This window comes from Pseudomonas sp. MHK4, from assembly GCF_054600775.1.
The window spans coordinates 170,011-226,467 of record NZ_BAAIAK010000005.1 but is presented as its reverse complement, the minus strand read 5'-3'; the positions used below and the strand labels follow the sequence as shown (position 1 = coordinate 226,467).

The 56,457-nt window shown below is 57.3% G+C and carries 57 protein-coding genes and 1 pseudogene (2 of these 58 cut by a window edge); 17 read left to right on the top strand and 41 right to left on the bottom strand.

The window, feature by feature from the left end; translation table 11 throughout:
- The 10 genes from ACYP2Q_RS15360 to ACYP2Q_RS15315 form a co-directional block, all read right to left on the bottom strand.
- Window positions 1-770, bottom strand: partial view of an LTA synthase family protein gene (locus ACYP2Q_RS15360; RefSeq protein ID WP_459731214.1) — the beginning only. The gene continues 1,330 nt to the left of window position 1, outside the view; the window shows 770 of its 2,100 coding nt (coding positions 1-770); it begins with the start codon at window positions 768-770; the stop codon falls past the left edge of the window.
- Between the two features lie 310 nt (window positions 771-1,080).
- The gene (locus ACYP2Q_RS15355; RefSeq protein WP_459731212.1) at window positions 1,081-1,686 is read right to left on the bottom strand and encodes an START domain-containing protein; all 606 of its coding nucleotides are present in this window, start codon (window positions 1,684-1,686) and stop codon (window positions 1,081-1,083) included.
- 41 nt (window positions 1,687-1,727) lie between these two features.
- Window positions 1,728-1,982, bottom strand: a complete 255-nt coding sequence (locus ACYP2Q_RS15350; protein WP_459731210.1) for a YkgJ family cysteine cluster protein — start codon at window positions 1,980-1,982, stop codon at window positions 1,728-1,730.
- A gap of 165 nt (window positions 1,983-2,147) precedes the next feature.
- Window positions 2,148-2,609: a translation initiation factor 2 gene (locus ACYP2Q_RS15345; RefSeq protein ID WP_459731208.1), complete on the bottom strand. Its 462-nt coding sequence runs from the start codon at window positions 2,607-2,609 to the stop codon at window positions 2,148-2,150.
- Between the two features lie 90 nt (window positions 2,610-2,699).
- Complete coding sequence (locus ACYP2Q_RS15340; RefSeq protein ID WP_459731207.1) at window positions 2,700-4,139, bottom strand: aminotransferase-like domain-containing protein; 1,440 nt, start codon at window positions 4,137-4,139, stop codon at window positions 2,700-2,702.
- Window positions 4,140-4,341: 202 nt separating this feature from the next.
- The gene (locus ACYP2Q_RS15335; RefSeq protein WP_459731205.1) at window positions 4,342-5,154 is read right to left on the bottom strand and encodes an OmpA family protein; all 813 of its coding nucleotides are present in this window, start codon (window positions 5,152-5,154) and stop codon (window positions 4,342-4,344) included.
- A complete protein-coding gene (locus tag ACYP2Q_RS15330; protein ID WP_459731203.1) occupies window positions 5,151-5,507 on the bottom strand; it encodes a DUF4398 domain-containing protein in 357 nt (118 codons plus the stop codon). The genes ACYP2Q_RS15335 and ACYP2Q_RS15330 overlap by 4 nt, the downstream gene beginning before the upstream one ends.
- A 9-nt stretch (window positions 5,508-5,516) precedes the next feature.
- Window positions 5,517-6,344, bottom strand: a complete 828-nt coding sequence (locus tag ACYP2Q_RS15325; RefSeq protein WP_459731201.1) for a substrate-binding periplasmic protein — start codon at window positions 6,342-6,344, stop codon at window positions 5,517-5,519.
- A gap of 197 nt (window positions 6,345-6,541) precedes the next feature.
- Window positions 6,542-7,471, bottom strand: a complete 930-nt coding sequence (locus ACYP2Q_RS15320; protein ID WP_046815974.1) for an electron transfer flavoprotein subunit alpha/FixB family protein — start codon at window positions 7,469-7,471, stop codon at window positions 6,542-6,544.
- Window positions 7,472-8,221 carry an electron transfer flavoprotein subunit beta/FixA family protein gene (locus ACYP2Q_RS15315; protein WP_007987229.1) on the bottom strand — a complete coding sequence of 250 codons (750 nt, stop codon included), beginning with the start codon at window positions 8,219-8,221 and terminating at the stop codon, window positions 7,472-7,474.
- Window positions 8,222-8,768: 547 nt separating this feature from the next.
- Between ACYP2Q_RS15315 and ACYP2Q_RS15310 the strand changes: the two genes are divergently transcribed.
- On the top strand, window positions 8,769-10,433 hold the full coding sequence (locus ACYP2Q_RS15310) for an electron transfer flavoprotein-ubiquinone oxidoreductase (RefSeq protein WP_459731200.1): 1,665 nt from the start codon (window positions 8,769-8,771) through the stop codon (window positions 10,431-10,433).
- Between the two features lie 110 nt (window positions 10,434-10,543).
- Here ACYP2Q_RS15310 and ACYP2Q_RS15305 read toward each other — a convergent pair whose 3' ends face one another.
- Window positions 10,544-11,434, bottom strand: coding sequence for an AraC family transcriptional regulator (locus tag ACYP2Q_RS15305; RefSeq protein WP_459731199.1), 891 nt, complete (start codon window positions 11,432-11,434; stop codon window positions 10,544-10,546).
- 180 nt (window positions 11,435-11,614) lie between these two features.
- Here ACYP2Q_RS15305 and ACYP2Q_RS15300 point away from each other — a divergent pair, with 180 nt between their 5' ends.
- Window positions 11,615-12,667 (top strand): NAD(P)-dependent alcohol dehydrogenase, encoded by a 1,053-nt coding sequence (locus tag ACYP2Q_RS15300; protein WP_459731198.1) that lies wholly within the window; start codon window positions 11,615-11,617, stop codon window positions 12,665-12,667.
- On the opposite strand, the gene ACYP2Q_RS15295 is transcribed toward ACYP2Q_RS15300, so the two are convergent.
- From ACYP2Q_RS15295 to ACYP2Q_RS15270, 6 genes are all read right to left on the bottom strand, one after another.
- Window positions 12,664-13,467 (bottom strand): IclR family transcriptional regulator, encoded by an 804-nt coding sequence (locus ACYP2Q_RS15295; protein WP_459731197.1) that lies wholly within the window; start codon window positions 13,465-13,467, stop codon window positions 12,664-12,666. The two genes, ACYP2Q_RS15300 and ACYP2Q_RS15295, sit on opposite strands and share 4 nt — an antisense overlap.
- A 60-nt stretch (window positions 13,468-13,527) precedes the next feature.
- Window positions 13,528-14,838, bottom strand: a complete 1,311-nt coding sequence (locus ACYP2Q_RS15290; RefSeq protein ID WP_459731196.1) for an MFS transporter — start codon at window positions 14,836-14,838, stop codon at window positions 13,528-13,530.
- A 180-nt stretch (window positions 14,839-15,018) separates the two neighbouring features.
- The gene (gene dgoD / locus ACYP2Q_RS15285) at window positions 15,019-16,167 is read right to left on the bottom strand and encodes a galactonate dehydratase (protein WP_150732360.1); all 1,149 of its coding nucleotides are present in this window, start codon (window positions 16,165-16,167) and stop codon (window positions 15,019-15,021) included.
- 48 nt (window positions 16,168-16,215) lie between these two features.
- Window positions 16,216-16,836 (bottom strand): 2-dehydro-3-deoxy-6-phosphogalactonate aldolase, encoded by a 621-nt coding sequence (locus ACYP2Q_RS15280; RefSeq protein ID WP_459731195.1) that lies wholly within the window; start codon window positions 16,834-16,836, stop codon window positions 16,216-16,218.
- Between the two features lie 19 nt (window positions 16,837-16,855).
- Window positions 16,856-17,848: a 2-dehydro-3-deoxygalactonokinase gene (locus ACYP2Q_RS15275; RefSeq protein WP_459731194.1), complete on the bottom strand. Its 993-nt coding sequence runs from the start codon at window positions 17,846-17,848 to the stop codon at window positions 16,856-16,858.
- A 274-nt stretch (window positions 17,849-18,122) separates the two neighbouring features.
- Window positions 18,123-18,605: an N-acetyltransferase family protein gene (locus ACYP2Q_RS15270; protein WP_459731193.1), complete on the bottom strand. Its 483-nt coding sequence runs from the start codon at window positions 18,603-18,605 to the stop codon at window positions 18,123-18,125.
- Between the two features lie 194 nt (window positions 18,606-18,799).
- Here ACYP2Q_RS15270 and ACYP2Q_RS15265 point away from each other — a divergent pair, with 194 nt between their 5' ends.
- The 3 genes from ACYP2Q_RS15265 (at window position 18,800) to ACYP2Q_RS15255 (ending at window position 20,722) form a co-directional block, all read left to right on the top strand.
- Window positions 18,800-20,005: an MFS transporter gene (locus ACYP2Q_RS15265; RefSeq protein ID WP_459731192.1), complete on the top strand. Its 1,206-nt coding sequence runs from the start codon at window positions 18,800-18,802 to the stop codon at window positions 20,003-20,005.
- An 84-nt stretch (window positions 20,006-20,089) separates the two neighbouring features.
- Window positions 20,090-20,428: a hypothetical protein gene (locus tag ACYP2Q_RS15260; protein WP_459731191.1), complete on the top strand. Its 339-nt coding sequence runs from the start codon at window positions 20,090-20,092 to the stop codon at window positions 20,426-20,428.
- A gap of 39 nt (window positions 20,429-20,467) precedes the next feature.
- Window positions 20,468-20,722, top strand: coding sequence for a hypothetical protein (locus tag ACYP2Q_RS15255; RefSeq protein ID WP_459731190.1), 255 nt, complete (start codon window positions 20,468-20,470; stop codon window positions 20,720-20,722).
- 224 nt (window positions 20,723-20,946) lie between these two features.
- Here the strand turns inward: ACYP2Q_RS15255 and ACYP2Q_RS15250 are convergent, their stop codons facing one another.
- The 17 genes and pseudogenes from ACYP2Q_RS15250 to ACYP2Q_RS15170 all read right to left on the bottom strand — a co-directional run.
- Window positions 20,947-21,876 (bottom strand): PfkB family carbohydrate kinase, encoded by a 930-nt coding sequence (locus ACYP2Q_RS15250; protein WP_459731189.1) that lies wholly within the window; start codon window positions 21,874-21,876, stop codon window positions 20,947-20,949.
- Window positions 21,869-23,335, bottom strand: a complete 1,467-nt coding sequence (locus ACYP2Q_RS15245; RefSeq protein ID WP_459731188.1) for a purine-cytosine permease family protein — start codon at window positions 23,333-23,335, stop codon at window positions 21,869-21,871. Before ACYP2Q_RS15245 ends, ACYP2Q_RS15250 begins: the two co-directional genes overlap by 8 nt.
- Window positions 23,336-23,533: 198 nt before the next feature.
- Entirely contained in the window at window positions 23,534-24,532 is a 999-nt protein-coding gene (locus ACYP2Q_RS15240) for an ADP-ribosylglycohydrolase family protein (RefSeq protein ID WP_459731187.1), read from the bottom strand.
- Window positions 24,529-25,242, bottom strand: coding sequence for a GntR family transcriptional regulator (locus tag ACYP2Q_RS15235; RefSeq protein WP_459731186.1), 714 nt, complete (start codon window positions 25,240-25,242; stop codon window positions 24,529-24,531). Before ACYP2Q_RS15235 ends, ACYP2Q_RS15240 begins: the two co-directional genes overlap by 4 nt.
- Before the next feature lie 197 nt (window positions 25,243-25,439).
- Entirely contained in the window at window positions 25,440-26,408 is a 969-nt protein-coding gene (gene araH, locus ACYP2Q_RS15230; RefSeq protein WP_459731185.1) for an L-arabinose ABC transporter permease AraH, read from the bottom strand.
- A 12-nt stretch (window positions 26,409-26,420) separates the two neighbouring features.
- Complete coding sequence (gene araG / locus ACYP2Q_RS15225) at window positions 26,421-27,980, bottom strand: L-arabinose ABC transporter ATP-binding protein AraG (protein ID WP_459731184.1); 1,560 nt, start codon at window positions 27,978-27,980, stop codon at window positions 26,421-26,423.
- Window positions 27,981-28,044: 64 nt separating this feature from the next.
- Entirely contained in the window at window positions 28,045-29,049 is a 1,005-nt protein-coding gene (locus ACYP2Q_RS15220) for a substrate-binding domain-containing protein (RefSeq protein ID WP_459731183.1), read from the bottom strand.
- A 99-nt stretch (window positions 29,050-29,148) separates the two neighbouring features.
- On the bottom strand, window positions 29,149-29,967 hold the full coding sequence (locus tag ACYP2Q_RS15215; RefSeq protein WP_459731182.1) for an SDR family oxidoreductase: 819 nt from the start codon (window positions 29,965-29,967) through the stop codon (window positions 29,149-29,151).
- A gap of 264 nt (window positions 29,968-30,231) precedes the next feature.
- Window positions 30,232-31,107 (bottom strand): SMP-30/gluconolactonase/LRE family protein, encoded by an 876-nt coding sequence (locus ACYP2Q_RS15210; protein ID WP_459731181.1) that lies wholly within the window; start codon window positions 31,105-31,107, stop codon window positions 30,232-30,234.
- Between the two features lie 32 nt (window positions 31,108-31,139).
- Window positions 31,140-31,856 carry a FadR/GntR family transcriptional regulator gene (locus ACYP2Q_RS15205; protein WP_459731180.1) on the bottom strand — a complete coding sequence of 239 codons (717 nt, stop codon included), beginning with the start codon at window positions 31,854-31,856 and terminating at the stop codon, window positions 31,140-31,142.
- Window positions 31,857-32,037: 181 nt separating this feature from the next.
- A complete protein-coding gene (locus tag ACYP2Q_RS15200; protein WP_459731179.1) occupies window positions 32,038-32,598 on the bottom strand; it encodes a DUF1285 domain-containing protein in 561 nt (186 codons plus the stop codon).
- Window positions 32,599-32,614: 16 nt separating this feature from the next.
- Window positions 32,615-33,223, bottom strand: coding sequence for a DUF4823 domain-containing protein (locus tag ACYP2Q_RS15195; RefSeq protein WP_459731178.1), 609 nt, complete (start codon window positions 33,221-33,223; stop codon window positions 32,615-32,617).
- A 66-nt stretch (window positions 33,224-33,289) separates the two neighbouring features.
- A complete protein-coding gene (locus ACYP2Q_RS15190) occupies window positions 33,290-34,258 on the bottom strand; it encodes a GTP 3',8-cyclase MoaA (protein WP_459731177.1) in 969 nt (322 codons plus the stop codon).
- 136 nt (window positions 34,259-34,394) lie between these two features.
- Window positions 34,395-35,033: a TetR/AcrR family transcriptional regulator gene (locus ACYP2Q_RS15185; RefSeq protein WP_007945721.1), complete on the bottom strand. Its 639-nt coding sequence runs from the start codon at window positions 35,031-35,033 to the stop codon at window positions 34,395-34,397.
- Window positions 35,034-35,426: 393 nt separating this feature from the next.
- Window positions 35,427-36,218, bottom strand: coding sequence for a TatD family hydrolase (locus ACYP2Q_RS15180; protein ID WP_459731176.1), 792 nt, complete (start codon window positions 36,216-36,218; stop codon window positions 35,427-35,429).
- Between the two features lie 72 nt (window positions 36,219-36,290).
- The gene (locus tag ACYP2Q_RS15175; RefSeq protein WP_459731175.1) at window positions 36,291-37,277 is read right to left on the bottom strand and encodes a DNA polymerase III subunit delta'; all 987 of its coding nucleotides are present in this window, start codon (window positions 37,275-37,277) and stop codon (window positions 36,291-36,293) included.
- Window positions 37,270-37,608, bottom strand: a pseudogene (locus ACYP2Q_RS15170) (dTMP kinase); the annotation flags it as partial. The pseudogene ACYP2Q_RS15170 and the gene ACYP2Q_RS15175, both read right to left, overlap by 8 nt.
- Window positions 37,609-37,628: 20 nt before the next feature.
- Between ACYP2Q_RS15170 and ACYP2Q_RS15165 the strand changes: the two are divergent.
- The 11 genes from ACYP2Q_RS15165 to ACYP2Q_RS15115 all read left to right on the top strand — a co-directional run bounded on the left by ACYP2Q_RS15165 (window position 37,629) and on the right by ACYP2Q_RS15115 (window position 49,085).
- Window positions 37,629-38,543, top strand: coding sequence for a deoxynucleotide monophosphate kinase family protein (locus ACYP2Q_RS15165; RefSeq protein ID WP_459731174.1), 915 nt, complete (start codon window positions 37,629-37,631; stop codon window positions 38,541-38,543).
- Window positions 38,544-38,545: 2 nt separating this feature from the next.
- Window positions 38,546-40,747 (top strand): hypothetical protein, encoded by a 2,202-nt coding sequence (locus tag ACYP2Q_RS15160; protein WP_459731173.1) that lies wholly within the window; start codon window positions 38,546-38,548, stop codon window positions 40,745-40,747.
- Window positions 40,744-42,783 (top strand): tyrosine-type recombinase/integrase, encoded by a 2,040-nt coding sequence (locus ACYP2Q_RS15155; RefSeq protein ID WP_459731172.1) that lies wholly within the window; start codon window positions 40,744-40,746, stop codon window positions 42,781-42,783. Before ACYP2Q_RS15160 ends, ACYP2Q_RS15155 begins: the two co-directional genes overlap by 4 nt.
- On the top strand, window positions 42,780-43,775 hold the full coding sequence (locus ACYP2Q_RS15150; protein WP_459731171.1) for a hypothetical protein: 996 nt from the start codon (window positions 42,780-42,782) through the stop codon (window positions 43,773-43,775). Before ACYP2Q_RS15155 ends, ACYP2Q_RS15150 begins: the two co-directional genes overlap by 4 nt.
- On the top strand, window positions 43,775-45,055 hold the full coding sequence (locus ACYP2Q_RS15145; RefSeq protein ID WP_459731170.1) for a hypothetical protein: 1,281 nt from the start codon (window positions 43,775-43,777) through the stop codon (window positions 45,053-45,055). The genes ACYP2Q_RS15150 and ACYP2Q_RS15145 overlap by 1 nt, the downstream gene beginning before the upstream one ends.
- A gap of 441 nt (window positions 45,056-45,496) precedes the next feature.
- Entirely contained in the window at window positions 45,497-45,901 is a 405-nt protein-coding gene (locus ACYP2Q_RS15140; RefSeq protein ID WP_459731168.1) for a hypothetical protein, read from the top strand.
- A gap of 149 nt (window positions 45,902-46,050) precedes the next feature.
- A complete protein-coding gene (locus tag ACYP2Q_RS15135; protein ID WP_459731167.1) occupies window positions 46,051-46,605 on the top strand; it encodes a hypothetical protein in 555 nt (184 codons plus the stop codon).
- A gap of 507 nt (window positions 46,606-47,112) precedes the next feature.
- Entirely contained in the window at window positions 47,113-47,478 is a 366-nt protein-coding gene (locus tag ACYP2Q_RS15130) for an MbcA/ParS/Xre antitoxin family protein (protein ID WP_146118225.1), read from the top strand.
- Window positions 47,479-48,115: 637 nt separating this feature from the next.
- A complete protein-coding gene (locus ACYP2Q_RS15125; protein ID WP_459731166.1) occupies window positions 48,116-48,397 on the top strand; it encodes a hypothetical protein in 282 nt (93 codons plus the stop codon).
- Window positions 48,398-48,477: 80 nt separating this feature from the next.
- Window positions 48,478-48,687, top strand: coding sequence for an AbrB/MazE/SpoVT family DNA-binding domain-containing protein (locus tag ACYP2Q_RS15120; RefSeq protein ID WP_459731165.1), 210 nt, complete (start codon window positions 48,478-48,480; stop codon window positions 48,685-48,687).
- Complete coding sequence (locus ACYP2Q_RS15115; RefSeq protein WP_459731164.1) at window positions 48,687-49,085, top strand: hypothetical protein; 399 nt, start codon at window positions 48,687-48,689, stop codon at window positions 49,083-49,085. Before ACYP2Q_RS15120 ends, ACYP2Q_RS15115 begins: the two co-directional genes overlap by 1 nt.
- Window positions 49,086-49,103: 18 nt before the next feature.
- On the opposite strand, the gene ACYP2Q_RS15110 is transcribed toward ACYP2Q_RS15115, so the two are convergent.
- Window positions 49,104-49,496, bottom strand: a complete 393-nt coding sequence (locus tag ACYP2Q_RS15110; RefSeq protein ID WP_459731163.1) for an antitoxin Xre/MbcA/ParS toxin-binding domain-containing protein — start codon at window positions 49,494-49,496, stop codon at window positions 49,104-49,106.
- A gap of 298 nt (window positions 49,497-49,794) precedes the next feature.
- On the opposite strand from ACYP2Q_RS15110, the gene ACYP2Q_RS15105 reads away from it, so the two are divergent.
- The gene (locus ACYP2Q_RS15105) at window positions 49,795-50,691 is read left to right on the top strand and encodes a Fic family protein (RefSeq protein ID WP_459731162.1); all 897 of its coding nucleotides are present in this window, start codon (window positions 49,795-49,797) and stop codon (window positions 50,689-50,691) included.
- A 369-nt stretch (window positions 50,692-51,060) separates the two neighbouring features.
- Here the strand turns inward: ACYP2Q_RS15105 and ACYP2Q_RS15100 are convergent, their stop codons facing one another.
- The 6 genes from ACYP2Q_RS15100 to ACYP2Q_RS15075 all read right to left on the bottom strand — a co-directional run.
- Window positions 51,061-51,654: a hypothetical protein gene (locus ACYP2Q_RS15100; RefSeq protein WP_459731161.1), complete on the bottom strand. Its 594-nt coding sequence runs from the start codon at window positions 51,652-51,654 to the stop codon at window positions 51,061-51,063.
- Window positions 51,655-52,781: 1,127 nt separating this feature from the next.
- On the bottom strand, window positions 52,782-53,369 hold the full coding sequence (locus ACYP2Q_RS15095) for a Cap15 family cyclic dinucleotide receptor domain-containing protein (RefSeq protein ID WP_459731160.1): 588 nt from the start codon (window positions 53,367-53,369) through the stop codon (window positions 52,782-52,784).
- Complete coding sequence (locus ACYP2Q_RS15090; RefSeq protein ID WP_447764715.1) at window positions 53,370-53,801, bottom strand: hypothetical protein; 432 nt, start codon at window positions 53,799-53,801, stop codon at window positions 53,370-53,372.
- A gap of 266 nt (window positions 53,802-54,067) precedes the next feature.
- Entirely contained in the window at window positions 54,068-54,577 is a 510-nt protein-coding gene (locus tag ACYP2Q_RS15085) for a Mov34/MPN/PAD-1 family protein (RefSeq protein ID WP_447764717.1), read from the bottom strand.
- Window positions 54,565-56,181, bottom strand: a complete 1,617-nt coding sequence (locus ACYP2Q_RS15080) for a ThiF family adenylyltransferase (RefSeq protein WP_459731159.1) — start codon at window positions 56,179-56,181, stop codon at window positions 54,565-54,567. The genes ACYP2Q_RS15085 and ACYP2Q_RS15080 overlap by 13 nt, the downstream gene beginning before the upstream one ends.
- A gap of 4 nt (window positions 56,182-56,185) precedes the next feature.
- Window positions 56,186-56,457: the end of a CBASS cGAMP synthase gene (locus tag ACYP2Q_RS15075; protein ID WP_459731158.1), read on the bottom strand. It continues 868 nt past the right edge of the window; the window shows 272 of its 1,140 coding nt (coding positions 869-1,140); its start codon lies off the right edge, out of view — the gene reads right to left on this strand; it ends in the stop codon at window positions 56,186-56,188.

Below are 56,457 nucleotides of genomic sequence, written 5' to 3'. Positions count from 1 at the left end.
CGGCTCTTCGCCGCCGCCACCAGGGACAGGGTGCCATTGAGGCCCAACTGGTTGGCGAAGTTGGAATCGGTGGTGTAGACATCACCCCAACGCATGGGCGGGCCTTGGCGCAAGGTGCCGCGGGCCGCAACCACGCAGATCAGCAGGCACACCACGAAGACCATGGCGCGCGTGTACCAGGGAGCAACCTGACGGGTACTGATGCTGCCGCCGCTGAACGGGCCACGAGGACGCGTCGCACGGTCGGCGCCCTTGAACGCCAGGCTCAGGATCCAGGTACCCAAGGCCCAGGCCAGCAGGTAGCGAACCACCGGAAAACCGTACCAGAGCATGCTCATCACGGTTTTCGGGTCTTCCTTCACATACTGGAAGACCAACCCGTTGAGGCGCTGGTGGAATTCACGGTAGAAGTCCATCTCCATCAGGCCCAGGAACAGCGCGATGCTGGAGGTCACCGTCAGCCAAAAGCGCAAGATCCCGCGCGCCGCCATGGCCCGGGCACTGACCAGCGCCAGCACCAGCGGAACACTCAGGTAGACCACCAGGCGCAGGTCAAAACGCAAGCCATTGGCAAATGCTTCGAAAAAAGTCGCGGCCGGTGTATCGAGGATCATTTCGCGGTTGTAGACCAGCAGCGCGAGGCGCAGTGCGGAAAACATCACCATCATGACCAGAGCGCACAACAGCGTGTAGGCCAGATGCGATTTGACGGTCGGTTGCAGCAAGCGACTCGATGCTCGCTTCTGACTCAGGGCGTCCGGGATTGCCATGTCGTTTTTAGGACCTTGGAAGTTGAAGTTTCGAAAATACAGCTGCGCCCTGCCCTCTGTTGGCCGGTACTCGGCCCCGGGGTTTGCGCGGTGCGCAAATGTTGCACGATCAATCGCGGCATTGCCATTGATTACTGTTCGTCGATGGCGGCGCGGGCGAATTGTCTTGGAGGCTTTGTGAAAATTTTGTGCAACGAATATCTGGAAACACAATAAAGGTTCCAGACTTCGATGGCGGTTGGGGGGCTTCAACGTCAAAAGATCGCAACCTTCGGCAGCTCCTGCAGAGGCTGCGATCTTTCGATCGGCTTTACTTCTCGGCGCGCTCTTTCAGGGCTTTCAACGTATTGAACGGAGCATCAACCACAAACTTGTTGGCCACCATCGATGGCACGCTGCCGCCCGGCTCGGTATGCACCTGGTAGGTCACTTCGACCTGATCGCCCTTGGGTACGAACTTCCAGAAACCGTCGACCTTGGCGACCCGGACAAAGCCTTTTTCTTCAGGAAGGTATGTCGGTACGCCCTCGAGCTTGCGGGTCAGGCTGCCATCGGCGCCAACAGTCGTGGTGATGTGCACCACCGAATCACGGGGCGTGACCGGCCATGGCGTATTGAACTGGGTGTAGGTCCAGCTCTGATCGCCTTCGCGCTTGAGCAACTTCTGGGTCTTGCACTCGTGAATCCAGGCGCAGGTGCCAACCACGTCTTCCTGCAATGCGCGCAGTTTGGCCACGGTGGTCTTCATCAGGGTGACGCCCTGATAGGCCTTGTAGTCGGAGCCGGCCACTTCACTCAGGGATATCTTGATGCCGTCTTCATTTTTGGCGACCTTCCAGTCTTCGGCCTGGGCGACCGAAGTGGCCAGGACAGCCGTCAAACCACACAACACAGCCATACGATGCAGCGAACCCATAATCTTATTCCTTATTGTTGAAGTTCCGTTCGTAGAACACATCACGCGGCCGTCATTTGCTCCCACCAGCCAATCAAGCGAATAGCCTCTTCGCTGCTGCCGCCACACACCTCGACGTCCGCCTCGAACGCCGAACACACCGCCGGGCGCTCGGGTTTACCGAAAATGTTGCACAGGTTTTCGGCAGATAGCTGCAGGCAACGTTCCCCAGCGGCTTTGCCATGGGGCATACCGGGAATCGGCGAACTGATGGAAGGGGCGATGCAGCAGGCGCCGCAGCCCTCACGGCATTTCATGACGAAAAGCTCCTCGCAACGAGCAATGTGTTAAAGGACGGGACACAGAGTAACCGCTAAAACAGTTGTTTTAAATTACTCGGCCAAGGGTTTTTACACGCAAGCGCGCGTGACCGGGCAGTCTCCGACCAAGCGTCTGGCTGGCGGGTCATGCAAAGGCGGGATTTACCGCTTGAATTCGAATTCCAGCGCCGCGCCTTCGACTTCACGGCGTTCTTCGTTACGCAGTTGCAGTTGCATTTCGTTATTGATCAGCTTGCCGTTGATCTGGAACTGGTTATTTTTGTCGCCGAACATTTCCGGCAATACCGGTTCGCGCTTGGGCAAAGGCACTGTACCGACCGGTTTCAGCTCTTCGACCATGTCCTTGGGCAAACTCAAATCCAGGTTGGCAGACGGTATCGGGGTTTTCACCACCTCGCTGGCCGGTTTTGACTTGGCCGCAACCGGCGGGCGTTTTTTCACCGCGGCGGTCTTTTTCGCCGGTGCGGTTATATTCGCAGGTGTGGTTTTTTTCGGAGTGCTGGCGGTGGGTTTTTCCTGCACGGGTTCGGCCTCCGCAGACGCCGGCTGAACACTCACTAACAGGCAGATCAACAGCCAGACGGCAGGAAAAATCGGCTTCATGTACCCAACGCTGCAAACGGCGAAAACGACAGAGGTGCATATGCTCGCCTGTTGCGCGCCCCGTGACAAGCTCGGACCGAAACCGCCCGGTCAAAAGCCGCCGGCCATCTCCTGGCAGAGCTGGGTGGCAAGCATGCCCAGGGTCATCAACGCACGTTCGGCTTCGCGGTTCCACGGGATGCCACAATTGAGCCGGATACAGTGATTGAACTGCTCGGTGTTACTGAAGATCAGCCCCGGCGCGATACTGATGCCCTGCTGCAACGCTCGCACGTGCAAGTCCTGGGTATTGACCCGTCCCGGCAGACTCACCCACAAAATGAACCCGCCGGTAGGCCGGGTCATCTGCGTGCCTTCAGGGAAATACTGCTGAACGGCCAGTTGGAAGGCGCTGAGGTTCTTGCGGTATTCCTGGCGGATGTACCGCAAATGGCGGTCGTAACCACCGTTTTCCAGATAGGCGGCAATGCCCATCTGCGTGACGCTGCAGGCCGAATGGGTACTGAAGGTCTGCAGGCGCTGGATCTCCTGCTGGTACTTGCCGGCAATCATCCAGCCAATCCGCACCCCCGGCGACAGGGTCTTGGAGAAGCTGGAGCAATAGATCACCCGATCCAGCCGGTCGTAGGCCTTGAGCGATTTGGTGCGGCCCTGCTCGAACATCAGCTCGCCGTAGATGTCGTCTTCGACTATCTGGATATCAAAGTCCGACGCCAGCCGCAGCAGCTGTTTCTGCCGCTCTTCAGGCATGGTGCCACCTAACGGATTACTCAGACGAGTGGTCAGCACCAGCGCCTTGATCGACCATTGGTTGGCCGCCAATTGCAGGGCTTCCAGGCTCATGCCGGTGGACGGGTCGCTGGGAATTTCGATGACCTTGAGGCCCAGGAGGTCGGCCAACTGCAGCAAACCGTAGTAGGTCGGCGACTCGGCCGCGATCAGGTCACCGGGCCGGGTCAGCACCCGCAGGGACATCTGCAAGGCGTCGACGCAGCCGTGGGTGATCACCACTTCCGAGGGGTCGACCACCACGCCAGCATCGCGCATGCGGATCGCCACCTGTCGGCGCAAGGGTTCGAAACCGGGGCTGAACATGTAGCTGAAAGCCCGCGGGCTATGGAACCGGGTGACCTTGGCCAATTGCTGATGCAGCGCCCGCACCGGCAGATAGTCGACGCTGGGCACCGCGGCGCCCAAGGGAAAAACGCCTTCGCGGCGCGATTCGACCAACACCTGCTGGATGATGCTGCTGCGGGTGACCAGGCCTGGACGTTCGACCCGGGCGATGTCCGGGGTCGGCGCGGTCAGCGCCGGGGTCTGGTGCACGTAGTAACCGGACTGCGGCCGCGCGCGGATCAGCCCCTGATCTTCAAGGTTGGCATACGCCTGCAGCACCGTGGCATGGCTGACGTTGAGCTGCGAACTCATCTTGCGCACCGAAGGCACGCGCTCTCCCGGTTGATAGACACCCCGGCGGATGTCTTCGGCCAGTTGCTGAGCAATACGTTGGTAGAGCAAGAGGTTGGTCATGACGCAGCACTCGATTACACGGGCATATTATTGTTGTGTGAAACAATACCGGAACAGTTTAGAAGTGTACTGGGACAGTTGCCACAATAGTCGACAGTACAGTGCAGTGTCAGCAAGAACTGTACTGTTTTGCGAGATATTTGGCAGACATAAAAAAACCCGGCGCTGACATGGCAGGCCGGGTTTCCAATTGACGCAACCTTTAGCGGGCGGCGCCCAACTGGCCTTTTTCGTCGGAAAACACGATTTCCACCCGACGGTTCTGCGCACGGCCACGCTCGGAAGCGTTCACGTCCACAGGGAATTCATCGCCGTAGCCTTCAACCTGGATGCGCTTGTCGTCGATGCCCAGATCCATCAAGACATCAGCCACCGATTGAGCGCGGTCCCGCGACAACTTGAGGTTGTCCTGTTTACCACCGGTGCTGTCGGTGTAGCCCTCGATCCGCACCACGCGCTTGGGATTGAGCTGCAGGAATTGCACGATCTTGAGCACCACGCGATTGGCCGAGTTTTTCAACTCAGCTTCGCCGGTGTCGAACAGCACATCGCCCAGGGTCATCACCAGGCCACGATCCGTCTGGGTGGTCGCCAGCGCGACAATCTGTTCTTCGAGCAACTTGCCCTGCTGCTGCACGCTGAACAGCTTGGATTCGCGCAGCGCCAGTTGCAGGCGTTGACGCTCCAGTTCGAGCTTCGCTGCGCGCTCTTCGTTGAGCACCTGGTTGGTGTGCTCACGAGCGATTTCGCTGTAGCGCTGGCTCAGGTAGGCGTAATGCACCACGTCCGAGCCGCTGCCCCAGTAGCTGGACAACCGATCGGCACGAGCCAGGGATTCACCGGCACGAATCACGTCCTTTGGAGCGATGCGCAACACATTGGAGTCTTCCTTGACCTTCTGGAAATCAGCACCGGCCTGCTGCAAGGCCGCTTCACTGTGCTGACCGGCACAACCATAGAGGTTCATGCAGCCGGCCAGGATCAAACCGCCGAGGGTTAGGGTCTTGAGGCTCATTGGGCATCTCCCAGTTGCTTGTGCAGGCGGGCGATACGGGCATTGAGCACGTTCAGTTGCTCTTCGCTCTTGAGGGTCAGGACCCGGGCTTCAGCCAGGCGCGCATCCAGCTCGGCCTGTTCGGCGCGCATCCGCGCATTCCTGAACGATTGGTCGGCCATGCTGCCCTTGGCGCGGTTGTACTTGTCTTCGGCCAGTTTCATTTCCGGCACTTCGTCGGCAGTGGCGCCCACGGCCTTCGCTTGCTCGAGTACCTGCTCGGTCAGGCGCATTTGTTCATTCGGCGCCGGATCGGCTGCACAACCCGCCAGGGCCAAAAGGGCCAGGGCAGCGAAAAGAGATCGGATACTCACTAAAAATCCTTACTGTTTTGGGGCACTGACAGGTTGTTTCTGCCGTTGAGAAAGTTGAGCATTCCAGCGCTCGATATTGCGCAACAGCGTGGCCTCCGTCAGTCCGGACGCGGGCAATTCTGTCATCTTTTTGGCCAGCTGTCCGCGTAACCACGGATCGTTGCAGGCGGAGTTATGGGAAACCGCCAGGAACAGTCCAGGTTTGTCGACCGGTCGCTCACGGGCGATCAGGTCATTGGCCATGCCCAACGTCTGCGCCATTGCCATGCCGGAGTAGCGCCCGGCCAGGACAAATTCCACCTCGCCCAAGAGCAGTTTCTGAAAGGCCTGGGTCAGGTTTGGCGTACGCGTGAGGGTCAACTGCTGCTCGGCGAAAGTGCTGAATGCCGAAGTCAATCGAGACTTTTCCGACAAAGCGCCCGAATGACCGTGCAGGTCCTGGACTTCGTTGTAGACCAGCGACGAATCCTTGCGGGTCCAGACCAGGTAGTCGTTTTCCAGCAACGGTGGATGAATGTAATCCAGGGATTCCAGTTCAGCGACTGTCAAAGGTGCATCGGCGAGCATATCCATGCGCCCGCTGCGTACTTCGTCCAGGGCCTGGGCGCGTTTGCCGGCGTAGAGCATTTCGACCTTGATCCCCAACTGCCCAGCTACCTGCTGCAACAGGTCGGCACTGGCGCCGATCAGGTGTTTGGGATTTTGCGGGTCTTGCCACAGGTACGGTGGGGCATCCGGGCTGCCGGTGACCACCAGGCGTTCGCATTTTCCGGCGGCGACGGACAGCGTCGGCAAAAGCATCAATCCCAGCAAGCTCCACGCAAGACGCAGATCCATGGCAATACTCTCCCGTTGAGACCGTGTATATCCCTGTAGGAGCGAGCTTGCTCGCGATGGTCTCAAATGCGCCGCGTTCATGCAGAATGCGCGCGTCATCGTTGACGTCCATCGCGAGCAAGCTCGCTCCTACAGAAAGAAAGAGCAAAAAAAAGCCCGACCAAAGGGTCGGGCTCTTTATAAGTGAAGCAGCCGGATTAGACCAGCTTCTCCAGCTCAGGGATGGCTTCGAACAGGTCCGCCACCAGGCCGTAATCGGCCACCTGGAAGATCGGCGCTTCTTCGTCCTTGTTGATCGCAACGATCACTTTGGAGTCTTTCATGCCGGCCAGGTGCTGGATCGCGCCGGAGATACCGACCGCGATGTACAGCTGTGGAGCAACGATCTTGCCGGTCTGACCGACCTGCATGTCGTTGGGTACAAAACCTGCGTCGACTGCGGCGCGCGAAGCACCGACGGCAGCGCCCAGCTTGTCGGCCAGGGCGTACAGGTGTTTGAAGTTGTCACCATTCTGCATGCCACGGCCGCCGGAAACGACGATCTTGGCAGCGGTCAGTTCCGGACGATCGGACTTGGCCAGCTCTTCGCCAACGAAGCTGGAGATGCCAGCGTCGTGGGCAGCGCCAACGGCTTCAACAGCCGCCGAACCACCGGTCGCGGCAACCGGGTCGAAACCGGTGGCACGCACGGTGATCACTTTCACTGCAGCGTTCGACTGAACGGTAGCAATGGCGTTACCGGCGTAGATCGGACGCTTGAAGGTGTCGGCGCTTTCTACCGAGATGATCTCGGAGATCTGGTCAACGTCCAGCGCAGCGGCAACGCGCGGCAGGATGTTCTTGCCGTTGGAAGTGGCGGCAGCCAGGATGTGGCTGTAGCCCTTACCCAACTCTGCAACCAGAGGAGCGACGTTTTCCGGCAGTTGGTGAGCGTAGGCAGCGTTATCAGCTACCAGTACTTTGCTCACGCCAGCCACTTGCGCAGCGGCTTCAGCCACGGCGCCAGCGCCCTGGCCTGCAACGAGAACGTGGATGTCACCGCCAATCTTGGCGGCGGCAGCAACGGTGTTCAGCGTGGCCGGGGCCAGCACTTTGTTGTCGTGTTCAGCAATAACCAAGATAGTCATTTAGATTACCTTCGCTTCGTTTTTCAGTTTCTCGACCAGTTCAGCCACCGACTTGACCTTGATACCCGCGCTGCGTGCAGCCGGCGCTTCGACTTTGACGGTCTTGTTGGTGGAGGCGGTGGAAACGCCCAAAGCGTCCGGAGTCAGCACTTCGAGAGGCTTCTTCTTGGCTTTCATGATGTTTGGCAGGGACGCGTAGCGCGGCTCGTTCAAACGCAGGTCGGTGGTGACGATGGCCGGCAGTTTCAGGGAAACGGTCTGCGCGCCGCCGTCGATTTCGCGAGTTACAGCAACGCTGTCGCCGCTGATTTCGACTTTCGAAGCGAAAGTACCCTGACCGTAGCCGCTCAGTGCAGCCAGCATCTGACCGGTCTGGTTGTTGTCGCTGTCGATCGCTTGTTTGCCAAGGATCACCAGCTGAGGCTGTTCCTTGTCGACAACCGCTTTCAACAGTTTGGCAACGGCCAGGGAGGTCAGGTCTTCGGCGGACTCGACGAGGATGGCGCGGTCGGCACCCAGAGCCAGCGCGGTGCGCAGTTGCTCTTGAGCGGTGGACGGGCCGACGGAGACGACGACGATTTCAGTCGCAACACCCTTCTCTTTCAGGCGTACGGCTTCTTCCACGGCGATCTCGCAGAACGGGTTCATCGACATCTTGACGTTGGCAAGATCGACGCCGGAATTGTCCGCCTTGACGCGAACTTTCACGTTGTAATCCACAACGCGTTTGACAGCTACAAGAACCTTCATGGATTCCTCGTTACTCTCCGGTGAAAAGAAAGTCGCCTAGGCGAACCTGGCGGTTGATGCTCATCGGGCGCAAGGGCACCTCCAAAAACGCCGGCAAAGGTGTCAAGTGACCATCGCTCATGATCTGTATGACCGTTCGTCAGTGGTGACTGAGGAGTCATTCAACATCGCGGCGTGTAAACTGCGCATCAAGCAAGCGCAGCGCATCACTCTCTACTGCCATCGCCCTGTCTTTAGAGGTGCTCTTGAAACCAACAGTCAGCCTACGGCGAGCGCAAAACCGACCGTATCTTGACCGGAACACCTATTCCGGTCAATACGCCAAAATGGCCGTTCATAAGCCGGGTGACTTTGATTTCTCTGGCTTGGAGCCATTTCAAACAAACGTTTGTATTGGACGCTGAGAGTGGTGTAGATATAATGCGCCACCAAAGAGAAAGGTGGTTAATCGATTGTCCTCTCCCGGCGTAACGCAGGGATTCACGGATGCGACACCCAACCTCCACATTAGAAAAAAAACTGTTGAGCCTTGAGTAGGAGATAACCTGTGGAACGCGAATACATGGAATTCGACGTGGTCATCGTCGGTGCCGGCCCCGCTGGTCTTTCCGCTGCCTGCCGATTGAAGCAGAAGGCCGCCGAAGCCGGTAAGGAAATCAGCGTCTGCGTGGTCGAAAAAGGCTCCGAAGTCGGTGCTCACATCCTGTCCGGCGCGGTGTTCGAACCACGGGCCCTGAACGAACTGTTTCCGGACTGGAAGGCACTCGGCGCGCCGCTGAACACGCCGGTCACCCGCGACGACATCTTCGTACTGAAAAACGCTGAAAGCGCGCAGAAAATCCCCGACTTCTTTGTGCCCAAGACCATGCACAACGAAGGCAACTACATCATCTCCCTGGGCAACCTGTGCCGCTGGCTGGCCCAGCAGGCCGAGAACCTGGGCGTGGAGATCTACCCGGGCTTCGCCGCCCAGGAAGCCCTGATCGACGAAAACGGCGTGGTTCGCGGGATCATCACCGGCGACCTGGGCGTTGACCGCGAAGGCAATCCGAAAGAAGGCCTGTATACCCCGGGCATGGAACTGCGCGGCAAGTACACACTGTTCGCCGAAGGTTGCCGCGGCCACATCGGCAAGCAGCTGATCAAGCGTTTCAACCTGGATACCGACGCTGATGCCCAGCACTACGGCATCGGCCTCAAGGAAATCTGGGAAGTCGACCCGGCCAAGCATCAGCCAGGCCTGGTGGTGCACACCGCCGGTTGGCCGATGGACATCATGGGCACCGAGAACACCGGTGGCTCGTTCCTCTATCACCTGGAAAACAACCAGGTGGTCGTGGGCCTGATCGTCGACCTGTCCTACAGCAACACCTACCTGTCGCCGTTCGACGAGTTCCAGCGCCTCAAGCATCACCCGGTGCTCAAGCAGTACCTGGAAGGCGGCAAGCGCATCAGCTACGGCGCCCGCGCCATCTGCAAGGGCGGCCTGAACTCGCTGCCGAAAATGGTCTTCAAGGGCGGCGCGCTGATTGGTTGCGACCTCGGCACCCTGAACTTCGCCAAGATCAAGGGCAGCCACACCGCGATGAAGTCCGGCATGCTCGCCGCTGAATCCGTGGCTGACGCACTGTTCGCAGATAAGGATGGCACCGAAGAGCTGACCACTTACGTCGACGCATTCAAGAACAGCTGGCTGCACGAAGAACTGTTCGCCAGCCGTAACTTCGGCCCGGCGATCCACAAGTTCGGCGCGATCGTCGGTGGTGGTTTCAACTGGCTGGACCAGAACATCTTCGGCGGCAAACTGCCGTTCACCCTGCACGACACCAAGCCGGATTACGCGTGCCTGAAACTGGCGGCCGACTGCAAGAAGATCGACTACCCGAAACCGGACGGCAAGATCAGCTTCGACAAACTCAGCTCGGTGTTCATCTCCGGTACCAACCACGAAGAAGAACAGCCGTGCCACTTGAAGCTGACCGACCCAAGCATCCCGATCAGCAAGAACCTGCCGCTGTACGACGAACCCGCCCAGCGTTACTGCCCGGCCGGCGTGTATGAAGTGATCACCAAGGAAGACGGCGAGAAGCGCTTCCAGATCAACGCCCAGAACTGCGTTCACTGCAAGACCTGCGACATCAAGGACCCTGCACAGAACATCACCTGGGTGACGCCGGAAGGCGCTGGCGGCCCGACTTACCCGAACATGTAAGCCGAACCGCGAACATCAAGGCTCCCGAAATGGGGGCCTTTTTGTTGCCTGTAATTAATGATCCTCCGTAGGAGCCGGCTTGCTGGCTCCTACAAGGGAAATGCGGTGGATCAGGCTGCGCGCTCGTCGCCAGGATTACGCTCGAAGTAGCGCTTGTACTCGCGACTGAACTGCGACGTGCTTTGATACCCCACCCGATGCGCCACCTGCGCCACGCCCAGCCCCTCGCCCAGCAACAACTGCTGCGCCCGAAGCAAACGCAATCGCTTCAGATACTGCACTGGCGACAGCAAGGTGCTGCGCTTGAAATGCTCATGAAACGTCGACGCACTCATGTTGGCGCAACTGGCCAGAGTCTCGACGTTCAGCGGTTCGGTGTAGTGCGCATGCAGATGACTGAGGGATGCCGCGATCCGCGCGAATTGCCCCTGCTGCTCGACCAGAGCGCGCAACACATCCGCCTGCGGACCGCGCAAGGCAACGAACAACAACTCGCGCAAGCGCGCTTGCCCCATGATCTGGCATTCCAGCGGATCGTGCAGGCAACGCAACAGCCGCTCGACACATCCGCGCATGGCGTCATCAAGCACCGCCGAGGTCATGGACTCCGGTGTTTGTGCCGGAATATGCCGCCCCGGCGCCAGGCCCATCGCCAATACCAACTCACCGAGCATCACCCGGTCGATCGCAACAGAAACACCCAACATTGGCCCGCTCGGCGCGGCAAAGGTTTCACACTCGAACGGCACCGGCAGCGCCTGAATCAGATAATGCCCTGCCCCGTACTCCAGGGTGCGGGGGCCCAGGTACGCGAGTTTGCTGCCCTGGGCGATGATCACCAGGCTCGGCTCATAGATCTGCGGGCCACGGGCCACATCGCAACTGGCGCGCAGAACCTGCACGCCCGGCAACGCGGTCGGGACGAAACCGTCGCGCGTCGATAGCGGCTCAATCAGCGAAACCAGCGCGGCGTTGGCATCAAGGTGACGTGTTAACAGCATTCAAAAAGCTTCACGGAAAAAGGGATGCAAACATCATCGCAGGTCTGATCGCCAATGCGATCGATCAAGGGCGGATGCCGGAGGAATAGGCATGACACCCGGAGGAATCGCCATGGCCGCGATGGGGTCCGGTGCCCAGAATGCGCCACCTCACCTGTTAGCGCTTTTGCGAGGTTCACCATGTACACCGCCATCGGATACGCCGCCCAGTCGGCCACCACGCCCCTCGCCCCGATAAAATTCGAACGCCGCAGCCCACGGCTCGACGACGTCGCGATCGAGATTCTCTACTGCGGCGTTTGCCACTCCGACATCCATCAGGCCCGCAACGAATGGGGCATTGCCGTTTACCCCTTGATGCCCGGCCACGAAATCGTAGGCAAAGTTACCGCCGTCGGTGCGAATGTCACTAAACACAAAGTAGGCGATCTGGTCGGCGTCGGCTGCATGGTTGACTCCTGCCGCAGTTGCGACGCCTGCCAGGCCAACCTCGAGCAATACTGCCTCGCGGGTCCCACCATGACCTACGCCACCCCTGACCGCGTCGATGGCAGCAACACCATGGGCGGCTACTCCGACAGCATCGTGGTCAGCGAGCACTTCGTGGTGCGCATTCCGGAAAAACTCGACCTGGCCAGCGCCGCGCCTATCCTGTGTGCCGGCATCACCACCTATTCGCCACTCAAGCACTATGGCGTCAAGGCCGGCGACAAGGTGGGCATTCTCGGCATGGGCGGCCTGGGCCACATGGGCATCAAGTTCGCCAAGGCCCTGGGCGCCGAAGTGACGTTGTTCACCCGTTCGGCGAGCAAGGCCGAAGAAGCCCGTCGCCAGGGCGCGGACCACGTCATCGTGTCCACCGATGCCGAACAGATGAAGGCCGCGGCGGGACATTTCGACTTCCTGCTGGACACCATTCCGGTGCAGCACGACCTCAACCCCTACCTCGACACCCTGCGTTTCGATGGCGTGCACATCCTGGTGGGCTTGATCGAGCCGGTGGATCCACCCATGCACGCCGGCAAACTGGTGATGAGCCGTCGCGTGCTCGCAGGTTCCTTGATCGGCGGCATCGCCGAAACCCAGGAAGTGCTGGATTTCTGCGCCGAACACAACATCACCTGCGACATCGAAATGCTCGACATCCGCCAGATCAACGAGGCTTACGCGCGCATGATCGCCGGTGACGTGAAGTACCGCTTCGTCATCGACATGGCGACCCTCAAGGTTTAAACCTTGAGGCCAAGCTCCGCCGACAGCCGGGCCGTGACCCCTTTGATCAGGGGAATCAGCTCGGCCATTTTTTCCAGGGGCATGTACGGCACGGTGCTGGCGATGCTGATGCCGGCGACGATGCGTTTGCTGGCATCGCGGATCGGCGCCGCCACGCAGCGGATCGACGGTTCGTTGTCTTCCAGGTCGAAGGCGTAGCCGCCAGCCACGTATTCGACCATGCGCTGCTGAAACTGCTCCCAGGACTGCTCCGGGTGCTGCGGCCAGAACAGATTTTTCCCACCTGCCGGCAGGCTGACTTCGTACAGGCGCTGCCATTCCTGCGGCGAGTCATCGAGCATCAACGCCTTGCCGATCCCGGTGCGCGCCAACGGCATGCGATGGCCGACACGCGAGCGCATTTCGGGACCGTTGCGCCCCGGATTCTTGAGCAGGTACAGCACCTCGTCGCCTTCACGAATGGCCAGGTGAATGGTGTCGCCGGTCAACGCCGACAACTCATCCAGATACGGCCCGGCCAGGGTCACCAGCGGCAATTCTTCGCGCGCCTGGAACCCCAGTTCGATCAGCTTTGGCCCCAACAGATAACCGACCTGCGGCACCACCCGCAGATAGCGCTCGTCCACCAGGCAACTGGCCAGGCGATGGGTGGTGCTGCGCGTGGTGCCGATCAACCGGGCGATTTCCTTGAGGTCGCGGGCGCCACTGGCCACGGCCTGGACCACACCCAGACCGCGAAGCAGGGTCTGGGTGCCAGTCGGCGCGGCGTCCTTGGCGATTTTTGGGGCGTCTTCCTGCATATCCAGCCTTTACCGTTGAGCGAGTGAACGGGCGGCATTATGGTCGCCCGCAGGTCACGACTACAACTTGATACGCTCGACCTTGCCTACCAGCAAGATGTAGGAAAATGCACCGATCAGCGCCAGCACCGAGATATAAGTGATGGCCGGGGCAAAGGAATCACCGCTGGCGAGGAAGCCGATCACGATCGGCGTGGCGATGGCCGACAGGTTGCCGATGAAGTTGAACACCCCGCCGGTCAGCCCCAGCAAGCGCGCCGGCGCCAGGGTCGACACCAGCGACCAGGTGATCGACGCCAGGCCATTGCCGAAAAACGCCAGCGCGAGGAAGGCAATCACCAGCGGCGTCGACTCGACGAAGTTGGCGCCGATGATCGAAGTGGAAATCAACAGGCCACTGATGATCGGCAACTTGCGCGCGAACCCTACCGTGTAGCCGCGACGGATCAGCAAGTCCGAGAAGTACCCGGAACACAGCACGCCGACGAACGCCGCCAGAAACGGCAACGACGCCAAGAGGCCGGACTTGATGAAGTCCATGCCGCGGTATTTCACCAGGTAGGTCGGGAACCACGTCAGGAAAAACCACAGCGTCGAGTTGAGGCAGAACTGGCCGAGGTAGATGCCCCAGAGCTTGCGCTTGGTCAGGACGATGCCCAGGTCGGTCCAGCTGAACTTGGCCTTGACCTTGGCCTGCTCGGCCTGGATATCCACCAACCCGCCGCCCTCGCGGATCAAGTCGATTTCGGCCTCGTTGGCGCCTTTGAAATCCCGTGGTTCGCGATACACCGCGTACCAGATCACCGCCCAGAGAATGCCCACCACGCCGGTGGCGACAAACACCATGTGCCAACCGAATTCATGTTGCAGCCAGGCCAGCACCGGGGTCAGGAAGGCCAGGCCGACAAACTGCCCGGAGGTGTAGAAACCGATGGCCGTGGCGCGCTCGCGCTCCGGAAACCAGGTGGTGACCACGCGGCTGTTGATCGGATAGGCCGGCGCTTCGAGGGCGCCGACTGCCATGCGCAATACGAACAGGGCGATAAAACTGCCGGCGAAGCCGAGCATGACCGTGGCAATCGACCACAGCAGCAATGCAGCGGTGTAGAGAATGCGCGGCGGCACCCGGTCCACCAGCCAGCCACCGGGAATCTGCATGGCGGCGTAGGTCCAGCCGAAGGCCGAGAAGATCAGGCCGACGTGGATTGGATCGATGCCCAGGTCGCTGGTCAATGCCGGCGCGGCGATCGACAGGTTGCTGCGGTCGAGGTAGTTGATCACTACGGTGATGAACAACAGCACCATGATGAAAAAACGCTTGCGGCTGGGCGCCGCCAACGACGCCTGCCCGGTAAGGGTTTGCGGTTGCATGGGGAGTGCCTCTTCTTATGTTTATTGAGGTCGAAACCAGGTAACGCAGATCTCCCTGTCCATGGAGATCTAACTGTGGGAGCCAGCCTGCTGGCGATGGCGGTGTGTCAGTCACCATCCATGCCGGGTGTACCGACCGAATCGCCAGCAGGCTGGCTCCCACAGGGGATCAGGGAGCACTCACCACTCGGCAAAACTGCCATCGGCATGGCGCCAGATCGGGTTGCGCCAGCGGTGGCCGACGGCGGCGCGTTCGATCACGTATTCCTCGTTGATCTCGATGCCCAGGCCCGGGCCGTTCGGGATCTTCACGAAGCCTTTGTCGTAGTCGAAAACGCGCGGGTCTTTCACGTAGTCGAGCAGGTCGTTGCTCTCGTTGTAATGGATGCCCAGGCTCTGCTCCTGGATGAACGCGTTGTAGCAGACCGCGTCCAGTTGCAGGCACGCCGCCAGGGCAATCGGGCCCAGCGGGCAATGCAGCGCCAACGCCACGTCGTAGGCTTCGGCCATATTGGCGATCTTGCGGGTTTCGGTGATGCCACCGGCGTGGGAAGCATCGGGCTGGATGATGTCGACGTAGCCTTCGCTGAGCACGCGCTTGAAATCCCAGCGCGAGAACAGCCGCTCGCCCAGGGCGATCGGCGTGCTGGTCAGCGGCGCCAGTTCCTTCAGCGCTTCGTAGTTTTCGCTGAGCACCGGCTCTTCGATGAACATCAGCTTGTACGGATCGAGTTCCTTCATCAGCACCTTGGCCATGGGCTTGTGTACCCGGCCATGGAAGTCGACGCCGATGCCGACGTTCGGCCCCACCGCATCACGCACGGCGGCGACGTTGGCCAGGGCCAGGTCGACCTTGTCGAAAGTATCGAGAAACTGCAGCTCTTCGGTGCCGTTCATTTTCACCGCGGTGAAACCGCGGCTGACCGCTTCTTTCGCCGCACGCGCAGTGTCTGCCGGGCGGTCGCCGCCGATCCACGAATACACGCGGATCTTGTCCCGCACCTGGCCACCCAGCAGGTCACTGACCGACACGCCCAGGGCCTTGCCCTTGATGTCCCACAGGGCCTGGTCGATACCGGCCAGGGCGCTCATGTGGATCGCGCCGCCACGGTAGAAGCCACCGCGATAGAGCACGGTCCAGATGTCTTCGATGTTGCGCGGGTCTTTACCGATCAGGTAGTCGGACAATTCTTCAACGGCGGCAGCGACCGTGTGGGCGCGGCCTTCGACCACCGGCTCGCCCCAGCCGGTCACGCCTTCATCGGTCTCGATCTTGAGGAAGCACCAGCGTGGCGGAACGATGAAGGTGGTCAGTTTGGTGATTTTCATCTGTTTGTCTCTCTTGTTAGATGCAGCGCACGCAGCGCCAAAAAATTCTTAGCGAAGGGCTTTCCAGGCAGCGACGTAGGCCTTGGCATTGGCCGCCACTTGCGCCGGGGTCATGCCCGGCTTGAACAGCCCGGAGCCGAGGCCGAAGCCCTTGACGCCGGCGTCGATGAACACCTGCATGTTGTCCGGGGTGATGCCGCCGACCGGCACCAGCAGGGTTCCGGCGGGCAGCACCGCGAGCCAGGCCTTGACGACCGCCGGGCCCATCTGCTCGGCCGGGAACAGCTTCAGCACATCAGCGCCCTCGGCCAGTGCCGCGAAGGCCTCGGTCGGGGTGGCGACACCGGGCGACAGATACAGGCCGGCCGCTTTCGCCGCGCGCAACACCTTGGGATCGCTGTGGGGCATGACGATCACCTGGCCGCCCGCCGCTTTTACCTGCTCGACCTGCTCCGGCGTCAGCACCGTACCGGCACCGATCAGGCAATCGGCGGGCAAGGTACTGCGCAGGATGCGGATGCTTTCGTACGGCTCGGGGGAATTGAGCGGCACTTCGATGACGCGAAATCCAGCCGCGTACAGGACTTCGCCAATGGCGGCTGCCTCTTGCGGGCGCAGGCCACGCAGGATCGCGATCAGACCGTTTTGCGCCAGTGCTTGTTTGAGCATGTCAGGACTCCAGTCAGGTTTAACGAGTTGGATTGGACGCGACCAGACCAGCCGCCAGCGCCAGCTGCCACAAGCCGCGTTCGGTGGCCTGCTCGGCCAACGTCACCCGGGCAAAACCGCAGGCGTCGAGCGCCCGGCTGTAGCGGCTGCACAGTTGGGCATTGCCGATCAGGATGATCGCGGGCAGATGTACGCTGTTGCGTCGACGCCGCTGCACACAGGCCAGGGCCGACAGCTCATGGCCGATCAGCAGGCCGGACAAATAATCCGCTTGCGCCGTGGCGCTGAGTTCTCCGGTCAGGCCGAGGCTGCGGGCGCTGAACAGGGTCGACAAGGGACCGATTTCGCCGTCCGTCGACAAGGCCACCTGCACGCCACGATCGAATGCATCGCCATCGAATGACCCGCTGCGCTGCTGGGTGCGCCCCAGGATGCTGTGCTCGCTGAGTACGGCGAAGATTTCGCCGGTCATGAAGGTATCAAAATGCACGATGCAGCCGTCGGCCACTTCCACCCATTTCGAATGGCTGCCCGGCAGCCCGATCAGCAGATCGGCGCCCGCCTCGCCCGCCAGATTCTGCAACACGCCGAGCACCTGGGTTTCCTCGCCGCGCATCACGTTCGGCAGGCGCGAACGCTGGATCACACCCGGCACGATGTGCACATCGACGCCGCGAATGCTGCGTACGGTTTGCAGGGAGGTACCCAGATTGGCGACGTTCGCCGGAGTGTCGCAGTAGGCTGCTTCGCGCCAGCCCTGGGCGCTGCCGACCATGCCGCAGGCGATCACCGGCAAGTCGGGTTGTTCGTCGAGCCAATCACCGCAGGCCTCGTCAAACGCCAGTTCAAAACCGTCGACGCAATCGTGGCCATTGATGATTCGCCCAGCCTTGGGCAACTGCATGATCCCCGACGACAGCGAACGCTGTTCGAGCACCTGGCCGCCCGCGGCAAGTTTGTAGGCACGTAATGAGGTTGTCCCCCAGTCGAGCGCGATCAATTGCGCCTGCATCGCTTCACCTGTTCTGTTTTTGGCAGTGAGTGAGCGGGACTATAAACCCCGAAGCGGGAAAATCTCAATATATAAATATAACTCCCATATATTGGGATTAAATTACGTCAGGCAAAAAAAATCGCAGACGACGATTTCTGCGATATTTGAAACATACACAATCCTGTAGGAGCCGGCTTGCCGGCGATCAATTCTCAAGCAATGCACTGCTCTTGAGATAGTCATCGCCGGCAAGCCAGCTCCTACAGAATGGGTTTACATCGGAAAATCACGGTCAATTACCGTCTGCAAACTCTCTCAGCACCTTGCCATCCATGCGGTAACGAACCCACTCCTCCTGCGGCTGCGCGCCCAGGGATTTGTAGAAGTCGATGGCCGGGGTGTTCCACTCCAGCACGCTCCATTCGAAGCGCCCACAGTCGTTGGCACAGGCGATTTTCGCCAGGTGGCGCAACAGGGTCTTACCCGCACCGCCACCGCGCTGCTCAGGCGTGATGTACAGGTCCTCAAGGTACAGGCAATTGCTGCCCAGCCACGTGGAGTAGCTGAAAAAGAACACGGCAAAACCGATGGGCACGCCTGCGCGCAAGCAGATCAGGCCATGGGCCGTCGCCACTTCGCTGAACAGGCTGCGTTCGATGTCGGCGACGCTGGCGATGACTTCATGGCGAGCACGTTCGTAGTCGGCCAGTTCAGTGATGAACGCGAGGATTTGCGGCGCGTCACTGGGGGTTGCCGGGCGGATTTCGATCGTCATGGACATGCCTTGTCAGAAGTTGAAAACGCCATACTAAGGCGGTGCGTGGCGCTCGTCACATGGCAAATGAAAATGTCATACCGGGCATTACTCCGCCCGACGCTAACCCTGGCATCGCGAACCTCGGACCTATCCTTGCCGCCCGGCGTGGTAGATAGAGGCCCTGGGTATCTATCGGGTCAAGGAACCGCATCATGTCTACTGCAACACCTCAAGTCTCCAGCAAGTTGTTCGGCCTGTTTTGCCTGGCCAGCTACTTGCTTTCCCTGTCCTACGGCTCGACCTTTTTGCTGTCCTTGCTGATCGGCTCCCGCGGGGGGAACGAGCACGATGCTGGCAGCGTAATTTCGGCGGCGATGCTCAGCACCTTCGCCGCGGTGATCGTTTCCGGTCACCTGTGCGACCTGCTCGGTGCAGCCCGCTCGGTGGCACTGTTCGGCCTGTTGCTGGTAGCCGCCAGCCTGGGCTTTGCCCTGACACCGGGCTTTGGCCACTGGCTGCTGTTTTTCGGGCTGCTGCTGGGCTTGGGCTGGGGCGTGTTCTATACCCTCGGGCCGATCATCGTCGCGAGCCTGGTGACGCCAGCGCAACGGGCGAAATATTTTGCCCTGCTGTCGGGCAGCATGATGACCGGGATCGGCAGTGGTCCCTTGCTGGGCCGTGCCGCCAGCGCCCTTGGCTATCCGGTGACGGCCGCGTTTTACCTGGCCGCGCTGGCCAGCCTGATCGGCGTGTTGCTGTTCTGGCGACTGGATCGCCAGCTGAAACAAGCGGCGGTGCCATCGACTGCCGTGTCGCGGATTTCCTGGCGTGCCGCCGCGCAAGTGCTGTCGTCCCGGGCGGCACTGCCGATCATCATGGTCGGCCTTGGTGGCTGCGTTTTCGGTGGCCTGTCGAGTTTCCAGACCAGCTACGCCGCCGCGCGCTCACTGGATTATTCGATGTTCTTCCTCGGTTTCATGGGTGCGGCGATCAGCAGCCGCCTGCTGATCGCAGGCTTCGTGGTCAAGCGCGATCCGCTGCGCGCCTCATGCCTGCTGTCGGGCCTGATGATGGGCTCGATCCTGATGTTCGGCTTCGTGGTCGACGATGGCTTGAGCTATGTGCTGGCGGCGGTGCTGCTCGGGGTCGGTTACGGCCTGACCTATTCGGTGATCAACGGCCAGGCCGCGAATGAGGCGCCGAGCGGCACCACCGCGCAATCCTTGTTGCTGTTCAGCCTGTCTTACTTCATCGGCGTGTTCGGCTTCCCGCTGCTCGCCGGGAAAATCATCGTGGAGCAGGGAATGGCGACGTTGCTGTACACCCTGTTGGCGGTCGCGGGCCTCAATTGGCTGATCACTGTGGGTCGCCTGATGTGGCGGCGGATCATCTCGGCCAGGTCATTGCAGCAAGCCTGAACCGTTCGTCGTTCATCGGGCACCAATTCGAAACGGGGGTGGACCAACATCAGGTAAGGACTCTAAATCGATGGAGACACCACCATGCGCACGCCCCGGTTGACCGCTCTCGCCCTCGTTGTCCTGCTATCTCCGCTTGCCAATGCTGCCACCACCGCGTCCGGCACCGGCCCGACCAACCCGGTCGAATCGCCCAGAGCCCCCGCCATCCAGAGCGCCCCCGGCATCAATACCAACGGCACGGGCGTCGACAGCAGCTTGCCACCGTCAACCGGCACCGATCCGCGCATCCAGGGCAACGATGCCGGCCGCCAGGGTGGGCTGAACCAGCCCGATACCAAGACACCGGATAACGCCGCCCCCGGCATCGGCTCGACCACCACCGAGGGTGGCTCGGGCTCTTTAGGGGGCGTGAGCCAATAGTTCATCGCACGACCTACCCATCGCAACGAAGAGGTAACCATGAACGTCGATAAAAACCTGGAAAAAGAAGTCCTGACCCGCCTGCTGCACGCCCATCCAAGTGGCCTGGGCAAGGAGGTGCTGGACAATTACCGGGGGGAGAAGATCGTCGCCAGTACTCTCGCCACACTGCAGGAACGTGGCCTGATCCAGCACGGCAATGTGCAGTGCAACGAGGCCGGCGAACACTCGCTGAACCTGCCGATCAAGCTCAGCGCTGCCGGCGTCGAGGCGGCACGCAAGCTGGATGTTTGAACCCACCAGGACAAACAGTCCGGTGGCGGTGAGCGTGCCAGTGGTTCCGGGCGCAAGCAGGAGTTGATCGAGGCGTTGCGCAAGGCTGGCTAGAGTCAAATCCTGTATTGGCCCTGATGGCCTCATCGCCAGCAGGCTGGCTCCCACAGGGTTCGATGGTGTTCATCAATCATGTGATCACCCTCGCAACTTGTGGGAGCCAGCCTGCTGGCGATGACGATCGATCAAGCGCCGAAAGTCGCGCGAATTAACTCATCCACCTCAACAGTCCCAGGCGAAGTCGCCGGCCCCCACCGGGTCACCGCCAATGCCGCTGCCGCATTCGCCCTTTGCGCCGCCTCAAACGCCGACAACCCCTGCGCCAGCCCCGCCACGAACACCCCGGCATGGGCATCGCCGGCGCCATTGCTGTCCACCGCCTGCACCTTGAAACCCGGCACGTGCCGACGCTCGCCCCGCTGATGAATCCAGCATCCCTGGGGCCCGTCGCGCACCACCATGAGCACATTGCGCGGCAGAGACCCGGCCAGTCGATCCAATGCCTGAGCGATGTCCGTCGCGTCGGTAATCTTCAGCGCTTCGACGCTGTTGCTGGTCCATACGTCGATGCGCGCCAGAAGCGCCTGCATCAGCGGCATGTCCGGCGAATCCACCAGCGGCCCCGGATCGAACACCACCTTGGTCCCGCCCGGCAACGCCAGCACCCAATCCACCAGCGCCTGTGCCTTGCCCGCCTGCAGCAGGCTATAGCCGCTGACGTAGACATAATCGCCCGCCTCGGTCGGCACACTGGCCAGGTCCTCGGCCGTCAACTCGCCTTCGGCACCGATGTAGGAGACGAAACTGCGTTCGGCCGAAGCGTCGGTGATGGCGACGCACAGCCCGGTATCGCGCTCGGCAGGGTCAGCGATGCCGATCCGGATGCCTTCGGCATTCATCGCCTCTCGCGCCAGGTCACCGAAACGTCCGCTGCCATGGCGACCGAGGTAGGCTACCGGAAGGCCGTTACGCTGGGCGGCCGCCATCACATTGAAACCGCCGCCGGCCTGGAAACTGGCGGACTGCGCCAACACGTCGCCCCCCGCTTGCGGCAATTTATCCACGGCCATGACCAGGTCGATGATGACCTGGCCGGTGTGCAACATCTTAGGCATGAGCATTCTCGACCAGCGCGGCACGACGATCCTTCGCCCCGCCGAGTACCAGATAAATGCCACCGGCGACCACGAAGGTCACGATCCAGCCGAGGCCGTTATGCCCCAGCCACGAGTCGGACAGGAACCCCTTGAACCAGGCGTTTTCTGCCGTGGTGCCGATGGTGGTGAAGCTGAAACCGAGCACGATCGCCAGCGCCCAGGCACCGAACGCGCGCCACTCGACGCCGCCGTGATACCAGTAGGCGCTGCTCGGGCTGACGTCCAGCAGGTCCTTGGGGCTGTAGTAGTGACGGTGGATCAGGTCGACCACGAAGATCCCGACCCACGCCGTGATCGGTACCGCAAGCAGGGAAATGAAAGTGATGAACGGGCCATAGAAGCTGTCGGCGATCAGCATGAAGTAGATCGAACCGGCGAAGATCGCCACGATGTCCACCACCACGGCGTAGACGCGCTTGACCTTCAGACCGAGGGTCAGCGTGGTCAGGCCGGCGGAGTACACCGACAGGTTGTTCGACAGCAGCAGGCCACCGAAGGCGGTGATCAGGTACGGCACGGCCATCCAGGTCGGCAGCATGTCGCGGATGGCGATGATCGGGTCGGTGGCCTGGGCCAGGTCGTTATTGCCCACTGACAGCAGGCCGCCGAGGGTGATCAACAGGACCAGCGGAATGCCCGCGCCGAACGCTGCCGACGCCACCAGCCGCACGGCCTTGACGCTGCGGTGCTGATAACGGGACATGTCGGCACCGGCGTTGGCCCAACCGATCCCGGTGCCGGCCGCCATGGTGCCGATACCGATGATCATCGCGCTCATCGGCGCCGGCGTGGCGTTGAACACCGCACTCCAGTCGATGGTGGCGCAGAGGAATCCGCCGACCAGGATGTTCAGCGCACCGAACACGTAGGTTGCCCACTTCTGGATCACCAGCAACGTGGCGTGACCGAGGCCGGAGACCGACAAGGTCAACAGCACGAACATCGCGATGAACACCAGGGTCAGCAGCGGCGCGCTCTTGGCCTCCACCGGCGAACCAAAGAGGATCGAGCACAGCGACAGCAGCACGAACGCGGCGGTGGTGGTGTTGACGGTTTCCCAGCCCAGGCGCGACATCAGCGAGACCAGGGTCGGGCCGATATTGCCGCGCACGCCGAAGATGGCGCGTGACAGGGTCAGGCTCGGCGCGCGGCCACGACGGCCGGCAATGGAAATGATCCCGACTACCGCGAAGGAACCGGCGGCACCAAGGATCGCGACGATGACCGCCTGCCAGATCGCCAGCCCGCGAAAGGCCACGAGGGTCGCGCCCAGCGGCAGGCCGAGGATGGAAATGTTGGCGGCGAACCAGACCCAGAACAGTTGCAGCGGATGCCCGTTGCACTCGGCCTCCGGCACCGGCTCGATGCCGCGGGTTTCCAGTTGCCCGGCGTTCTGCCCGGCGTTCGATGAACTCATGAAAATGCTCCTGTTGCCATTTTTGTGGTTGTGGGCAAATACGGGAGTTGGCACAACATCCCGGTGAAAAACTTCAATACGCGGCGCTCCCCTTCGCGAGCAAGCCCGCTCCCACACTTGATCCGCAGCGCCTGCAAACTTTGTGCATGGCACAGATTTAATGTGGGAGCGGGCTTGCTCGCGAAGAGGCCAGTCCAGTCAACGCAAGGCCAAAAGCCCCTGCACTAACGGTTCAAGCTCCAGGTCATTGACGACCTTGACCTTGTCGATCATCGCCACCGGCCAACTCGCCAACCCCAGGCAGGCCCCGAGCATCGCGCCCAGGATCGCCGCGATGGTATCGGTGTCACCGCCCAGGCTGGCGGCCATGCACAGCGCATCGAAGGCACTCATCTCGCCGATGGCCACTTGCTGGGCCAGGGCAAACGACACCACCACCGACTCCTGGGAAGCCACCGAGGTGCCGATCACCTCGTACAGCAAATCGGCGAGCAACGCCTTATCACTGTCGACGCTGATGCTGCGCGCCCAACTGATGCGCGAAGCGATGCGTCCGCCCGCCACCCAATGGCCATAACCTTCGGCTTGCTGGGCGAATTGCTGGCCGAGGTTCAATGCCTCGCCCAGGTCCATGCCGTTGATCCCGGCGGACACCACCGCCGCCACCGCCGCCGCACTGGAGATGCCCAGCGTGGTGTTGTGGGTGACCTGGCAGGCCTGCACCACGGCATCGATGAAGCGCTCGGGGTTGGCCACGTCCGCGGCAATCCCGACCGGCGTGATGCGCATCGCCGCGCCATTGGTGGTGCCGTAGCGTCCGGCTTCTTCGGGCGAATGGCCGGCGAGGATCATCTCGATCGCCCGCTTGGTCGAAGGGCCGAGCAAGTCCTGCGAGCCCTTGGCCTGCATTGCCGCTTCCCATTCGATCAAGCGTTGTGCGAGGACCGAGGGTTCGATGTGGCCTTTGCCCTCGACCAACAACTGACCGACCAGGATCGCCTGTTCGGTGTCATCGGTGATCGAGCCTTTGGGCATATTGGCAGCGATTGGTTGATCCGGACCGGCATCTTCAAGGTCGCTGATGTCGCCGAAGCGCGCCTGGATCTGGGCGCGGCTCAGGGATTGGGTCGGCATGCCCAGCGCGTCGCCCAGGGCCAGGCCGTAGAACGCGCCAAGCGCACGATCGAGCGCGGTCATTTGGAAGGTCCAAATTGCAGGTGCAGACGAAAATGCACAGGGTCGAGCAAGCTTTCCACCTGCTCCATGAAGCGGTGTTGCCTGTCATAGGTGGTGCGCAAGGCCTTGAGAAATACCGTGCCAACCGGACGGCCCAGCAGTTCGGCATCTTCTGCATTCAACGGCTCGGCGCCGATCCATTGATCGCCGCGCTCGCCGATGTAGCCATAGGCGGCCAACGTGATGGTCAGCGAGTTATCGATCAAGCCAACCCGCGGCAGGCTTTCCAGGCCTCCGGTAGCGGGCATCAATGAGCGTTCGAGGGAGACCAGCGTGCCGTCGTTGGAACGACGGCGTCGGTCGAGGGTGATGAATTGGTCGGTGCCAAAACGCGACAGCAGGTCAGGACGGGTCACCGCCTCCAGCCGCAGCACTTCGGTGTTGACCAGTGCGCCGCTGTCGGCCAGGGCCTGGGCCCAGCCGCTGCGCTGATCCAGTGCCACACCGTCGAAGGTGACGATGGAACCGACCCCGCTTTGCGTCGCAATGTAGTTACGCCGTTTCAACTCGGCCAGCGCTTCACGCAAGGTTCCTCGGCTGACTTTGAATTCCTGAGCCAACTGATGCTCGCCCGGCAGATGAAAGCCGTCCTCCATGAGACCGCTTTCAATGCGCCGGATGAGTTCGTCGACCACCCGTTGTTTCTTGTCGAATCGTACCTGTCTAATCATGTACAAATTAGTAACCGATACATGTTATTACGGGCAAGAAATATTTACGGGAGGTGACGCAAGGGAGTGCCTGTAGCTGGATGATCGAGGGGGTGTCAGTGACACCGCCTTCGCTGGCAAGCCAGCTCCTACAGGTCATGCGAGCCCTTGTAGGAGCCGGCTTGCCGGCGAAGGCGTCAATCGGTTCAGCGCAAACCTCAGCGCTGTTTCAGGCGGTCAATGACCACCGCCAGCAACAGGATCGAGCCGCGAATCACATACTGGTAGAAGGTATCGATGTTCTTCAGGTTCATCGCGTTCTCGATGATTGCCAGGATCAGCACCCCGGCAATCACATGCCGGATCATGCCGATCCCGCCACTCAACGACACCCCGCCCAGCACGCAAGCCGAAATCACCGTCAGCTCGAAACCCTGCCCGATCATCGGCTGGCCCGAGGTCATGCGTGACGCCAGGATCACCCCGGCCAGCGCTCCGATCAGGCCGTGCACGGCGAAGATGATGATCTTGGTGCGGTCGACATTGACCCCCGCCAGCAACGCCGCTTCCTGGTTACCGCCGATGGCCATGGTGTTGCGCCCGTAGGTGGTGTAGTTGAGCAACCAGCCGAAGAACAGGAAGCAGACGATGGTGATCAGGATCGGCACCGGCACGCCGAACAACTGACCATTGCCGAACACGAAGAACGACTCCTGGGACACGCCCACCGCTTTGCCGTTGGCGAAGATGTAGGCCAGGCCGCGGACGATCTGCATGGTCGCCAGCGTGGTGATCAGTGCATTGACCCGCAGCTTGGCGATCACGATGCCGTTGATCAGCCCGACGATCAGCCCCATCGCCAGGGCCGCACTGACTCCGAGGAAGACGCTGTCGGTGTCGCGCATCACCACCGCGGCAACCACCCCGGCGCAGGCGATCACCGAACCCACCGACAAGTCGAAATGCCCGGACGCCAGGCAATACAACATGGTGCACGCCGCGATCCCGGTGGTGGAAATCGCCAGGCCCAGGCCACGCATGTTCAAGGGCGAGAGGAAGTTGTCGATCATCAAGGTGCAGAGCACGAAGATCCCGACGGCCGCCAGCAGCATCACCCAGTCATCGAGAAAGCGCCGCAGGTCCAGGGGCTTGCGCGGGGTCGGCAGTGCGTTGTTTTGGCTCGTCATCATAGTCACCTCTCAGTTCGCCACGCCGTCAGCGCGTTGGCGCGGCAAAGCCAGTTGCAGCAGGTTGGATTCATTGGCCTGATCGCGGCTCAGTTCGCCGCGCAGTGCGCCTTCGCACAGAACCAGGATGCGGTCGGAGATGCCCATCACTTCCATCAGGTCGCTGGACACCACGATCACCGCAATGCCACTGGCGGCCAGGTCATGGATGATCTGGTAAATCTCCGCCTTGGCGCCGATGTCGATGCCGCGGGTGGGCTCGTCGAGCAGCAGGACTTTCATCGGCATCGACAGCCAGCGTCCAAGAATGGCCTTCTGCTGGTTGCCGCCGGAGAGAAACTTGATCGGCTGCCCGGCGTGGGGCGTTTTGACCTTGAGCGCCTTGATCTGCTTGTCGGCGTTGCCCTTCTCCCACAGGCCGCGCAAGAGGCAGCCGAAGGTGGAATGCGCACCACGGGCGCTGATGTTGATGTTCTCGGCGACGCTCGCCAGCGGCAGGATGCCTTCCTTCTTGCGGTCTTCGGGACAGAGCAGGATCCCGGCTGCAATAGCATCCCGGGGTGAGCGCAGTTTCAGCTCATGACCGCGCAACTCCAGGCGTCCGGCACTGTTGCGTTCCAGGCCGCTGAGCAGGCGAAACAACTCCGTACGCCCCGCGCCGACCAGGCCGAACAAGCCAAGGATTTCGCCTTTGTGTGCATCGAAACTCACAGGTTCGCGCAGGCCCGGCCCGAGCAGGCCGTCGACCTTCAACGCCACCGCGCCGCGCTGGCGCGGGCGGTAATCGTAGATGTCCTGAATGTCGCGACCGACCATGCAGGTGACCAATTGATCATGGGTCAGCTCGCTCATGTCTTCGAAGGTGCGCACGTAACGGCCGTCCTTGAACACCGTCACCGCGTTGCAGATGCGGAACACTTCCTCCATGCGATGGGAGACGTAGAGCACCACTTTGCCCTCGTCGCGCAAGCGCGCGATGATCGCCATCAAGCGATCGATCTCCCGCGCCGACAGGCTGCTGGTGGGTTCGTCGAAGGCGATGACATGGGCGCCACGGGACAAGGCCTTGGCGATCTCGACCAACTGCCGCTGACCGAGGGACAGGCGTCCGACTTTCTCCTGCGGGTCGATTTCGTCGGCCAGCCCCTTGAGACAGGCCAGGGCTTGCTGGCGCAGGGTGCCGCGATTGATCAGGCCGAAACTGGCGGGCAGATGACCGAGAAAAAGATTCTCCGCGACCGTCATTTCCGGCACCAGGTGCAGCTCTTGATGGATGACTGCAACGCCGCTGGCAATGCTGTCGGCGGTGGCCTTGAAAGCCATCGTCTGGCCGCCGATCTGCAGCTCGCCACTGCTCGGGATGTAGGCGCCGCCGAGGATTTTCAGCAAGGTCGACTTGCCGGCGCCGTTCTCGCCCATCAAGGCATGAACCTGCCCCGGATGGGCGACGAAATTGATGTTGTCCAGCGCTTTCACCCCGGGAAAGGTCTTGCCGATCCCGTTGAAGCGCAAGCTGCCACTGCCACTGAAAGAACTGCCGGTGTGTTGCTGTACTTGTGTTTGCGTGCGCATAACCACCTCATCACACAGATCAGGCCGCCCCGTTGCCGGGGCCGCCGATGAAATCAACCAGCCCTCAGTTCCACAGGCCGATTTTTTCCAGTTCCTGCTTGAAGTTGTCGCGCGTGATCAGCGTCACGTCGTCCATGGCGGTGTATTTCGCCGGTTCTTTACCGCTGGTGACCCACTCGTACATCATGCTGGCGGTGTTGTAGCCCTCGATGTGCGGGCTGGGCAGCATCGAACCGTAGAAACCGCTGTCGGGTTTCTTCAGTTCGCCAATGGCGTCGGTGCCATTGATGCCGATGCCGATCACGTTCGCCGCGGCAAAACCGGCGGCTTCGGTTGCGCGCACGCCGCCGAGCACGGTGTTGTCGTTCATGCCGCCGATGATAAGGTTCTTCGCCGCACTCGGCAGTTTCACCAGCGCCGAGTTGGTGGCGTCCATGCTGCCCGGTACGTCGAGGGTTTTCAGGGCCGAGAAGAGGATGTGGTCTTTCGGCATACCGGCATCTTCCAGCGCTTTCACCGAACCATCGGTGCGTTTCTTACCGGTGTCGAGTTCGTTGTAGGTGTTGATCACGGCATAGGTGTCTTTCCATTCCCAGCCGCGCTTTTTCGCTTCGGTGGCCATGGCGCTGCCCTGCTTCTGGCCGACTTCGAACGCCGCCATGCCCAGGTACGGCACGTCTTCCATGAACTTGCCGCTGGCATCGACGAAGCGATCATCCACGGCAATCACTTTCAAGCCATTGAGCTTGGCCTTGGCCATGATCGCCGGGCCCAGGGACACGTCCGGCGGGCAGATCACGAAACCCTTGGCGCCGTTGGCCGCCAGACTGTCGATGGCCGACAGGGTTTTCTCGCCATCGGGCACGGCGATCTTGATCAGGGTAAAGCCCTTCTCCTTGCCGGCCTTTTCGGCGAAGGCCCATTCGGTCTGGAACCAGGGTTCTTCAGCTTGCTTGACCAAAAAACCGATTTTCACTTCTTCGGCCGCCAGCAGCGTGCTGCTGAGGCTGGCCGCGCTGACCGCCAGGGCGGCACAGCACAGGGTACGGATGGCATGACGACGATTCATAAGCGGACTCCTTGTTGTTTTTGTTGAGCGTACTGCCAATAGTCATATCGTATGATGATTGGATTCCAGGCGTAGTTAATCGCCTGAAACCCGCACGACTCAGTCGTGGTACATCACTGAGCGGCCGCCATCGATGGTGATGCACGAAGCGTTGATAAACGGCGCTTCATCACTGGCCAGGAACACCGCGGTCATGGCTACTTCGATCGGCTGGCCGATGCGGCGCGGCGGGTGCAGGTCGAAGGCACGCTGACGTTCGGCATGGGGGTCGGCAAAGCCGTTCCAGTAGTCGACGTTCAATTGGGTTTCGATGTAGCCCGGCGCGATGGCGTTGACGCGAATGCCCTTGGGTGCGTATTCGATCCCCAGGGCGCGGGTCAGGCCGAGCAAGCCGTGCTTGGCCACCGGATAGGGGAAGCAGCCGGGAATGATGTGGGTGGAATGGGTCGAGGCAATGTTGATGATGCTGCCGATGCCCTGCTCGATCATCTGCGGCAACACCGCCTTGCAACCGTACCAGGCGCCATCGAGGTCAATGGCGAAGCAGCGACGCCAGTCTTCTTCGGTCATTTCCAGCGGATCGCGGAACACGTTGACCCCGGCGCAGTTGACCAGCACGTCGATCCGCCCGTGCAACTCGACTGCCAGCCTCGCCATCGCCTGCAGGTCTTGCGGCTGCGAAACGTCGGCCTTGATCGCCACCACGTCAGCCCCTTTGCCCCGCCACTGCGCCGCGACGTTTTCGACTTTTTCCGCCTGGATATCGCTGATGACCAGCTTGGCTTGCTGGGACGCGAAGGTCGCCACGATCGCCTCGCCGATGCCCTGGGCAGCGCCGGTCAACAGCACGACCTTGTTTTTCAGACGTTCGCCCTTGGGGGGTACGGGCACCGGTGGTAACGAAAGAGGTTCAGCCATGGATCAGGACTCCTGTTCGAAAGCACGACGAAAACCGGGCATGCCGGTCAAAAGGCGTTGTGGAAGAAACAGGCAGGCGCGAAAACGTTTCAGCACTGAGGTACTCTGAAACGCGGACTCCATGCGGGAGTGCGGGGGAATATCGCTGCATCACTTCACCTGTTTTGTTTTTTTAAGTGTGAGTGCGTGTAACTGATGGAGCCGACTATAAACCTGGCCCACTGATAATCTCAATATATATATTTGCATCCCACATTTGGGGATTTAACCGGCAAATCGACTACAGAACTTTCCTGCAACGTTGACGCGGATTGCCAGCACCGCACCATCCAGCGGATGCCCAAGCGGACTCGCGGCGCTGGTGATGTACAGGGTTTTCAAGTCGGCATCGCCAAAAACACAACTGGTCGGTCGGCTGACGGGCAGTTCGATCACCCGATCGACCTGCCCGTCCGGCGTCAGCCTGAGCAGGCAACTGCCGTCCCATCGGGCATTCCAGATAAAACCTTCGGCATCCATCGCCGAACCGTCCGGGCCGCCACGAGTGTGTGGGCCGAACCAGGCCTGGGGCGGTTCGAGGTGGCCGTCGGTACGAATGAAGTGCCGGTACAACGTGCCGTCGAGGCTGTCGCCGAAGTAAACGGTGGTGGCGTCATCGCTCCACAGCAACGTGTTGGGAATGCCCAGACCACGCAGCAGCGGCGTCACCCGCGCATCGCGATCAATACGGAACAGGCCACCGGAACGCCGTTCGACGGGCAGGTCATCGCCCTGCTCGCCGATGTTGTTCTGCATGGTGCCGAGCCACAGCCGGCCTTGGGCATCGCAGCGGGCCTCGTTGGCGCGGTTGCCGGGTCGTGGGTCGGCAACGCAGAACAAGGTCAGTCGCGGCTGCAACCCCGGCGAATCCAGATCCAGCCGATACACGCCGCTGCTCAAGGTCACCAGCGCATCGCCGCTCGTACAGGGGATGAACGCCGACACGTGCTCCGGCATCTGCCAGATCTGCACGTTGGCGCCGATCAACCGCAGCACCTGCTTGCCAGCGATGTCTACCCAGTACAGCGCCTGGGTCGGCGCATCCCAGAACGGGCCTTCGCCGAGCCGGGCGCGGTGTTCGGTCACTGCGGTCCACTCCATGAAACCTCCTGCTTTCTTATTGTTTTTCGTGCTCAGCTGGCTTTTTTGTCCGCCATGACCTTCGGATAGAAGCGTTTGATCGCCAGGTCGGCGTTATCGATCAGGGTCATGCAGGCCCACACGCCCCGCGCGGTATCCCGGGCGGCGATGGCGTCGGCCATGTCCTTGTGAATCGGCAAGGTGCGGCGCAGTTCGTCCGGGTCGGCGGCGGACACTTCGAAACATACTGCCAGCAACGCACCCAGGGCCGGGACCATTTGCTCGATGAATTGATTGTGGCTGGCGGCGAGAATGCACTCGTGGAACAGCTGGTCGGCGCGGTTGTAGTCGACGCCGCTGTCCACCGCCCGCTCCAACGCGTTGTAGGCCAATAAAATGGCGTCGAGCTGTTGCGCGGTTGCGCGCTCGCAAGCCCAGCGCACGGCCATCGGCTCGATGGTGCGGCGCAGGTCGAGCAGGTCATCGACGAAGTTTTCCGGCAACCCATTGCGGGACAGCCAGCCGACGACTTGCGGATCGAAGAGGTTCCAGCGCCGTACCGGCAACACTCGCGTACCGACCTTCGGCCCGACCTCGAGCATGCCCTTGGCGACCAGGGTCTTGATGGCTTCGCGGATAACGGTGCGGCTGACACCCAGCTGCTCGCCAAGGTCGGCTTCTACCTTGAGCGCCTCACCGGGCTTGACCTGCCCGGCAGCGATCCAGCAGCCCAGCCAATCGACCGTCGACGCGTGAAAACTGCTGGACATGGACACCTCAAAGCCGTTTGCGATGGGTGTCCACGCTAATCATCATATGATTGGCTGTCAAACTCATATTAAACAATACATAGATCAAATGTGTGTGGGCTTGCTCGCGAAAGCGTCTGTACATCTACACATCCATGTGACAGGCACACCGCCTTCGCGAGCAAGCCCACATTTTTACCGATTAAGGCTCCAGGCCGATGCGGAAGAACTCACCGCCACTCCACACGCCCAACCAGCGCTGACCATCGATCTCTTGCGTCACCGCCAGCTCCACCAGTTGGTAAAACACATTGCGATGAATCAGCGCTTCGAGGTTGGTGCGCACATGCACATAGGGCGCCGGCTCTTGGGTGTCGGGATCGATGACCACGCGAATCGGATGCTCGGCACCGGCTTCGGCCGTCTCATCGACGTTGGTGGTGAAGCGCAGAACCTGCTTCTCGCCTTCACCTTCCACCTCCACCGCAATCGCTACAAAGGGCGCGTCATCGACCTTGATGCCAACCTTCTCCACCGGAGTGATCAGGAAGTAATCATCGCCGTCGCGGCGAATGATGGTGGAGAACAGCTTGACCATCGGCTTGCGTCCGATCGGCGTTCCCAGGTAGTACCAGGTGCCGTCGCGGGCGATGCGCATGTCGATGTCGCCGCAGAAGTCGGGGTTCCACAGGTGGACCGGTGGCAAGCCTTGGGTCTTGGGGATTTGCCCCAGCAGGTCGTTGGCTTTTTGCGGGCCACTCATGGCGTTCTCCTTGAAATTACTGGTCGCTGAGCCCCAGCAGGCTACGCGCGTACTGCTGCAGCGGCGGGCCCATCAGGTCTTCTGGTTTTTCGTCGTGGAAGGTCAGCAGACCACCACGACCCTGGATACGTGCAGTATCAATCAAATACTGGGTGCTGGTCTCGATCAACATGATCTGAATCACGCCGGTGTCGATACCAAGGCGGTCCAGGGCTTCCTGATCCAGCCACTCATCCGAGTTGCCGATGCGGTCATCGGACTTGGCGAAACGGGTATAGAGCAGGTAATGAGCCCCCACCGCACGGGCTTCGCCCATGGCCTGGTCAAGACCTTGGGGGGTACGGGCGCGGCGGACCATCGGGAAATATTCGACGAAACCATCGAAGGCAACTTCGGCGATCACGTTGGGGCGCGGGTAGACGGCACTGTCAGGCGGCATGAAGGCGCCCTGGGCAATGTAGACGAAGGAGTCCGGCTGAATTCGCAGGTTATTCACTCGGCGGCTGTCGCTGTGGTCCAGCAGGCCGGCGTCGCTCATGTGGTAGCGCGTCCCTTCGGCCATGTCGCTGACATTCATGCAGCCACCGAGCGCCAAAATGGCCAGCAGCAAAACCGGGCTACGCATCCTATCCTCCAGAGGCCGGTGACGGAAAACCGGCGAATGGCCGTGGGATGCAGCTTTTGCGCCAGCTCAGCCGCCAATAATCTTCATGACGGTGGCACCACCGGAAAACGCCACTTCCTGCTTATCGCCCAAGGCTTTGACCAGCAGCCTTTGCAACGCAGGCAACGCCTGATGCCGCGGCTTGTCCAGCAAATCGCCGACATAGTGGCGATTGCTCGACGACAGGCAGCCATGCAGCCAGCCAGTGGACGACAGGCGCAACCGCGAGCAGGTGCGGCAGAACGGAACGCTTTCGTTGGCGATCACGCCGAAGTAGCCCTGCCCCGGAATCTCGTAGCGCACGGCGGTAGCATCGACAGGCGCATCGGCCTGCAGATACTCATAGCGCTCGCCGATCAGGCTCAGTAGCTGTTGCAGGCTTACAAACTGCTGCAGGAACGCATTGGAATCGCTGGCCAGGTGCCCCATGCGCATCAACTCGATGAAGCGCAGCTCATAGCCACGCTCCAGGCAGTAGTCGAGCAGTGGCATCACCTGGTCGAGGTTCTGGCCGCGCAGCGGCACCATGTTGACCTTGACCTTCATGCCCGCCGCACGGGCCTGGTCCATGCCGCCGAGCACCGTCGCCAGGTCGCCGCCACGGGCAATGCCGCGAAACGCAGAGGCGTCCAGGGTATCGAGGGAGACGTTGATGCGCCGAATGCCGGCCTCTACCAGGATCGGCAGCTTCTTCGCCAGCAACTGCCCGTTGGTGGTCAGGCTGATGTCCTGCAGCCCCATCTGCCCGACGGCAGTCATGAAGGCTTCGAGTTTCGGGCTGACCAGGGGTTCGCCACCGGTGATGCGCAAGCGCTCGATACCCGCCGCTTCGATCAGGTAGGCCACCCCGCGCGCCATGGCTTCGGCCGATAATTCATCCTGCGCAGCCACCAGCCGCTTGCCGTTGGGCACGCAGTAGGTACAAGCGTAATTGCAGGCTGAGGTCAGGCTGACTCTTAAATTGCGAAAGCGCCTGCCTTGACGGTCGACGATCATGATGACTCCGGCGAAGAATATACGGGCCGGTAAAACTTGACTCACAAATCAAGTTTTAGCAAGCCCTATGCCTGAGTATATTCCTGCGGTACTGCGCCATGTAGCGATTTCATGGGCAATAAGGCGGCTGAATGGCTCAGCTGCTCGGGGTGTCGCTGTCGCGCTTGCGCTTGTTGCCCATGCGCACGCCGATGTCCATCAGGAACTGGAAGAAACCTTCCTGGTCTTCCAGCACATTGCTCCAGAAGGGCGAGTGATACAGCGCCACGGCACCGTGCACCAACGCCCAGGACGCGCAGTAATGGAAGTAAGGCGGCACGTCTTCAAGCTTGCCTTCGCTGATGCGGCCCTTGATGAGCAAGGTCAGGCGTTCGAAGTTCGAGGCGCGGATCTTGTGCAGCTCCTCGACCATCTCCGGTACCTGGTTGCCCTTGACGACCTTCTCTTCCAGGCGATCAAACAAGCGGTAACGCTGGGGGTCGCGCATGCGGAATTCGAAATAGGCGCGGGACAGGGCTTCCTTGTCCTTGTCGACATCGGCCGAATGCAACAGCTCGTTCAAATCGCGCTCATAGTCGAGCATCAGGCGCAGATAGATCTCGGCCTTGGACTTGAAGTGCTTGTAGATCGTGCCTTTGCCGATACCGACAGCATCAGCAATCATCTCGACGGTGACACTGTCTTCACCCTGGTCGAGGAACAGCTTGAGCGCGGTATCGAGAATTTCTTGCTCGCGGCGACGAAACTCACGGACCTTACGAGGTTCTTTATGCATAAGAAAAGGTCTGTAGGGGTCAAAATTCGAAGCCGCGTATTATGCCTAAATTGCGCCAAAATGCACGGATCATCCGACCATATCTGTGTTTCTTGATGATTTCTCGCAAGACCGCCGGTTGATGAGAACTCTTCCGAAGCGCCCGTATTCCAAATTTGTTTAAAAACCGCGGCCTACAAACTGGACGGAGGGAAATACTGATCAATACTTGAACTGTCGGCGGGGCATCTCCCCCAAGTGTCACGCCGATATTGGTACCAACGGACCGCGTGCCATTGTTTTACTCCTAATGGTCTTAACCCGGATTCACCCCCCAGAACCCGGGTTTTTTTTGCCTGCGATTTAAGCCCTAACCCCTGTAGGAACTGCCGCAGGCTGCGATCTTTTCCGGCGTTACGCCATTTCCCTGACATGCGCCAATGGAAACAGCCGCCTGAAATTCTCAGTAGTCTGCTCGGCAAATCGCTCGTAAGCCTCACCACGCAACATTGCCAGAAATTCCGCTACTTCACGAACGTACTGCGGCAGGTTCGGCTTGCCACGATACGGGATCGGCGCCAGGTACGGTGAGTCGGTTTCTACCAGCAAACGGTCGGCCGGCACCTTGCTCGCCACGTCGCGCAGCGCGTCGGCATTGCGGAATGTGACAATCCCGGACAGGGAAATGTAGTAACCCATGTCCAGCGCGGCTTTCGCCATGTCCCAGTCCTCGGTGAAACAGTGCAGCACGCCCGCCTGGGGCAGCGCCGCTTCACGCAGCAGGTTCAAGGTATCGGCGCGGGCGCCGCGGGTATGAATGATCACCGGTTTGCCGGTCTGTTGCGCCGCTTGCAGGTGCAATCGGAAGGATTGCTGCTGCAACTCTGCCGCTTCCGGTTCGTAGTGATAATCCAGGCCGGTTTCACCGATCGCCACCACGCGCGGATGATTGAGTTCGTGCAACAACCAATCCAGCGCAGGCGCCGCACCCGGCTGCACATCCAGCGGATGCACGCCGACCGAGCAATCGACATCGTCGTAGCGCTCGGCCAGGGCTTTGACATCGGCTGCGTTGTCGGCGCTGACACCGATGCACAGGAAGTGCCCTACCCCGCGTTCGCGGGCCGCATCGAGGGCGGCATCCAGCGAGCCGTCATGGGCGGCGAGGTCGAGGCGATCAAGGTGACAATGGGAATCTACGAGCATAAAGGGCTGCAACTTACATCGTGTGAGTGGGACGGGCGGATTGTCTGATACTTGGAGTCTAGGCGCAGACGGTTACCTCTGGGTAGGCAAAGTCGCCCATTGCACCAGCAGCGCCTCGAGCAACAGAACCCGATTGAGGTTGGCCTTGCTCAACACTTTCTGGCGTTGGGCGAGGATCCAGTCCTGGATATTCAGGACCTTGTCCTGAGCGGTTTTTTGCGCCAGGTACTGAATCACCTTGCGCATGTCCATCAGCCCGAGCCCCTCTTCATCCTGGGTCAGCTGATAGCGCAGGATCAGGCTCGACCAGTCACAGAACCAGTCGAACAGCAGCAACAACGGAATCGCATTCCAGCCCTCGGCCAGCTGTGTCGGCGATTGTTGCTGTTTGAGCAATTTCTTCACCCCATCGACCACTTGCGCGCGCTGCTCGCGCACGCCCTGGGCCTGCAGGTTGACGGCGGCCAGCGGCGAACCGGCGGCCAGCGTCAGCAACTCGATACGTTCTTCCTGGGAACAGTCGGGCAAAGCCCTGGCCAGCCAGTCCAGGCTCATGGCCTCGCCCGGCAGCGGACAGGCCTGCTGCACACAGCGGCTCTTGATGGTCGGCAACAGACGACTGGGCTGATGGCTGACCAGGAGCAACACGGTGTCACCGGACGGTTCTTCCAGGCTTTTGAGCAAGGCGTTGGCGGCGTTGATGTTCATCGACTCGACCGGCTCGATCAGCACCACTTTGCGTCCACCCAACTGCGCGGTCTGCACCACGAAACTGACCAGGTCGCGCACCTGGTCGACCTTGATCGCCTTGTCGGCTTCTTCTGGTTCCAGGATGTAGTTATCGGGATGACTGCCGGCCTTGAGCAACATGCACGATTTGCATTCACCACAAGCCCCCTGCGCGGTCGGACGCTGGCACAGCAGGCTCGCCATCAAACGCTCGGCCAACGCCCGCTTGCCGATCCCGGCCGGGCCATGCAGCAGATAGGCATGGGCGTGTTGCGCACGACCGGCCAGCTGCTGCCAGAGACTGTCCTGCCACGGATAGGCGTCAGCCACGGCTCAACTCCACCAGGCGTGGCAACAAGGCATCCAGGGATTGCTGGACCTGCACCAACGGCTGCGCCGCGTCGATCAGCACGTAGCGCGCAGGCTGCGCTGCCGCGCGCTTGAGGAAAGCCCCTCGCACGGCATCGAAAAAGGTCCGGCCTTCCAGCTCAAAGCGATCCAGGCGACCGCGGGCACTGGCGCGCGCCAGACCCACTTCCACCGGCAAGTCGAAGATCAGCGTCAGGTCGGGACGCAGATCACCCTGGACAAAGCTTTCCAGCGTCGCGATGCGCTCCAGGGACAAGCCGCGGCCACCACCCTGGTAGGCGTAGGTCGAATCTTGTTTTGGAATCATACGGAATGGAAACAAACTGTTATACTCGCGCAGAAAAAATATGTAAACAAGATGAATATCCGTTAGAAATCGAGGAGCAAGGTGCGATGAAGAAGGTGGTTGGGCTAGCCGCGAAGGCGAGATCTGGTAAAGACACAGCTGCTGCGATGCTGCTCCAGCACCCTGAGGTGACCGCCTATGCCCTTGCTGATCCGCTGAAGCGCGGTTGCCAAGCCCTCTTCAATCTCACTGATGCTCAGGCGTGGGATGATAGCGTAAAGGAGCTCAAAGTGGACGCCTGGGGCCTCTCCCCGAGGGAATTCTTCCAGCGGGTAGGGACTGAATGGATGAGAGCTCACAACCCCTTACACTGGCTCATGAGAGCGGATCGCGAGATCTATGCCCCTGAGGCGATCTATCCCCTCACCGCTGCACAGCTTTCGCACCCAGAACTGCCTTTCATTCTCGGTGCCAAAGCGTTTTTCAATCTCAGCGACGAACAGTGCTGGGATGCAGGTGCGACGAATGAAACCGACCAGTTTTGGAATATGACGCCTGCCGAAGTGATAGGCTTGGTTAAATCTAAAGCATTGCAAGACTTCCCCGACTTTTGTGAACGCAGAGACTCCACTTCGCCTCAGAAAATAAATGATACGGCATATATTAATAAACCGACCCTTGATACTGACGGCAAGAACATCATCATCATCAAAGATATTCGCTTCGAGAACGAGGCTGCCTATATCAGAAGTCTAGATGGTGCGATCTGGCACATTGTGAGGGACAATGCAGAACCAGTTAACACGCATTCGTCCGAGTTCGGCATTGAAGTGCAGCCAACCGACATTGTCATCAAAAACAATGGCACCTTGAAAGAATACCAGGAAGCCCTAGACAGAGCCTGGAAATCCCTGTCCGAAAAAATAAAAGACCGGGACTAATAGTGAAACATCTATTTAAAACCAAAGAAGTAGTGCATGACACTGCCTTGACTTCGGACAATCATGAAGTCGAATGCACTTACCAAGGACACGCTTTTTACAGCATCAGCAAGGCTATCTGTATCGGCCTTCATTTGGTGTTTTTGAAGTATTGCCCGGTGAGGACACGCGTTTCTGCGAGCAGCCTTCGTAGAGCGATTTGGATCTTCTTCGATTTTGCGCAAGGGTATAACTCATCTCGCCCGGAGTTACTGCAAATCAACAAGGTTGCAGACATCAGCAATGAGGTGTTCAATAACTTCCAGAGATATCTGCTTGAAAATAATGAACCGATAAGTAATGCTGGCGTCTTAAAAACCGCTTTAAATAATGCTGCCTCGCTTACAGAGGCCATCCCCGGCCTGCTTTTGCCATACGTTATTAAAGCCAAAAACCAGCCTAGAGCCCCACTAAATGATGAGGCTGATGCGGCGCTCGAGAGCGCATTCACATCCCATATCAATCTCCTCTATAAAAAGATAAGTTTCCGAGAAGAGGTGCATAACGCGACCGCATACACGTACAACGAGGTATATAGCGCGATTGCTAAAGACCATTCTCGCGCTAGCATTTTTCAATGGTTGCAGTATTGCGAAGAAAACAATATTAAAATTACGGGCAGGACGCTACTCAGTCGAGCCTCTCAATCCACAGACGTACTTTTGCGCACATTTGCGTCACTTCCGGATGGTCGAAAAAAAATACTCGCTGAGTTCAATAATCGCGGGGAGGAATTCAAGCTCTTAAACCCTGTAAATCCTTTTGCAGGAAGGAAAATATTGAGCTTTAAACCTGATCCGGCTCGAACTCTAAAGACGCTTCTTGATAATGGTTATCCATTTAATATGAAGCTATGCGACATTGGCTCTAATTACGCCTTCAATGACATTTCCTCCTTGGCGCACTGCAATGATGTGGTACAGCTGTTAATATTCAGGTGGCGAGGAGACTTTCAAGCCAGCATTCCAGAACAGCTTCCTATATGGGATGATCTTTTGGGCATGTACTACCCTAGCATGCTCGACATGTCCTGCCTTATTCAGTTCATCATGCTCCAAACCAATTGGAACAAAGAAACCGTTCTAGCATTGGATCCTGAAAACTATGAGCACGCTTTGACTGGTGCAATGAACGAAGAGCACGTGGTATTACAATCAGAGAAGAACAGAAGTCAGGGAGTAGGTAAACCTTACCACGCGCCCAAGGAAGTCATCGCCGCAAGCACTCGCTCGGACAAATATTCAGCTTGGAATTTGTTTGCATTAGCAAATAATCTTTCAGCGCCACTTAAACCGTACGCATTGGATTACATAAACCACGGAAAAACTAAGGATCATTACAACTCAGCATTCCTATGCATTCGCTTTTATGCCGACTGGGTGAGCAAAGGTGGCCGGCACACATCTGCCTCTAATGACAAAGCGTTCCTGCAGGGAATCAAACAGTTTCTCAAAAAATATGAAATTTTTGAAGATGGCGAAAAATTGACCAGCGCTAAAGATCTCACACTTAGGCTGAGACCTACGTGGGTTAAACGCAGGAAACAATCTGGAGATATTTCGCATGGGTTCCTTGCTCTGTTCTTAGGGCACAATAGCCCGAGCACTACCGACATCCATTACGACAACTCTGCGCATGCTCAGATGGAGCGTTATGATCGCCTGGAGTCCGAATTGGAGTCGATTGTTGCCCTCATGTACGATGGAAAGTTTGAGGGGATGCTGGGCACCCCTGCACAAGAGGCTGTAAATCTTCCATTCAAAGTGTTCCATATTCCAGGTATGGAGAAACCGCTTTGGGCATGTTCAAACCAAAAACAACCAACGTGGCACGGTGCAAGGTCGCGAGTTCAGCCGGGCCAAAAGTGCTACGTCGTTAGCAAATGCATTTTCTGTACCCAAGCATATATGTTTGAGGATTCGTTACCATATTTAATGGAACGCAGAATTCACGTCGTTGAACTGGTGGATGATCAGCCGCCCTCCTCGTCCGATTACAGCAATGACCTCGAGATCGAACTCTCGAAAATCGACTCGATTTTGGACAATTGGGAGGATGACCGAGCGATCAAAGAGGCGTCTCGCTATCAACGCCGCAACACTCCGCTACTACCCAGAGACCTGAATTTTCTCCAAGTAATTCTTGAAGAGGAAGACAAGGAATGACACGTAAAGCCGCAATACTCAGCGAAGCCGAGCTTGCCATCCTCGAAGATGTGCTTGATAAAGATTTTCAGGATGATCTCCACGATGCGGCAGAGCAAGAGCTTGAGCGTCTTCTCCAAGAAACAGGCGGAACCGTAAAACAAACCCAAAGCTCGCTTCTTAAAAAGCTTGAGGTGAGCCCAGAAGGTGATTTTCCAGTTTCGAATTATTCGAAGTACAGCGACTCAAGCTGGGTAATTTTCAAAGATAAATATGGGACAGCCACACGCGTATCTTTCGAAGGCTTGTCCCATCATGTTACCTCGATCAAAAAATCGTTCATTTATCACTTGATTCCTGAGTTCGCTCCTTTTGGCGGTATTCGAGCCTATTCCACAACCAAAAACCACAGCTCAAATTTTCGGATCTTGGAGAAATACGTCTTTCAAGATAATCATCTAATTGGTGATGCCGAGTCTCTGTCCTTCGTGACCCCGAAACTCTTAATCAACGCTCTAAACAGGGCTAAAGAGTCACCGGCATTTACACATTATCATTATCTTTTTCACCACCTTCGTTTTTGGCTTTCGCTAAGCGCACAGCAACTAATTCCGGTTGAGCACAGAATTTCTGTCTCAGCTAATGCCGTTGACACCCCAGAACGACGAAAGGATGTGATCCGTCATTTTACCGGCTCGCTTTCCACTTGGATTCCGTTCACCGAACCTGAACTCAAGAAAATGGCCGAATATGCTTTTTTTTGGACGGACAAGGCAATTCCTTTACTTCTGCAAGCGAAGGATTTTCTGGTAAACAAGAACCTCACCGACCTGAAAAAGAAGCACCTTAAACGCTACAAGGAGGATCCGGAACTAGAAGATGCCCTGAATCTTGAAGCAGACGGTACGCCGATCCTATCAGTTACCAAAAAAAAATATGACATCAATCGCTCTTGGACTTACTCATGGCTTCGCAGCTACAAAAGCGCCATCGATTCGGTAAGAGGAGCGCTGTACATTCTAGTAGCTCTCGTTACTGGATTGCGGGCTAGCGAACTTGAGACCCTAAAGTTCGAGCACGTTATAGAATCGAAGAGTGGCCGTTTCAAGCTCCAGATCACTCGTTTCAAGACTAGCCAAGACCCTAACTACAAGGGAGACACCAGCTTCATTCCGCTCCCTAAATTCATCGGAAAAAAGATCAAAGAGTACAAACAACTCAGATCGATTTATGGGCTTGAGCGCGAAGGTTATCTGTTCCAGTCTAACCGCAGCACCAAGAAAGTTAAACGTCAATCATCGGTGCGAGTTGAGCGGATCACTGATGAGCTTGAAGAGCTTCTTGGTATTGAACGCATCCACACTCATCGCTTCCGGAAAACGATTGCGGAGATTTTGATCAACCGAAGCGAGCGAAATATTGACATCATCAGGCTGCTTTTTGGACATGCCAGTTATGCGATGACGCTTCGGTACATTGGACGCAACCCTTACATCGTACAAAGTGTTGCCCATGCGATTGAGCAGAACTACATCGAAGATTTTACCGATATCATCACCTCGGTTAAAACTTCCGGCTCTTCAGGTGAAAGTGCACGACGACTTGTCGATAAAATTACTGCGCGCCCAGATGCGTTTAGCGGGAAGCAACTCAGGGTGACCATTTTCACCTATGTCAGCCACTTGCTTTCGTCTGGTGAGCCTTTGTTCATCTACCGCACTGCGGTGGGCAGCTATTGCGTTAGCACCGAACTCTACTCCTCGCCTGCGCTCCCGCCATGCTTGGCCCATCGCAAGGGTGTCGTGAAGAGCACACTCCCGGATCCCCTTTTCTGCAATACGGCGTGCCCGCACGCAGTGATCGTGGGTAAAGCTGCAAAAGCGCTTGAGGACAATACTAACTTCTATCAGCACATGCTGGACAATGCTAGCGAAACACTGTCCGAGACCTCGAAGGCGATGCTCCGGCAGAAGGTCTTGGAGAACTCAAGGCATTTGAAAGCGTTGAAAAACGATAAGTCTTATCAGCTGATTCCGTCAATGGAAGCCCAAATATGAGTAGCCAGGATACCCGCAACAAGCTGATTGGCATCATTAAGCAGCATCAGTTAGATAAAGGTATGAGCAAGCTGCCTATTGGTAAACTTTCCGACCTTGCCGGAATTACCCGACAAGCATTTAACCGTTATTACGGTGATCTGAAAGAGTATGCGACTGGCAAACAGTCTGTTGCCAGACTATTAGTAGATGATGGCGCCTCTCTTAGTGAGCTACTTGAAAATAGAGAAGAAAAAATCAGCCAACTGGAGCAGGAGATAATCAAGGCAAATTTAGCCCATAAAGCTGAACTCGAAAAAGCCATTGAAAACCATATTACGTCACTGATGAATAATGACATCATGGTGTACGAGTCTGGCCAGATTAGCGCAACTCTCGTTAATCAAAACAATCACAACGCTTACCTAATCAAGCGGGTGAGTGAGCTTGAGGTGAGCAATACAAAGATGGTGGCGGACGCTGTGTCCTCGCCTAATTCAAATAGAGCTGACCGCCCGTCAAAATCGACAAAGAATTTCATCCCACTGGAGCTTGATCTCAAAGCAGCGAGAAGAGCCTATGCATCATCAAATGACTTTGTCGCATATGAAGACGCTAAAGATGCTGAGATTCAAAAAGCCATAAAAACGATCAAATCTCTGCCAACTCCTCAAAATGCTGACATTATAATTTTTCAAGAACGCTACATTTCGGATTTCAGCTTGTTCTGCTCAAAAATCCACCCACAAGAAAACCATATTCTCATCATTCTTCAACTACCTCTCTATAACCGCCAAGAGATTCAGCTTGTCATCAAAGACCTCCAACCCGCTGCTTCGATATCTATTCAAATTCCTTACAGCTCATCAGATGCCATCATATCAGCAAAGCGTCAGTTTAGTTTCAGAGATGTGCCGACGGAAGAACTGCAAGATGCAGACACAGCAAAAATACCTTTAATGGATTGGGGGTTTGATTCTATTCAACTAACAAGAATCAAACAAGGTGACTAATGATCTCGTTCGAAATTAAGCCCATAAAGTACCACAGCATAATGCTCGAGACCGGTGTCGAGCACTACGTTCTACTAGCAGAGCAAAAAGGCAAAAAAGTACTGGTAAGCATCCCAAACCTATACCTCTACAACAAAAGCCGCTCTTCGCTGCAGACATCAAAAAGATATGCAACATTAATTGCTCAATTCTATAGATTCCTCTCTAGCCACGAGCGCTTTAAATCCGTAGAGCCTGGCGACTACCATCTTCACGTAACCAACACTGAGCTTCGACAGTGGCAAATATATAGACAATTGATAAGGGTTAACAAAGCCAGCACACACCCCACCTCCGAGACAATATTCAACGATGCATGCGTAGTACTTTACTTTTTTAGGTGGTTGGTCGACGAAGGCATACCTACCAGCGTAAAAATCGCCCTGAAGACTTGGACTGCCAACTTCAAGGACAGACGCTTGCTTAGCTACATAGCAAAGAAGACCAAACACGCCGTTGACACAGACCCCATTCGAGTACTGGACAAACAAGCAAGACAGAAAAAAGCGGTACACCTCATCAAACACAGCGAAGTCAAGACTTTACTAGCAGCATATCCAGACAAAGTCTACGCAACTCTATTTAAATTTGCCTTAGCTACAGCAATGCGTCCGATGGAGTTAGTAAAATTCCCCTATATGGGCAATGGTAAAAACCGCCATATTTTACCTTATAACGAAATGGACAGAGAATCAAAGTCGTTTTCATATGAAGTCTTGGGCAAAGGCAACAAACTCAGAGATATCATTATTCCTAGTTATGCTCTTCAGCTTCTCTATGATGATTATATCAAAACGGAGTATCCCGCTCGAGCCAAGCTGTATCGTGAAAAGTACGGTAAAAAATGCCCTCTGTCGATTCTGTTCCTGACCTCGGAAGGTGCTCCGGTAACTCAAAGTATGATAGCGAACGCGACTAATTATGCTAAGAGACTTGCCATTGCCAATGACCCTAGCTTCGGTATTAAGAATATTTTCTACCATGCCAGAAAATGGTGGCCAACCATGATGATGGTTCAGCATCATAACGGTGAAAAAATTCTAGAGAAGAACGCTGAAGTGATGCACATCGCACTCACCCAGGTGATCATGAATCAGATGGGCCACGAAGACCCTAGTACCACTTACAACCATTATCTTGTTCTTGCACGGTATCTGATCATGGCGAACAAGGGTATAACCCATGAAACCATCCACGAAGACGCACTAAACATTCATGAAGCGCTAGAAACGTACGGGTAACATCAAGGCCACTGCAGGCGGAGAGCTTCGGTTCTCCTGCGTGTCCTTCCGTGCTTGAAGCCTTGCCGCATTTCAACGCGAGGAGGTAGCACAAAGGCCTATACGATAGTTATTAAGGTGCTCGCCTGAGTCAGTCAGCCGGGCCCACCAGAATGGGCGGCGATATGACTCAATCCCAATGTGCTTCTTTGAACCACTATGGTATGTGAGGCCGACAAAAATGATCGAAAGCAAGCGCTGGACATCTATACTTTAAGATCTAGGGGATGAAATGGTGACCTCATCGTCGACGTACCTCCAGGGCTGTTTAAGGAATTAGAGGTAGGCGAAATGGAGATCAAGGTCTCAATGGCTTAATAAGCCTGTCTCCTAGGACATCCCCACCTCCTTGACTTTATTTGGTTTGTGGAAGGTACGATCCACTCCTGCAGAGAAATATTGATGAGTGATGTAAATGGCCTGTGGCAGCGGGAGCGCAAACGTCGCTATGCACTGTGGGATTTAGAAAGGCTACAACCTGGATCTGATCGAGCGGTTCAGTACCTTGCGATTCTTGATGAAATTGAGCGCCAAGATCGAGATGACCCCATTGGCGATGCAGTCGCCATGTCGGTTGAAGAGCTACGAGAATGTGTCCCAGAAACCGAGATTGAGGGAGTCAGCGGATCCCACTTCGTCGTCGTGCTTGACGAGCACATACCAGAGCCTTGGAAGACGCGTTTCGAAGAAGCGAGCATCGGGTCTACCCGTTTACGACAGGGCTGTTATGCGAGAGATTGGCGCCGTTTTTTAAGACTATGGACGGCCGAGGTGCAACACCTCGCAGCGCATAGGGAAATACGTTAAAGCCTACTCTTGAGTCTCAGGGTCGTCAGAGAGTTTCAGGGTGCTGGAGCCGATCAAATAAGGCGCCTGACGGATATCACATCAGAACTCCCTTCTCCAGCTGGCCGATAAGATCGAAGACAGCGTTCGTTTCCACCCTTGTCCCCAGCATGTTGAGTGCTGCCTACGCGGCAGTTAACCCTACGTTCGCTGCTGGCCGTTTTCCCAACTGGGCGTTGGTCGATATGGTGGATAAAGCGCCTTGCATGGACGGTGCTGAGCTTACGGCGCTGTCGATGGTTTGCGGAGCTTCCATGCCTACGTTCTCCAGTGCATCAGAGCGCGGAAATATTTTTGGGCAAGCAGTGTGGGGAATCGTAGAGGCTTACTCGCTTGAGGGTTGTTTTGAGCACGTCGAACGCGCCTATGGTAGCCAAGGCAGCCATTACAACTTGCGGCCTCGCGGCTTCGATTGGGCTGACGGAGAAGAGCCCGTCCCTGAATACTTGAAAGCAATGCGCAAAAGCTATCGCGCAATGTCGCCGCTGCAACAGATCATGGTTTTAACGATCATGCACTTGTACAACCAGGGCAAAGACAAGACATATCTGATTGGGGGCTGTCCGACGAAAATTCCTGCCGCCGAGGCAATGAATATTCTTCGCAGAAATGGGCCGGCGCTCTCAGCCTGGGGCCACATGGTTACTCATTATGCGGGCTGGTAAGTAATGGTTGTTTAAGCCCCGCACATGGCGGCGGCAGTAGGATGGCATGTCATCGCACTCCCAAGAGTTGATTTCGCTGTAATAGCCAAAGACAACGCCATGCGCCTCTGGGCGAGGGCCTTTGATAAGGCTTCTAGCTGAGAGGCCATTGTTTTGGGCGTGCCCCTGGTCGGAGATGGCTGTCGTAAACCAAGCCCACGCGCAAGGCGTTGGTCTTGGCCCTTCGGGCTTCCATCCGCACGCCTGCGCGCTCCGCTTGCCTGCCTCCCCCCTCGCCTTCTGGAGTCTGTAACGTAGCTTTGTGCGCTGTAACGTAAGCAGTGTTACAAAGCACAAAATTACCTTACAGACCATTGATTGCATGGCTGCTGGAGCCGTTCACGAGTGGAGTAATTCAGAACATTGAAGGATCAATTTAGTCGTCGGTCAGAAGAGGCCATACTGGTCGATGGAGAAGGATTGATAAATTCGGTCATCACAGACCAGTCATCACAGATATGGTGGAGCATGAAATCAGTCACATCGAGCGCTGAAAACGCTGTACTTGGCAAAGCTTTTATCCGAGCCGGAGAAGGGTTGGGGCTTGATGACACTGATCTGGCAGCTGTCTTGGGCGAGCAGGTTTCCACTGTGCTGCGTCTGCGTCACGGACATGAACTGCTTGAACCTAGCACCGAAGCGCGGAGCCGAGGCATGCTCTTGGTTGAGTTGTATCAGTCATTGCTCGCGCTTGTAGGAACCGAGCAAAATGCAAAGATCTGGATAAGCAGCAAGAATCGTGGTCTGAGTGGTCGACCACGTGATCTCATCGCATGCAGAACGGGACTCGAGCAAATTGTCCAATATCTCGCTGCTACTCGCTCAATCATTTAACATATCCTGCACATCGCTGAAAATGCTGCCACGGAACACCAAATCAGGACTGCGGCATGAAGTGGTTCGGTCGATTGATAGGACTCGTTTGTCGAGACAACAGATCAGACCGCGAGCAAGCCAGAGATCGGGTTGTTGGCGCTGATTGAAAGTTGACCCAGCCGGCTGATTTTGACTGCCCCCCATACCCACCCTCTGAAATCCCGCGCTAGCCATCGTTGCCTGAGTATTCGAATGGGGCAATGGATTCCGGCAGCTCGGGTCATAATCGTATCACCACTTACACATTCGTGATAATCACATCGGAATCGCGAAGTTTTGCGATACCACTCGACCTGATTTTCTGCTCACTAAGATCACCAAACCCGCGATCCGCCAAGTGGCTTGTAATCTCACCGGTTGACGCGTAGTCCTTGTTGGCCAACTCACTTTGAAGCCGAAGGTAGTCAAGGATACAGAGCTGCAAGCGCTCATCTTCGTCAGGATGCTGCCGACCTTATCGATGAACCGATCCGCCTGCATAAGTGCCTGTTGATGCACCCGATAATCGGCATACTAACTATCGTCAACGGGATCAGAAAGTAGCGTTTTCACCATTCAATAAGCCAATCGCTGGCCACCAATCAGGAGTAAAAAATTGCTTAACCGTCCCGATAAAGACGCCCTCCGTGCGATGCTGGAATCGCAAGTTCAAGAGAAGCTGCAGCGCGATCCAGACGCAGTAACGACCTATGCCGCCAAGCCTGAACCAGAGCGCAAACCGTACACCAGCAAACCCACGGTTCAAGACAAGGCTTTTCACAAAGAGCTCGAGCAAATGCGAGCAGATGCTGAAGCTGGAGTGATACATACGCCCAAGCGTGAACCGGAGGACGGGGTTGAGCCCAGCCTTAAGCTTGATGATTATCCGGATCTGTAAGACGTGACTCAGAGATTTTACGGGCGTTGAATGGCTTGTAGGATCAGAAGTAAAGGAAACCACACGTGAGAAAACCACCTATGAAAATCATCATCGAAGAATGGGATGGTGACGGCGCGATTCGAATTCCCGATGAGGCGTTGCAGGAGCTCGAACTGGATGTCGGCGACGCTGTGTACCTGATAGAAGAATTTGTCGGCAACACGCGCTGCCTCGTCCTATCGAAAGAGCCTCAAATTTCGGATCGAATAGACGAGCTCACTGAGACCTGGAATAGCGGACAAAAATGATGACGAATCGTCTCTGGCAACGTGAAAGGAAACGACGCTACGCCTTGTGGGATTTAGAAAGGCTGCAGCCTGGATCTGATCGAGCGATTCAGTACCTGGCGATTCTTGATGAAATTGAGCGCGAAGATCGAGATGACCCCATTGGCGATGCAGTAGCCATGTCGATTGAGGAGTTACAAGAGTGCGTTCCAGAAACTGAAATCGTGGGTGTCAGCGGATCCCATTTTGTCGTCGTGCTTGACGAGCACATACCAGAACCGTGGAAGACGCGTTTCGAAGAAGCGAGTACTGGGTCTACCCGTTTACACCAGGGTAGCTATGCGAGAGATTGGCGTCGGTTTTTACGACTATGGACAGTCGAAATGCAGCACCTCGCGGCACATAGAGAGATGCGTTAGGCGCTGGCCTGACGAGTCTCACACGAGCACCGCCCTCTCCAGTCGACCGATAAGGTCGATGACGGCCTCCGTTTCCACCCTCGTCCTCATCATATCCAGAGGACGCTTCGAACCAAGTCCACGAACCGGCGTACTCATCCATTCCGTTGCAGCGGCTACATCGTTTTCGAACAGGGAAAGGGCTTTCTCAAAGACAGCTACCAATGCGACGAGTCGGTCGCTTTCTATGGCGTTGAACCGTCCTACCCTCTCCCTCCGGGCCATCGTTGTGGGAGACATGCAAATAGCTTTGGAGACAACCCCTCGCTGCACCTGCAAAAAGCTCGCTATCCGCCCGAGGTATTCGAAAGGCAGTCCTTCACGAACCAGGTCATGAAGTCTGGTGCCGCGTGACGGCAGTCCGAGTGTCATCCAAATGCTCGGTGGGATTTGGGGCCCTGGTTGGTATTCCTTGATCGATGACAGCACTTTCACCTCCATCTGAAAAATCTACCACCGAGCCGGGCTAGGTGGCCCGAACCAGCGACATCTTCATTGCCCGCCACGTAGGATCTGTCAGACGCTGGAAGACGCGATATCGAGAGGTAGTGAGTTCATCCTAGCTTGTGAGCTTTCGTGACTTCCACGATATGGTACGCACCGCTTCGCTCGTTTAGAAATCTACACTTGTTGCATGACAAGCGCTTCAAGCACGGATAGTGTCAGCGCCATGAATGTCTCAAACCCGGCCCTCCCCGACTCGATTCCTCCGCCATTACTGGCGAGCGCAGACTTGCTGGTGACGAAGGCAGCTTTCCTGGCCGGCATGATTTCACCTGAAACCGCTGCCTGCTTAAGCAACCTGCTGATGGACTCTGACGCCCATTTTTCAAGGATCATCGACGGGTACCACACTGAGCCAAAAGTTCTGAAGGATGCATTTAGCTCAGCGAACAAGCAGTCCACGCTGATGAAAGTACCTGAGCTTCGTCGACGTATCGTTGCGGTGCTAGCCCACCACTTTCACGTTCTCCAAACTCAAGCGCTTCCCGATGCTAAAGGAGCTATCGCGAGGGCGATCATTCACCAGCATTTGGCTCAGCTCGGGTTGCATCCCCACCTGTGGTCGCTTGCTCGTGGCCTTGCCCGTCGGCACGAGGAATATCACGCTTTGGCTCCGACTCATCGCACGCGAGTGAGCGAGTCTATTGGTGGTATCCAACCGACAGGTAAATCCACTCTCAGTTTCATTGAATTCATGCTTGAGGTTTGCCTTGGAGAATTGGATTACATGACTGCTGCGCTGAATCGAGGACGGCTTCGGGAGGCAGTTATGCATGTATTCAGATCGAACTCGTGGCTAGCAGAGGCAGGAATCAGACCGCAAACAGCGCCGGCATATCTTTCATTGCTGATCCAGGGCGCACTTCCTCGCGTAGAGTTCGAAACCTTTACCGGGCTTCACCCTAGCGAAGCATCCGATCAGCTCAGCAGGTTGATTAATGTTGGCATTGCGGTGAGCGCGGCAGCTAATCTCCATACGGTGCAGGTAGGCCTCCCGCTCTGGTTTGCACAGGATATTTTCCCTGATTTCTCTTTAGCGGAAAGCGAAGTCAAACCTGGCTAGAAGCCCGAAGGGCCGATAGTTTTGAGCTGTGGATACGGGCGATGTGCTGAATATCGCGGCCTTTGTCTCTTGGTTTTCTACTGATCGATCTCTGACTGTCGGGCTTTACGGCGCAGTAGGCTTGGATATCCCGTGGTTTGTCTCTTGGCCTTCAGCGACGGCCACTCGGGACACCCACCAGCACGGGCCGGCTGGAGTATCGTGGCATTTGTCTCTTGGTTTTATGCGGATTGATCTCCTGCCGAGCAGTGTTTGCGGTCGAGGACTTGAATATCACGTGATCGGTCTCTTGGTTTTCAGAGACAGCATCTCCAGGCACGCTCGACGCTGGCTGGCCTGGCCGGAATATCGCGGCTTTTGTCTCTTGGTCTATATCCGTCTGAATTCATCCCCCATTGACCTGCGACTCACGCTAGTGGTTTCCAATACGTCCAGCGGCTCACTCCCTACGGCTTCCATCAAAGAGTTAGCTAGCCAAACTGCATCAACCATGCTGAACGAATAGCACATAAAGTCGAAGACGAGCTCTATTCCACCGTCATCAATTGTGTAGACACCCACTCCCCCAGTTACATCGTCCACACGGCTTGAAAACTCACCAAAATAGATTTCATCCTCTGTTTCCGAGCAGTTGAATCTTCCGTCAGCTGTATAGCTCCAGCATCCCGGCGCTCTATTACAAAACTTCCTTTCAAGCTTACTGGTGCGCTTGGCAGGTGTTGGTAGAAAACCCGCCTTGTTTCCCACCGTCACGAGGACAGCATCGTAAATACAGCGTGCGATCTCTTCAGCTACGGCGTTAGCAAGCCTTATAGATACGACATCTAAATTAATATCAACACTGTTAACTCCCTGACAACTTGATATTTTGCAGGGATATTGGTCGTTGTATTCACGCTCTCGCCAGCATGTGAGATTGCGAGTCGCAAGGAATACTTCTGACTGCCCGTCATGTTTGCTCACAAAACACCGCCATTAAATATGCTCTTAAAATCTAATCGGACGGGTTAAGGGCAGACTTTAACGTAGAAGAGAAATATTTTTCGTAAGAACAGATTATGATGAGCTCTCTTCACTGCCTGAGCCGGGCCCAAGCGACCGAAAAAGCAACATCTCCATCTGCAGTACGAGGTCGTCGCACGCAGACGTTGCTGATGCCCGCAAACAAATGCAGTACGCTCTGTTCTTGAGCAGTACGATTGAATCAATGTCGTTGCGGAGTGTACAGAATGCAAATGAGGCGATGCTTAGGGAGAACCCGTGGCAATGGGCGATGCAGGAGAAAGGGAGATTGGTGGTTCTTTTGTGTAGAGCATCGCTCTTTCAAATTGTTTGGGCGTAGCGTTGCAGTGATCGGACTAGTTTCCGGTATCGTCACATTGCTGGGATGGTATTCCATTACTCCAAGTGATATCTGGCGCAGGATTCACTCACCGAAAACCTCACTCATGGACGTGATCGAGTCGGCCTCTGTGGAAGGAGTCAAGTACACTAAGCCCAGCAGTGAGACTGTGGTCGCCAAAGTAATGACCCGCGCCCCATTGGGTGATGCTAGCGCGATTACTGAAAGATACTTCCTTTTTTCTCTGGTGAGCCCCTTTAAGCCTTTTGCGATGGATACAATTTTTCGAGGCGACGGATGTCGATTCGTGGGGAAAGGAAAAGGGCTTTCTGACGATAAAAGCTACGGCTTTATCGACATTGCAGGTATCTCTTGCGTCGACGATCGGGGGGTTGCCTACGAGCTTCATGCTCCAGTAACAGGCCGGCTTGGCTTCGTTACGAACGTTGGTGATTTAGCGAGTGACAGCGTAAACCTCGTGCTTGACGGTGAAGATCATACGCTTCGCCAATCAGATAACGTTCTAATCCGATTTGACCTCCCAGTAGTAGCGCTTACTGAGATTGCGCGCACTAGGTAGAAGGGCTTAATGGTTGCAGCCTATGGCGAAGATGGTTAGCGTCTTCCCTATTCCAACCAGTTGATACATGTGTTGTCCCCCTGAAGCCGTGAAAATGACTTATTACGCTATACCGGCAGCGATGATAGGTGCGTTCATTAGGCCACCATGCCCCACAACCATATTTTTTTAAGCACGCGTCAATTCGTAATGACCTTGAGTATTTCGGTTAGTGAAGTAGTTACCAGAGAGTTTTTCAGAGCGCCCCTCAAAAAATTTCAGAATCGCAGCCCCCTCATATGCACGTGTATCCTGGCCATTACGCATTTTGGGTACCACCCTGAAGACGTAGTAAAGTAAAGGCCGGCCTGACTCAGGATCTTTTTTTTGCTGAACGCTTAGAGTTTCCGAGTCTGACCCATCTGCATCAACCTCAATGCTGATTGACAAAAACGTCTGCCTAATCGTCGCTTTAGCCTTCGCTATGCCGTTATTCTCAGGCGACTGGTAAAAAATAATCATCTCCCATTCCCCGTTCAGGTCAGGGAACAGCAGCGAGCTAAGCCAAGGAACTGCCTTCCATAATTTTCGCCAAGCAAAGTAAACGAACAATAGTAGTAATATGTCATACACCGTCGCAATTGTTGCTACAGCGGAATACGCTTCCTTATTTGACAAATGAAAATGACTCACTGTAAAGACGGCGATTCCTGCGCAGACTGCATAAGCCGCGAGAATAAAACTGATGGTTTTTAATGGAGAAATAACGCTGAACATTCATACACTCTCGTAGTAAATTTCGACGCCGTTTTGGAATACCGCAATCCCCTGCGCTTTTGTGGCGATCCCTGATAGCTTGACCCCTTTGATCGCTGATCCGAACTGAGCAGCCAAATATCGCCCTCCAAATTTCCTATTCACATTCACAACTACGCTTTCTAGGATCGGCGGTGAAAAATACTGCGCTACGGCGAAAAGGTCGTATTGAGTCGTCAGCAGATGGAAGCCGTCATGTAAATCGCTCTCCGTTCGCGAAATGCTGACCAACGACTCCACAACATCTACTCCCTTTGGAAGCTCCGCCATTGGCCGCATCGGCAATACCGGCAAATCGACGTCTGGATCACAAACTATCAGCCCGATACCCGAAAAATCAGCACCTGCCATGTTCTTGATTTGTCGCAATAAGTGAACAAACTCCTCAGCCATATCCACACTCTGATCCCTATAGACTGATACTTTCGCCCTTGACAGCTCGGACGCACGCCCTATCTGAATTCTGCGCCACATCGTTTTTTTCGATTACCGAGCGGTGAAGCTCGTATAACACAGCTAGTCATCGGGCTTGCACAGTGCGCCCGCCCATTTTCGACTGGATAGTACCCTTAGCCCACAACCAAATCCTAAACCACTGCACGTTCACTGTAACTTGCAACCGAGACATTAAGCTTCATTTCCTGAGGCCGCGACTCGTCTCATCTAGGCAGCGCATTCCCATTAGCGTGACTAAGGTCAGCATGCTCAAGGATGCGTCGTTTACCGGTGCCGGACATGTACTCGACATGTAAATCCTGGCACCCCACGATTAGAGCCAGCAGCGGTCGGCCATCGCGCCGGTCAGAAGCCAGGATCTTCCACTCGTTTAGATCAATTGACGACGGCGTCGGATGATTCTGGGGGTGTGTATGCCACTCCCCGATGTATCGCACTAGGCCATTGCTCTCCTTCCACCGCTTCATGGCCAGCCGGTGATGAAAGTAGGGCATGCGCTCAAAGAGAAACCTGAAGCGCTTGTCCCAGAGCGAAGGCTCGGTCGCTTCGATAATCTCCAAATGCTCACCGCGAACGTGACCGAGCAATATACCCCCAGCCTCCTTTGAGTCGAAGCCCTCTTGAATGTACCGACTGAAGACGTCTAACGGCTGCTGATGCAGATACACCAACTGCTGAGTGCCGGGCACAACCCAGGTCGTCACGAACGACATGCTGGGCATCCCGCATGAGGCAGCGGCGAGCAATCAGAGGTTGCCGGTTCGTAGCTGTGATCGGTCAGCCGGGTTGAGAGCGAGGGCCAAGGTTTGCCCGCGACCCAAGCCAGTGCGGTATCTAATGCCAGGGCCGCAGCCTGAATCGACACCGATGCAGGGAACGGCACGTAGAGCCCTTCACACCCCTGCCCAGCGAAGATTGGCTGCACGCCTCCAACAACCGACAACAGGCTGCCCCGGCTATTGGCCTCAGTGAGGCATCGGTAGCAACCCTGCTCAGTACGTTGCTTGATCAGCGACCGCACGGCGACGCCCGCCCCCTCAATCCAAACGTGCAAGGTTGGGCATGACGCTGCCTTGGCAAGCCAATGGCCAAACGACTCCTCACCCGTGGCATCAATGATCAAATCCAGGCCACCCAAATTCACATCTTTGGCGTCGCTTGCAAAGGCACGCGTGTTGGCAGTCGGCATGGCTATCCTGAGCTCTTCTGCCAGTGCAGGCGCCTTGTCGCGGAACAGATAGTTAAAGCCCAGTCGATGCCGTCCGAGGTTCTGAGGCATCAAAATGTCGTTATCGATCAGCAGCAGCTCACCCCCACCCGTTCCCGCGCCGGCTTTTACGAGCATCTCGGCGAGAAAGCCGCCGATGGTGCCGCACCCGATCAATCCGGTGCGCTTGCCTGATAACGTGGTCTGTCCTGGGATGTTGCGTTCGCTCAGGTATCTGTCATCCAGACGGAGCATCTGCAGAGGCTCAACAGGACAGTCGAAGATTGGCAGGCGCTGATCAGTGGAGCGCTGGTCTTCAGGACGATTGCGCTGAAGGTCATGCACGAGAAAACCGTAGCTGTAACCCGTTTTCTCAGACTCGATAACTATGAGTATGCCGCCCGCCTCCTCGCGGTATGCCGTAATGATCTTATCGCGTATTTTGCGTTTGCAGGCGTCATCCATTTCATGTTGCCAGTCAAGGATCTGACCAACCGTTTTAGGCGGCCAGTTCTCCTGCAGCGGTCTTGGAGCTGCGCTGGAGGTAATCATCGCAACGTGCGCCGGGAACCCCTCGATTGCCCTACCCGCACGGGCAAACTTGAGTCGGCTTCGGGCGACATCATCAGTGAGCACATACATCTTGGTGTCCGATAGTTGAAGTATCTCGACCAGACCGGATGTACGCCGCTCAATGTCATGGAAGCAGTAGATGCCGTCCCAATAGACGAAGAACTCTTCCTGCAGATCTTCCTTCATTTTTCCAGCCAGAACCTGCTCAAGCACCTCGGAGGCCTGAAGCAGGGACGTACGGGTTTGCCCTACGGGATCGTAGATATCGATGACCTCGGTACCGGGTGCGGCGTAACAGAGATAGCCATCTGGGCTAAGGTGAGGCACGAGCCTAGGGAGCGCCTTAGGTACCCCGGTAAGCCATAGTTTGAGAGGCCGCTCAAATGAGCGGTCTATCCATACTTCGCATTGGACAGTCCCCTGAGTGGCCGTCGTCAATTCTCCGGCCATCACAAGCCACCCTGCGTTCGGCTGAGGATCTACCTTGGTAAATCCCCACCCGGTCATGTGGCGCAGCACTTCGGGCATGGCGTCCATGAGTTCAGCCTGCCTTCGTCCGCTTTACAGGCTCTGCGGGGCCAGCGAGAGGTGCAATTGCAGCCATGGACGCCGGCAGGCTCTCAGGATTCGACTTCATGCGATTAGGCGCATTCGGGAAACGGTCACCCAGCATGTTGTGCAGCCAGTGATAAGCAGTTTGTGCATCGGTTGCATCGATGGCGCCTTCCAAGTGATTCGCGAAGACCTGGAAAAGCTCCACGGCGTCAGCAATCGCTTCCTTGGGCATGTGAGCAGTGAGTGATGCCTCGGGGT

Coding starts and splice junctions, on each gene's coding strand:
- ACYP2Q_RS15210 (WP_459731181.1), bottom strand. CDS start 31,107: ATGGAGTGGACCGCAGTGACCGAACACCGCGCCCGGCTCGGCGAAGGC.
- ACYP2Q_RS15205 (WP_459731180.1), bottom strand. CDS start 31,856: ATGTCCAGCAGTTTTCACGCGTCGACGGTCGATTGGCTGGGCTGCTGG.
- ACYP2Q_RS15095 (WP_459731160.1), bottom strand. CDS start 53,369: ATGTTCAGCGTTATTTCTCCATTAAAAACCATCAGTTTTATTCTCGCG.
- ACYP2Q_RS15305 (WP_459731199.1), bottom strand. CDS start 11,434: ATGCTGTTAACACGTCACCTTGATGCCAACGCCGCGCTGGTTTCGCTG.
- ACYP2Q_RS15350 (WP_459731210.1), bottom strand. CDS start 1,982: ATGAAATGCCGTGAGGGCTGCGGCGCCTGCTGCATCGCCCCTTCCATC.
- ACYP2Q_RS15110 (WP_459731163.1), bottom strand. CDS start 49,496: ATGACACTCGGACTGCCGTCACGCGGCACCAGACTTCATGACCTGGTT.
- ACYP2Q_RS15255 (WP_459731190.1), top strand. CDS start 20,468: ATGAACGTCGATAAAAACCTGGAAAAAGAAGTCCTGACCCGCCTGCTG.
- ACYP2Q_RS15280 (WP_459731195.1), bottom strand. CDS start 16,836: ATGCTCAAACAAGCACTGGCGCAAAACGGTCTGATCGCGATCCTGCGT.
- ACYP2Q_RS15090 (WP_447764715.1), bottom strand. CDS start 53,801: ATGGCTGAGGAGTTTGTTCACTTATTGCGACAAATCAAGAACATGGCA.
- ACYP2Q_RS15215 (WP_459731182.1), bottom strand. CDS start 29,967: ATGGCTGAACCTCTTTCGTTACCACCGGTGCCCGTACCCCCCAAGGGC.
- ACYP2Q_RS15135 (WP_459731167.1), top strand. CDS start 46,051: ATGTTGAGTGCTGCCTACGCGGCAGTTAACCCTACGTTCGCTGCTGGC.
- ACYP2Q_RS15355 (WP_459731212.1), bottom strand. CDS start 1,686: ATGGGTTCGCTGCATCGTATGGCTGTGTTGTGTGGTTTGACGGCTGTC.
- ACYP2Q_RS15165 (WP_459731174.1), top strand. CDS start 37,629: ATGGAAACAAACTGTTATACTCGCGCAGAAAAAATATGTAAACAAGAT.
- ACYP2Q_RS15320 (WP_046815974.1), bottom strand. CDS start 7,471: ATGACTATCTTGGTTATTGCTGAACACGACAACAAAGTGCTGGCCCCG.
- ACYP2Q_RS15245 (WP_459731188.1), bottom strand. CDS start 23,335: ATGAGTTCATCGAACGCCGGGCAGAACGCCGGGCAACTGGAAACCCGC.
- ACYP2Q_RS15235 (WP_459731186.1), bottom strand. CDS start 25,242: ATGATTAGACAGGTACGATTCGACAAGAAACAACGGGTGGTCGACGAA.
- ACYP2Q_RS15335 (WP_459731205.1), bottom strand. CDS start 5,154: ATGAGCCTCAAGACCCTAACCCTCGGCGGTTTGATCCTGGCCGGCTGC.
- ACYP2Q_RS15120 (WP_459731165.1), top strand. CDS start 48,478: ATGAAAATCATCATCGAAGAATGGGATGGTGACGGCGCGATTCGAATT.
- ACYP2Q_RS15195 (WP_459731178.1), bottom strand. CDS start 33,223: ATGCGTAGCCCGGTTTTGCTGCTGGCCATTTTGGCGCTCGGTGGCTGC.
- ACYP2Q_RS15155 (WP_459731172.1), top strand. CDS start 40,744: ATGACACGTAAAGCCGCAATACTCAGCGAAGCCGAGCTTGCCATCCTC.
- ACYP2Q_RS15080 (WP_459731159.1), bottom strand. CDS start 56,181: ATGGACGCCATGCCCGAAGTGCTGCGCCACATGACCGGGTGGGGATTT.
- ACYP2Q_RS15180 (WP_459731176.1), bottom strand. CDS start 36,218: ATGCTCGTAGATTCCCATTGTCACCTTGATCGCCTCGACCTCGCCGCC.
- araG (WP_459731184.1), bottom strand. CDS start 27,980: ATGCGCACGCAAACACAAGTACAGCAACACACCGGCAGTTCTTTCAGT.
- dgoD (WP_150732360.1), bottom strand. CDS start 16,167: ATGAAAATCACCAAACTGACCACCTTCATCGTTCCGCCACGCTGGTGC.
- ACYP2Q_RS15300 (WP_459731198.1), top strand. CDS start 11,615: ATGTACACCGCCATCGGATACGCCGCCCAGTCGGCCACCACGCCCCTC.
- ACYP2Q_RS15340 (WP_459731207.1), bottom strand. CDS start 4,139: ATGACCAACCTCTTGCTCTACCAACGTATTGCTCAGCAACTGGCCGAA.
- araH (WP_459731185.1), bottom strand. CDS start 26,408: ATGACGAGCCAAAACAACGCACTGCCGACCCCGCGCAAGCCCCTGGAC.
- ACYP2Q_RS15290 (WP_459731196.1), bottom strand. CDS start 14,838: ATGCAACCGCAAACCCTTACCGGGCAGGCGTCGTTGGCGGCGCCCAGC.
- ACYP2Q_RS15105 (WP_459731162.1), top strand. CDS start 49,795: ATGAATGTCTCAAACCCGGCCCTCCCCGACTCGATTCCTCCGCCATTA.
- ACYP2Q_RS15185 (WP_007945721.1), bottom strand. CDS start 35,033: ATGCATAAAGAACCTCGTAAGGTCCGTGAGTTTCGTCGCCGCGAGCAA.
- ACYP2Q_RS15130 (WP_146118225.1), top strand. CDS start 47,113: ATGAAATCAGTCACATCGAGCGCTGAAAACGCTGTACTTGGCAAAGCT.
- ACYP2Q_RS15265 (WP_459731192.1), top strand. CDS start 18,800: ATGTCTACTGCAACACCTCAAGTCTCCAGCAAGTTGTTCGGCCTGTTT.
- ACYP2Q_RS15260 (WP_459731191.1), top strand. CDS start 20,090: ATGCGCACGCCCCGGTTGACCGCTCTCGCCCTCGTTGTCCTGCTATCT.
- ACYP2Q_RS15200 (WP_459731179.1), bottom strand. CDS start 32,598: ATGAGTGGCCCGCAAAAAGCCAACGACCTGCTGGGGCAAATCCCCAAG.
- ACYP2Q_RS15275 (WP_459731194.1), bottom strand. CDS start 17,848: ATGCAGGCGCAATTGATCGCGCTCGACTGGGGGACAACCTCATTACGT.
- ACYP2Q_RS15220 (WP_459731183.1), bottom strand. CDS start 29,049: ATGAATCGTCGTCATGCCATCCGTACCCTGTGCTGTGCCGCCCTGGCG.
- ACYP2Q_RS15325 (WP_459731201.1), bottom strand. CDS start 6,344: ATGGATCTGCGTCTTGCGTGGAGCTTGCTGGGATTGATGCTTTTGCCG.
- ACYP2Q_RS15250 (WP_459731189.1), bottom strand. CDS start 21,876: ATGCCTAAGATGTTGCACACCGGCCAGGTCATCATCGACCTGGTCATG.
- ACYP2Q_RS15150 (WP_459731171.1), top strand. CDS start 42,780: ATGAGTAGCCAGGATACCCGCAACAAGCTGATTGGCATCATTAAGCAG.
- ACYP2Q_RS15345 (WP_459731208.1), bottom strand. CDS start 2,609: ATGAAGCCGATTTTTCCTGCCGTCTGGCTGTTGATCTGCCTGTTAGTG.
- ACYP2Q_RS15270 (WP_459731193.1), bottom strand. CDS start 18,605: ATGACGATCGAAATCCGCCCGGCAACCCCCAGTGACGCGCCGCAAATC.
- ACYP2Q_RS15240 (WP_459731187.1), bottom strand. CDS start 24,532: ATGACCGCGCTCGATCGTGCGCTTGGCGCGTTCTACGGCCTGGCCCTG.
- ACYP2Q_RS15115 (WP_459731164.1), top strand. CDS start 48,687: ATGACGAATCGTCTCTGGCAACGTGAAAGGAAACGACGCTACGCCTTG.
- ACYP2Q_RS15140 (WP_459731168.1), top strand. CDS start 45,497: ATGAGTGATGTAAATGGCCTGTGGCAGCGGGAGCGCAAACGTCGCTAT.
- ACYP2Q_RS15315 (WP_007987229.1), bottom strand. CDS start 8,221: ATGAAGGTTCTTGTAGCTGTCAAACGCGTTGTGGATTACAACGTGAAA.
- ACYP2Q_RS15295 (WP_459731197.1), bottom strand. CDS start 13,467: ATGCAGGAAGACGCCCCAAAAATCGCCAAGGACGCCGCGCCGACTGGC.
- ACYP2Q_RS15190 (WP_459731177.1), bottom strand. CDS start 34,258: ATGATCGTCGACCGTCAAGGCAGGCGCTTTCGCAATTTAAGAGTCAGC.
- ACYP2Q_RS15085 (WP_447764717.1), bottom strand. CDS start 54,577: ATGTCGTTCGTGACGACCTGGGTTGTGCCCGGCACTCAGCAGTTGGTG.
- ACYP2Q_RS15145 (WP_459731170.1), top strand. CDS start 43,775: ATGATCTCGTTCGAAATTAAGCCCATAAAGTACCACAGCATAATGCTC.